The 57,671-nt window shown below is 45.5% G+C and carries 53 protein-coding genes and 3 other annotated features (1 of these 56 running past the window's edge); of the genes, 7 read left to right on the top strand and 46 right to left on the bottom strand.

From position 1 onward, the window contains the following. The 4 genes from hemW to A7K50_RS10210 form a co-directional block, all read right to left on the bottom strand. Positions 1–541, bottom strand: partial view of a radical SAM family heme chaperone HemW gene (hemW, locus tag A7K50_RS10225; RefSeq protein WP_119776021.1) — the beginning only. 797 nt of this gene lie to the left of the window's left edge; only the first 541 of its 1,338 coding nucleotides appear in the window; its start codon is at positions 539–541; the stop codon falls past the left edge of the window. 145 nt (positions 542–686) lie between these two features. Beyond that, positions 687–2,492, bottom strand: a complete 1,806-nt coding sequence (gene lepA, locus A7K50_RS10220; RefSeq protein ID WP_020491480.1) for a translation elongation factor 4 — start codon at positions 2,490–2,492, stop codon at positions 687–689. Between the two features lie 120 nt (positions 2,493–2,612). Beyond that, a complete protein-coding gene (gene murJ / locus A7K50_RS10215; protein WP_026156277.1) occupies positions 2,613–4,172 on the bottom strand; it encodes a murein biosynthesis integral membrane protein MurJ in 1,560 nt (519 codons plus the stop codon). A 55-nt stretch (positions 4,173–4,227) separates the two neighbouring features. After that, complete coding sequence (locus A7K50_RS10210; RefSeq protein WP_119776019.1) at positions 4,228–5,196, bottom strand: stage II sporulation protein P; 969 nt, start codon at positions 5,194–5,196, stop codon at positions 4,228–4,230. A 232-nt stretch (positions 5,197–5,428) separates the two neighbouring features. After that, positions 5,429–5,695 (top strand) — a binding site (T-box leader). Between the two features lie 96 nt (positions 5,696–5,791). Here A7K50_RS10210 and ileS point away from each other — a divergent pair. Together ileS and A7K50_RS10200 are read left to right on the top strand one after the other, a co-directional pair. Beyond that, complete coding sequence (gene ileS, locus A7K50_RS10205; protein WP_119776017.1) at positions 5,792–8,893, top strand: isoleucine--tRNA ligase; 3,102 nt, start codon at positions 5,792–5,794, stop codon at positions 8,891–8,893. Between the two features lie 213 nt (positions 8,894–9,106). Further along, a complete protein-coding gene (locus tag A7K50_RS10200) occupies positions 9,107–9,862 on the top strand; it encodes a Uma2 family endonuclease (protein WP_119776016.1) in 756 nt (251 codons plus the stop codon). A gap of 85 nt (positions 9,863–9,947) precedes the next feature. On the opposite strand, the gene A7K50_RS10195 is transcribed toward A7K50_RS10200, so the two are convergent. The 5 genes from A7K50_RS10195 to A7K50_RS10175 form a co-directional block, all read right to left on the bottom strand. Beyond that, entirely contained in the window at positions 9,948–10,667 is a 720-nt protein-coding gene (locus A7K50_RS10195; RefSeq protein WP_119776014.1) for an ABC transporter ATP-binding protein, read from the bottom strand. Then, a complete protein-coding gene (locus tag A7K50_RS10190; protein WP_119776012.1) occupies positions 10,660–11,427 on the bottom strand; it encodes an ABC transporter ATP-binding protein in 768 nt (255 codons plus the stop codon). Before A7K50_RS10190 ends, A7K50_RS10195 begins: the two co-directional genes overlap by 8 nt. Before the next feature lie 104 nt (positions 11,428–11,531). After that, on the bottom strand, positions 11,532–12,506 hold the full coding sequence (locus A7K50_RS10185; RefSeq protein WP_119776010.1) for a branched-chain amino acid ABC transporter permease: 975 nt from the start codon (positions 12,504–12,506) through the stop codon (positions 11,532–11,534). A 91-nt stretch (positions 12,507–12,597) separates the two neighbouring features. Continuing rightward, positions 12,598–13,473 (bottom strand): branched-chain amino acid ABC transporter permease, encoded by an 876-nt coding sequence (locus A7K50_RS10180; RefSeq protein ID WP_119776009.1) that lies wholly within the window; start codon positions 13,471–13,473, stop codon positions 12,598–12,600. A 33-nt stretch (positions 13,474–13,506) separates the two neighbouring features. Further along, the gene (locus A7K50_RS10175) at positions 13,507–14,697 is read right to left on the bottom strand and encodes an ABC transporter substrate-binding protein (protein WP_119776007.1); all 1,191 of its coding nucleotides are present in this window, start codon (positions 14,695–14,697) and stop codon (positions 13,507–13,509) included. A gap of 240 nt (positions 14,698–14,937) precedes the next feature. Then, positions 14,938–15,201, bottom strand: a binding site (T-box leader). 278 nt (positions 15,202–15,479) lie between these two features. Here A7K50_RS10175 and rpsT point away from each other — a divergent pair. Further along, positions 15,480–15,752, top strand: a complete 273-nt coding sequence (gene rpsT, locus A7K50_RS10170) for a 30S ribosomal protein S20 (protein WP_083916743.1) — start codon at positions 15,480–15,482, stop codon at positions 15,750–15,752. A gap of 124 nt (positions 15,753–15,876) precedes the next feature. On the opposite strand, the gene holA is transcribed toward rpsT, so the two are convergent. From holA to A7K50_RS10140, 6 genes are all read right to left on the bottom strand, one after another. Beyond that, positions 15,877–16,941 carry a DNA polymerase III subunit delta gene (holA, locus tag A7K50_RS10165; RefSeq protein WP_119776006.1) on the bottom strand — a complete coding sequence of 355 codons (1,065 nt, stop codon included), beginning with the start codon at positions 16,939–16,941 and terminating at the stop codon, positions 15,877–15,879. 36 nt (positions 16,942–16,977) lie between these two features. Beyond that, entirely contained in the window at positions 16,978–17,841 is an 864-nt protein-coding gene (locus A7K50_RS10160) for a methyl-accepting chemotaxis protein (RefSeq protein ID WP_020491469.1), read from the bottom strand. Between the two features lie 284 nt (positions 17,842–18,125). After that, positions 18,126–18,644, bottom strand: a complete 519-nt coding sequence (locus A7K50_RS10155) for a peptidylprolyl isomerase (protein ID WP_119776004.1) — start codon at positions 18,642–18,644, stop codon at positions 18,126–18,128. An 86-nt stretch (positions 18,645–18,730) separates the two neighbouring features. Continuing rightward, positions 18,731–20,611, bottom strand: a complete 1,881-nt coding sequence (locus tag A7K50_RS10150) for a ComEC/Rec2 family competence protein (RefSeq protein WP_243103713.1) — start codon at positions 20,609–20,611, stop codon at positions 18,731–18,733. 15 nt (positions 20,612–20,626) lie between these two features. Next, positions 20,627–21,232, bottom strand: coding sequence for a DUF4131 domain-containing protein (locus A7K50_RS10145; RefSeq protein ID WP_119776003.1), 606 nt, complete (start codon positions 21,230–21,232; stop codon positions 20,627–20,629). Positions 21,233–21,336: 104 nt separating this feature from the next. Beyond that, complete coding sequence (locus A7K50_RS10140) at positions 21,337–21,936, bottom strand: helix-hairpin-helix domain-containing protein (RefSeq protein WP_119776001.1); 600 nt, start codon at positions 21,934–21,936, stop codon at positions 21,337–21,339. 201 nt (positions 21,937–22,137) lie between these two features. Here A7K50_RS10140 and A7K50_RS10135 point away from each other — a divergent pair, with 201 nt between their 5' ends. Further along, a complete protein-coding gene (locus A7K50_RS10135) occupies positions 22,138–22,437 on the top strand; it encodes a hypothetical protein (protein WP_119775999.1) in 300 nt (99 codons plus the stop codon). Between the two features lie 260 nt (positions 22,438–22,697). Here A7K50_RS10135 and leuS read toward each other — a convergent pair whose 3' ends face one another. From leuS to A7K50_RS10070, 12 genes are all read right to left on the bottom strand, one after another. Next, positions 22,698–25,190, bottom strand: a complete 2,493-nt coding sequence (gene leuS / locus A7K50_RS10125) for a leucine--tRNA ligase (RefSeq protein WP_119775997.1) — start codon at positions 25,188–25,190, stop codon at positions 22,698–22,700. A 75-nt stretch (positions 25,191–25,265) separates the two neighbouring features. Continuing rightward, positions 25,266–25,461 (bottom strand) — a binding site (T-box leader). A 68-nt stretch (positions 25,462–25,529) separates the two neighbouring features. Next, positions 25,530–25,877, bottom strand: coding sequence for a ribosome silencing factor (gene rsfS / locus A7K50_RS10120; RefSeq protein ID WP_119775996.1), 348 nt, complete (start codon positions 25,875–25,877; stop codon positions 25,530–25,532). Positions 25,878–25,880: 3 nt separating this feature from the next. Next, a complete protein-coding gene (gene yqeK, locus A7K50_RS10115; protein ID WP_119775994.1) occupies positions 25,881–26,465 on the bottom strand; it encodes a bis(5'-nucleosyl)-tetraphosphatase (symmetrical) YqeK in 585 nt (194 codons plus the stop codon). A 303-nt stretch (positions 26,466–26,768) separates the two neighbouring features. Next, positions 26,769–27,023, bottom strand: coding sequence for an RNA-binding protein (locus tag A7K50_RS10110; protein WP_083916741.1), 255 nt, complete (start codon positions 27,021–27,023; stop codon positions 26,769–26,771). 81 nt (positions 27,024–27,104) lie between these two features. Then, on the bottom strand, positions 27,105–27,746 hold the full coding sequence (nadD, locus tag A7K50_RS10105) for a nicotinate-nucleotide adenylyltransferase (protein ID WP_119775992.1): 642 nt from the start codon (positions 27,744–27,746) through the stop codon (positions 27,105–27,107). Positions 27,747–27,802: 56 nt separating this feature from the next. Further along, positions 27,803–28,093 (bottom strand): ribosome assembly RNA-binding protein YhbY, encoded by a 291-nt coding sequence (gene yhbY, locus A7K50_RS10100; RefSeq protein ID WP_020491460.1) that lies wholly within the window; start codon positions 28,091–28,093, stop codon positions 27,803–27,805. 1 nt (position 28,094) lies between these two features. After that, the gene (gene obgE / locus A7K50_RS10095; RefSeq protein WP_119775990.1) at positions 28,095–29,372 is read right to left on the bottom strand and encodes a GTPase ObgE; all 1,278 of its coding nucleotides are present in this window, start codon (positions 29,370–29,372) and stop codon (positions 28,095–28,097) included. Positions 29,373–29,470: 98 nt separating this feature from the next. Beyond that, complete coding sequence (locus A7K50_RS10090; RefSeq protein WP_119775988.1) at positions 29,471–29,983, bottom strand: Spo0B domain-containing protein; 513 nt, start codon at positions 29,981–29,983, stop codon at positions 29,471–29,473. A gap of 76 nt (positions 29,984–30,059) precedes the next feature. Continuing rightward, on the bottom strand, positions 30,060–30,335 hold the full coding sequence (gene rpmA / locus A7K50_RS10085) for a 50S ribosomal protein L27 (RefSeq protein ID WP_119775987.1): 276 nt from the start codon (positions 30,333–30,335) through the stop codon (positions 30,060–30,062). A 50-nt stretch (positions 30,336–30,385) separates the two neighbouring features. Next, a complete protein-coding gene (rplU, locus tag A7K50_RS10080) occupies positions 30,386–30,697 on the bottom strand; it encodes a 50S ribosomal protein L21 (RefSeq protein WP_020491456.1) in 312 nt (103 codons plus the stop codon). 166 nt (positions 30,698–30,863) lie between these two features. After that, positions 30,864–32,117: an Rne/Rng family ribonuclease gene (locus tag A7K50_RS10075; RefSeq protein ID WP_026156272.1), complete on the bottom strand. Its 1,254-nt coding sequence runs from the start codon at positions 32,115–32,117 to the stop codon at positions 30,864–30,866. 84 nt (positions 32,118–32,201) lie between these two features. After that, the gene (locus A7K50_RS10070) at positions 32,202–32,999 is read right to left on the bottom strand and encodes a TIGR03936 family radical SAM-associated protein (protein WP_243103712.1); all 798 of its coding nucleotides are present in this window, start codon (positions 32,997–32,999) and stop codon (positions 32,202–32,204) included. Positions 33,000–33,134: 135 nt separating this feature from the next. Between A7K50_RS10070 and A7K50_RS10065 the strand changes: the two genes are divergently transcribed. Continuing rightward, entirely contained in the window at positions 33,135–33,557 is a 423-nt protein-coding gene (locus A7K50_RS10065; RefSeq protein ID WP_020491453.1) for a DUF2935 domain-containing protein, read from the top strand. Between the two features lie 13 nt (positions 33,558–33,570). Here the strand turns inward: A7K50_RS10065 and A7K50_RS10060 are convergent, their stop codons facing one another. Then, on the bottom strand, positions 33,571–35,445 hold the full coding sequence (locus A7K50_RS10060) for a TIGR03960 family B12-binding radical SAM protein (protein ID WP_119775983.1): 1,875 nt from the start codon (positions 35,443–35,445) through the stop codon (positions 33,571–33,573). Positions 35,446–35,547: 102 nt separating this feature from the next. After that, positions 35,548–36,126, bottom strand: a complete 579-nt coding sequence (locus A7K50_RS10055; RefSeq protein ID WP_119776313.1) for a methylated-DNA--[protein]-cysteine S-methyltransferase — start codon at positions 36,124–36,126, stop codon at positions 35,548–35,550. A 259-nt stretch (positions 36,127–36,385) separates the two neighbouring features. Here A7K50_RS10055 and A7K50_RS10050 point away from each other — a divergent pair, with 259 nt between their 5' ends. After that, positions 36,386–36,928, top strand: a complete 543-nt coding sequence (locus A7K50_RS10050) for a manganese catalase family protein (protein WP_119775982.1) — start codon at positions 36,386–36,388, stop codon at positions 36,926–36,928. Between the two features lie 63 nt (positions 36,929–36,991). Here A7K50_RS10050 and A7K50_RS10045 read toward each other — a convergent pair whose 3' ends face one another. The 17 genes from A7K50_RS10045 to A7K50_RS09965 all read right to left on the bottom strand — a co-directional run bounded on the left by A7K50_RS10045 (position 36,992) and on the right by A7K50_RS09965 (position 55,593). After that, positions 36,992–37,849 carry a M50 family metallopeptidase gene (locus A7K50_RS10045; protein WP_119776312.1) on the bottom strand — a complete coding sequence of 286 codons (858 nt, stop codon included), beginning with the start codon at positions 37,847–37,849 and terminating at the stop codon, positions 36,992–36,994. A gap of 77 nt (positions 37,850–37,926) precedes the next feature. Further along, positions 37,927–38,676, bottom strand: a complete 750-nt coding sequence (locus A7K50_RS10040; protein ID WP_119775980.1) for a peptidoglycan DD-metalloendopeptidase family protein — start codon at positions 38,674–38,676, stop codon at positions 37,927–37,929. A gap of 159 nt (positions 38,677–38,835) precedes the next feature. Beyond that, a complete protein-coding gene (gene rodA / locus A7K50_RS10035) occupies positions 38,836–40,008 on the bottom strand; it encodes a rod shape-determining protein RodA (RefSeq protein ID WP_020491446.1) in 1,173 nt (390 codons plus the stop codon). Between the two features lie 192 nt (positions 40,009–40,200). Beyond that, the gene (minE, locus tag A7K50_RS10030) at positions 40,201–40,491 is read right to left on the bottom strand and encodes a cell division topological specificity factor MinE (RefSeq protein WP_026156269.1); all 291 of its coding nucleotides are present in this window, start codon (positions 40,489–40,491) and stop codon (positions 40,201–40,203) included. A gap of 26 nt (positions 40,492–40,517) precedes the next feature. Further along, positions 40,518–41,312 carry a septum site-determining protein MinD gene (gene minD, locus A7K50_RS10025; RefSeq protein WP_119775978.1) on the bottom strand — a complete coding sequence of 265 codons (795 nt, stop codon included), beginning with the start codon at positions 41,310–41,312 and terminating at the stop codon, positions 40,518–40,520. A gap of 231 nt (positions 41,313–41,543) precedes the next feature. Beyond that, positions 41,544–43,622 (bottom strand): penicillin-binding protein 2, encoded by a 2,079-nt coding sequence (mrdA, locus tag A7K50_RS10020; protein ID WP_119775976.1) that lies wholly within the window; start codon positions 43,620–43,622, stop codon positions 41,544–41,546. Positions 43,623–43,657: 35 nt separating this feature from the next. Then, positions 43,658–44,173, bottom strand: coding sequence for a rod shape-determining protein MreD (gene mreD, locus A7K50_RS10015; RefSeq protein WP_020491442.1), 516 nt, complete (start codon positions 44,171–44,173; stop codon positions 43,658–43,660). Beyond that, positions 44,173–45,036, bottom strand: a complete 864-nt coding sequence (gene mreC / locus A7K50_RS10010) for a rod shape-determining protein MreC (protein ID WP_119775974.1) — start codon at positions 45,034–45,036, stop codon at positions 44,173–44,175. Before mreC ends, mreD begins: the two co-directional genes overlap by 1 nt. Positions 45,037–45,054: 18 nt before the next feature. Beyond that, complete coding sequence (locus tag A7K50_RS10005) at positions 45,055–46,071, bottom strand: rod shape-determining protein (RefSeq protein WP_020491440.1); 1,017 nt, start codon at positions 46,069–46,071, stop codon at positions 45,055–45,057. A gap of 232 nt (positions 46,072–46,303) precedes the next feature. Then, entirely contained in the window at positions 46,304–46,987 is a 684-nt protein-coding gene (radC, locus tag A7K50_RS10000) for a DNA repair protein RadC (RefSeq protein WP_026156266.1), read from the bottom strand. A gap of 29 nt (positions 46,988–47,016) precedes the next feature. Beyond that, the gene (locus tag A7K50_RS09995; RefSeq protein ID WP_119775973.1) at positions 47,017–47,622 is read right to left on the bottom strand and encodes a Maf family protein; all 606 of its coding nucleotides are present in this window, start codon (positions 47,620–47,622) and stop codon (positions 47,017–47,019) included. A gap of 262 nt (positions 47,623–47,884) precedes the next feature. Continuing rightward, positions 47,885–49,486: a citramalate synthase gene (cimA, locus tag A7K50_RS09990; protein WP_119775971.1), complete on the bottom strand. Its 1,602-nt coding sequence runs from the start codon at positions 49,484–49,486 to the stop codon at positions 47,885–47,887. A gap of 307 nt (positions 49,487–49,793) precedes the next feature. Beyond that, a complete protein-coding gene (locus A7K50_RS09985) occupies positions 49,794–50,426 on the bottom strand; it encodes a redox-sensing transcriptional repressor Rex (protein WP_026156264.1) in 633 nt (210 codons plus the stop codon). A gap of 132 nt (positions 50,427–50,558) precedes the next feature. Next, a complete protein-coding gene (locus A7K50_RS09980; protein WP_119775969.1) occupies positions 50,559–51,266 on the bottom strand; it encodes an SPOR domain-containing protein in 708 nt (235 codons plus the stop codon). 31 nt (positions 51,267–51,297) lie between these two features. Beyond that, on the bottom strand, positions 51,298–52,632 hold the full coding sequence (locus tag A7K50_RS09975; RefSeq protein WP_119775968.1) for a folylpolyglutamate synthase/dihydrofolate synthase family protein: 1,335 nt from the start codon (positions 52,630–52,632) through the stop codon (positions 51,298–51,300). A 22-nt stretch (positions 52,633–52,654) separates the two neighbouring features. Next, positions 52,655–55,330, bottom strand: coding sequence for a valine--tRNA ligase (locus tag A7K50_RS09970; protein WP_119775966.1), 2,676 nt, complete (start codon positions 55,328–55,330; stop codon positions 52,655–52,657). Then, positions 55,327–55,593 carry a hypothetical protein gene (locus tag A7K50_RS09965; RefSeq protein WP_119775964.1) on the bottom strand — a complete coding sequence of 89 codons (267 nt, stop codon included), beginning with the start codon at positions 55,591–55,593 and terminating at the stop codon, positions 55,327–55,329. The genes A7K50_RS09970 and A7K50_RS09965 overlap by 4 nt, the downstream gene beginning before the upstream one ends. Positions 55,594–55,792: 199 nt before the next feature. Between A7K50_RS09965 and A7K50_RS09960 the strand changes: the two genes are divergently transcribed. Beyond that, positions 55,793–57,592 (top strand): ribonuclease J, encoded by a 1,800-nt coding sequence (locus A7K50_RS09960; protein WP_119775962.1) that lies wholly within the window; start codon positions 55,793–55,795, stop codon positions 57,590–57,592. The last annotated feature ends 79 nt before the right edge of the window (positions 57,593–57,671 follow it).

Raw genomic sequence — 57,671 nt, 5'->3', positions numbered from 1 at the left:
TTCTGTCGATACTTTTCAGCAGGCGGTCATTAAAGCTCTGAGCGCCGAGCGATATCCGGTTGATTCCGTACGTTCGGCAGAGCATCAATTTTTCTCGGTCGAGTGTGCCGGGATTACACTCAATTGTTTTTTCTATGACTTGACCGGTCCAGGAAGTATGGATAAGGGGATTCCTTAACGGATCGGATATGTCTGTCGAGTCTGTCCGGTTCGGGGCCTTAAAATAATACCGACAAATCAAACTGAGCAGTCGTTCAAGCTGAGTGACATCCAGAACTGTGGGCGTTCCGCCTCCAATAAAAAGAGAAGAAACCCCTTGGGAGGCTTCCTTAGCTCGCAACTCAAGCTCCCGCTCCAGTCCGCACAAATAGACGGAGACCAAATCTGAGGCCGGGTCTGATAATAACCTATGGTCAGCCCTATCTGCACCACCGGATATTCTACTGTCCGCGATAATGGGCACAGTATAAGGAACCGAATAGAATGCGCAGTAGGAACATTTTTTTACGCAAAACGGAACATGAACATATAAAGAAGTCATACCTAATCACCTAATACAGCGATCTTTAACATTTTACATTCTCCGGCTGCAGACTGAGTCACCGTAATGGGATGGTGAGCGCCAAGCAAAGCACGGTGGCGGCGCAGGAGAGATGCCTAGGGTCAAATGCGATTCAAATCAAAAATCAATCGTCCATTTTGAGCACTGCCATGAAAGCGTCCTGGGGTATTTCCACGTTGCCGACTTGTTTCATGCGTTTCTTGCCTTCTTTTTGTTTTTCCAGTAGTTTGCGTTTCCGGGAAATGTCACCGCCGTAACATTTAGCTAGAACATCCTTACGCATGGCCCGGATATTCTCTCTAGCAATGACCTTGGTCCCGATGACAGCCTGGACAGGGATTTCAAACATCTGCCGCGGAATCAGGCCACGCAGTTTTTCGACAAGCCTGCGCCCACGGGAATATGCTTTATCTTTGTGGACAATAAAGGAAAGTGCATCTACAATTTCAGCGTTCAGCATGATATCAAGTTTCACAAGATTCGCTTCCTTATATCCGATCAGTTCATAGTCCAAAGACGCATACCCTTTGGTTCGGGATTTAAGCTGATCGAAGTAATCGTAAACGATTTCGCTTAACGGAAGCTCATAATATAGGCTTACCCGGGAGGCGGTGATATAGTCCATGTTCAGGAACGTACCCCTTTTCTCCTGGTTCAGTTCCATGATGGTACCTACATACTCGGATGGTACCATAATCGTAGCCTTAACCACAGGTTCTTCAATCGATTCGATCTTTCCTTCAGACGGCAGAAGCGCAGGGTTATCAATGAAGATCTGTTCCTTGGCTGTGGTATTCACTTTATAAACAACGCTCGGTGCAGTTGTAATGATGCTGAGGCCAAATTCCCGCTCAAGTCTCTCCTGAATGATTTCCATATGCAGGAGACCCAGGAACCCACAGCGGAAACCAAAACCCAGCGCCGCGGACGTTTCATTTTCATACATTAAACTCGCATCATTCAGCTGAAGTTTTTCCAGCGCATCCTTCAGCCTGTCAAAGTCGGAAGTTTCAACCGGATAAAGGCCGCAAAAAACCATCGACACCGCTTTGCGATAACCCGGCAACGGTTCTGCAGCCGGATGGTCGTTATCCGTCACGGTATCCCCAACGCGAGTATCTCCGACATTCTTAATACTACCTGCGATATAGCCAACCTGGCCTGCCCTTAGTTCTTCAACAATCGTCATCCCGGGTGTAAAAACACCAACTTCGGTAATTTCAAACATTTTTCCGGTGGACATCATCTTGATGCTCGTACCTTTGGAGACTTTGCCGTCAAATAATCGGATATAAGGGATCGCACCTTTATAGGAATCAAACTTCGAGTCAAAAATCAGCGACTTCAAGGGTTCTTCATCATCGCCCTTCGGCGGAGAAATTCTCTTAACAATCGCTTCCAGGATCTCTTCGACCCCAATCCCCATTTTGGCCGATGCGAGGATCGCCTCACTCGCATCAATCCCAATCACATCTTCAATCTCCTGTTTGACTCTGTCAGGTTCTGCGCTTGGCAGATCAATTTTATTAATAACAGGAATGATCTCCAGGTCATTTTCCAAAGCAAGATAGACATTAGCGAGGGTCTGTGCCTCAATACCCTGTGCTGCATCGACGACTAACAAGGCCCCTTCGCAGGCAGCCAAACTCCGGGAAACTTCGTAAGAAAAGTCAACATGCCCGGGAGTATCAATCAGATTCAGCTCATAGACCTCTCCATCTTTCGCCTTGTAGCGTAAACGGACTGCCTGCAGTTTGATAGTGATCCCACGCTCCCGTTCCAAATCCATGGAGTCGAGAACCTGCTCCTTAAGTTCCCGGGTGGACATGGTTCCAGTATACTCAATCAGTCGATCAGCAAGGGTAGATTTGCCGTGATCGATATGGGCAATGATTGAAAAATTCCTAATTTTGGATGAAGCGTTTGCCATGGATATTCTTCTCTCCCTGAATATAATACCAGCACATCATTATAACAAATTACCGCCTTGAAAAGCAAGGCGGCTCCGGGATACTGGAGGACAGAAGCGTTTCTTTTGTCCTCTGCTCCTCTATTTACGACGTTTTATCAGCATGTCAATGGCCATTTTGTACTCCTCCATCTTCAGCAGACGGGCAACGATAAAAAACGCGAGCATGCCGACGAGTGCTCCGCTGATTAAAACGATTGTCGAGCCAATTTTGCCAATTCCGACCCAAAGGGTGAGCAGATTCGCCCAAATCATGACGACAGCTGCCATGGCCAAAGCAGCTGCTAGTGTTTTACTAAACACGGCTGCAATTCTGCGCCCATCAATTTTGCCAAGCTTACGGCGTAGTACAATAAACAGCAAAAGCATCTGCATCATGGCTCCGAGGGTTACAGCAAGGGCCAAACCTCCGCAAGCCAGAGGCCCGACCAAAATATACATCCAGATGATGCTGGCAGCCATGGCGACGAGGCCAAGAATAACCGGAATCCAGGTGTTCTGCATTGCATAAAAAGCACGCGGCAGAATTTGAATAATAGCCTGAGCTGTGATCCCAAGCGAAAAATACAGCAGTGGTACAGCCATGATATCCGTATCCCCGGCGCTGAATTCACCATGCTGGAACAGAACTCGGATCAAAGGGAAGCGCAGGACGACCATCCCAATGGATATCGGAACTGTAATAAAGATAATCAGTCGGATTGCACTCGAAATCGTCTCGAGAAAATCTTTGGCCTTTTTCAGAGCCGCCTGTTCTGTTAAGGTCGGGAAAACAGCGACACCGATGGCCAACGCGAAGATTCCGACCGGGACCTGGAAAAGACGGTAAGAGTACCAGACCGCAGTCAAGCTTCCCGGATCAAGTGCGGAACCGAGGTTGGAATTCACGATAACCTGGAATTGATTCAAGGTATACATGATTATCATCGGGACAGCCAACAGCATAATCTTCCGGACCCCGGGATGTTTCAGATCGATCATTGGATAGTAGCGGAAGCCAACCTTTCGCAGGGAAGGTACCTGAACAAGAAAATTAGCTGCAGCTCCGATGACGACCCCAAACGCAAAACCGGAGATACTCCGGGCTTCACCGGAATTAGCCCAAATCGCTCCAAATAGGATGATACTGGCATTGTAAAGGACCGTCCCCAACGCGGACGGCCAAAATATTTTGTACGAGTTCAGGATGCCCATCGTAATCCCGCTCAAAGCCAGAATGACCGGCTGCAGTAGCAGGATACGGGTAAGATAGATTGTAAGTTCCTTATTCGCCGGACTGAATCCGGGCACCTGAAGCTCAATAAACTTCGGAGTCAGCAGCATGCCCGCGATAACCAGGATACAGAGCAGAAGAAATGTCGCATTGGTTACCGAGCTCACGACTTTCCATCCTTCTTTTTCCCTGCCTTTGGCAATATATTCGGATAGGACAGGGATAAAGGCAGCACTTAACACGCCTCCAACCAATAACCAGTACAGCAGGTCCGGAAGGATAAAGGCCGTATTATACGCGTCAGTAGCTGCCGTTTTTCCGAACAATCCGGCCATCAGAGACTCCCTGATGAAACCGAGAAGCCTGGAAACAAGGTTGGCAGCCATCATGAAGCCGGCTGCTTTCATCATCTTTTGATTGTTTGTCATCATGAAGCTGAAGGACCTTTCTATCTACCCATCAATGCATTCTCTGCAAATTATATCATTTACCGAGATATTCCTTCAATACTTCGGCTATGGGACCGGCCGCAGCCTGTGCTTCCTCCAGCGTATTTAACTGACTGCCTATTTCCACCAGGATGGCTCCATCCGTAAGGTACTGATTGTAGCGTGCCTCTGAAGCATAGCGGATTTTCGGGAAAAACAGTCCCGGATATTTTTCCTCCGCAATCTTAATAATCTCATGCGCAATTGCGTCATTCTTTTCCCAATTTTGATTTTTCTGACCGATCACAATCATGACCTTGGCGCACTCTTGCCCATTAATCTTTATCGTGTCCTTTCCTACCTGAGGAGGCAGCCCGTCCCGGTGGAGATCGATCAGCAGGCGAGTCGTCGGATTTTCTTCAATTATTTTTTTTGCTGTAAGGTAGGAATGATTGTAGGACTGGATATAAACCGCATCATTTACCTCTTCAGAATGTACGGTCTTGATCCCGGCCTGGATCAATTTTTCTGACAATAACCGTCCAATCTTCACAATATCTCCGTTTTCACCTCCGGCTACCCGGTCTGCACCGCCATCCCCCGAATAAGACTCTGCACTGTGGGTGTGATAGATGCCTACCAAGACATCCTGCGCACTTTTAACCGGTTCAGGGTCATGATAGAACGGATTATCAAGGGGTTCGAGCAGCGGCCCCTCCATTTCAGGATCATTGGGATGATAGGCCCAGCCCAGCCAAGTCGGCCCTTCGGAAGGAGGCGCATAGAAACTTAAAAAATACGTCCGGGCATCAGATATGTTGACTCCGGTCAGCAAATACATTCCGATCCCTGCAGCAGAGTTCCGTGTATCACTGATATAGGTTCGTTCCGGATAAGACATCCCCGGGGCGCCTTCCAGAAGTACAAGCTCAAACGGGAAACTTTTTTCGGACAGTATTTTTATGGTATACTGAAAACTATCATTGGAAATACAAAAGTAAACAGAAAATGTAAGCAGCGCCAATAGTAAAATGACCCCAACAGCTTTCAGACGGTTTTTCCAAGAAAACAGGACAACCCCCTCCTTTCCATAATTAGGAATATGAAGGACAACCTTGTCTTAGAACATTGAAATAGCCTAATATTTTACGCCTGCATTTGCGCTGAATTTATGCATCGTAGAATTTTTAAGATGTACTTGGCATTTTTGCATGAGATGTCATATAATAGATATAATTTGAAAACAATTCAAGCATCAAACAGCGAGGAATGGGACAGTAGCTTAAAAGAAAGTCCACAGAAAGCAATCGAATGCTGAGAAATTGCGGCTGACTTTCAAGTGAAGATCACCCGGGAGCTGAACTTCAGAAATATGATACCTTGTCTTGTAAAATGATCAGTAACAGGGTTCCAGTAAGAAGTTCCGCCTGCCCTGCGTTAACGGGCAAGAGTGATGTGTTTGACGTATTTTCATGTACCCAGACATATAATCAGGGTGGTACCGCGGTTTAGTCGTCCCTAAGTTATTTATACTTAGGGATTTTTAATTTTTTATATTACAACTTAAGGGTTGACAATTAAACTAGCAATCATTAATGAATTGATAAAGGAGAATCTCTATGGAAAAGTTCAAATCTTTAGCTGAAAACCCTGTTGCTGAACGGGAAAAACAAATATCGGATTACTGGGATTCAATTGATATTCTGCAAAAGACAATTGAAAACCGTGAAGGCGCAGAACCGTTTGTATTTTATGAGGGTCCGCCGACGGCCAACGGCAAGCCAGGTATTCACCATGTCATGGCCAGAACCCTGAAGGATTCCGTCTGCCGGTATCAAAACATGAAAGGTTTCCAGGTCAAACGGAAGGCTGGATGGGATACGCACGGACTTCCGGTAGAAATTGAAGTTGAAAAACAGCTGAATCTTTCCGACAAACAAGGTATTGAAGCGTACGGGATTGCTCAGTTCAATGAAAAATGCCGTGACTCAGTGTTTACGTATGAAAAGCAATGGCGCGAAATGACGATCCGGATGGGTTATTCGATTGATCTAGATCATCCGTATATTACCCTGGATAACAATTATATCGAAAGTGTCTGGTGGATTCTGGACAAATTCTTCAAAGAAGGCTACATGTACGAAGGTCACAAGATTCTTCCGTACTGTTCTAGATGCGGAACCGGACTTGCTTCCCATGAAGTCGCGCTGGGCTATAAAGAAATCAAAACAAATACCGTCATCGCCAAATTTAAGCGCAAAGGAGTTGACGAGTATTTCCTGGCCTGGACGACCACACCATGGACCTTGCCCTCCAATGCGGCACTCACAGTCAGCCCGGCTGAGACCTACGTCAGAGTCCGCAGCAATGATGAGATTTATTATTTATCAAAGACGCTTGCGCCGAAAGTACTTGGCGACGATTATGAAGTCCTGCAGGAATTAAAAGGCACTGAGCTTGAATATATGGAATATGAACAGCTGATGCCGTTTTTAAGCACCGACAAAAAAGCTTTCTTCGTGACGACAGCCGATTATGTCACGACAGAGGACGGTACCGGGATCGTCCATACCGCACCTGCTTTTGGTGAGGACGACTATAACACCGGAAAACGGTATAACCTGCCGGTTTTTCAGCCAGTGAATGAATCGGGCAAATTCATCGCAACGCCTTGGAAAGACAGCTTTGTGATGGATGCCGATCTGGATATTATCAAGTGGCTGTATGCCGAAGGCAAACTGTTCAAGAAAGAAAAAATGGAGCATAACTACCCGCACTGCTGGCGCTGTCAGACGCCCCTGCTGTACTACGCCAAGCCGAGCTGGTACATTGCGATGACCAAACTGAAAGATCAGCTTGTCGCTAATAACAAAACTGTCGAATGGTATCCCGACTTTGTCGGTGAAAAACGTTTCGGCAACTGGCTCGAAAATGTCAATGACTGGGCATTGTCCCGTAACCGCTACTGGGGGACTCCTTTAAATATCTGGCGTTGCGGATGCGGCCATACCGCTTCGGTCGGCTCCCGCAAAGAACTTGTGGAAAAAGCAATCGAAAAGATTGATGAAACCATCGAACTGCACCGACCTTACGTCGATGACGTTCATATCCGCTGTGAGAAGTGCGGCAAACCGATGACCCGGGTCAGTGAAGTGATCGACTGCTGGTTTGACAGCGGTGCGATGCCTTATGCTCAGCATCATTATCCATTTGAAAACAAAGAGAACTTTCATGAACTGTTCCCGGCAGATTTTATCTGCGAAGGGATTGACCAAACCCGCGGCTGGTTCTACTCACTGCTCGCGATTTCGACCTTCGTGATGGGCCGTTCGCCGTATAAGCGGGTTCTGGTCAACGATCTCGTTTTAGACAAACAGGGACAGAAAATGTCTAAATCCAAAGGCAACACAGTAGATCCGTTTGAACTGTTTGACCGGTACGGTGCCGATACGCTCAGATGGTATTTGCTTTATGTATCTCCGGCCTGGACACCTAAACGCTTTGACATCGAAGGCCTCAAGGAAGTTCAGAGCAAGTTCTTCGGAACACTCCGCAACGTCTATACCTTTTTTGTGCTCTATGCGAATACCGATGAAGTTGACCCAAGAGATTTCTTTATCGAATACAAAAAGCGGCCGGAGCTAGACAGGTGGATCCTCTCTAAATATCACGCCCTGCTGAACGACGTTGAAACCAATCTGGCTGTCTATGATCTGACCAAAGCGGTCCGAAAAATACAGGAATTTGTCAGCGAGGATCTCTCCAACTGGTATATTCGGCGCTCCCGCCGCAGATTCTGGGATTCCGGACTGTCGGACGACAAGAAGGCCGTCTATAACACCACGTATGAGATCCTGGTCGGCATCGCTAAAATCTCAGCACCGTTCGCTCCTTATCTGGCGGAAGAAATCTACCGTAACCTGACCGGCGGGACTTCGGTCCACCTGACAGATTATCCGGAATATGTCTCGACTATGATCAATGAGAACGTCGAAAACAGAATGGATTTGGTTAGGAATTTAGTCACCCTCGGCAGATCAGCCCGGGAACAGGTCAGGATCAAAGTCCGTCAGCCGATCCAGCAAATCCTGGTCGACGGAAAATATGAAGTCCTGATCGCGGATTTGATTCCACTGATCCAAGAAGAGCTCAATGTAAAAGAAGTTATTTTTGCGAACAACTTAAGCGATTTTATGAATTTCAGTCTAAAGCCTAACTTTAAAGTCGCCGGACCCGTCTTTGGCTCGAAAATTAAACTCCTCGGCAAAGCACTGGAAAGTCTGGAGGCCTCGAAAGCTGCAGCTGCTCTGGAGGCCGGAGAATTACTTTCAGTTGATGTCGACGCAGAACAGCTAAATATCGTCAAGGACTATGTCATCGTGTCGATTTCAGCCAAAGAAGGATTCACGGTCACAATGGAAAACAACCTGTTTGTTATTCTTGATACCACGCTGACCAGAGAGCTTCTCGACGAAGGTCTGGCCAGAGAGCTTGTTTCCAAAGTCCAGCAAATGCGCAAGAGCAATGATTTCGAAATGATGGACCGGATCCGGATCTATTTTGACGGGGATGACGAAGTTACAAGCGCAATTCAAAGCTATCAGGAATACATCAGAGTTGAAACGCTTGCTGAAAGCATCGAAAAAACATCAGGTACCGCAGATCTGACCAAGGTAAACCTGAACGACCACGATGCCGGCGTCCGGGTCGAACGGATCTGAGCTCTTTGGCTCATCATATCATAGTGGAGTAACCACAAAAAACGAGTAATCCTAAACTGATATAATGCTGTTAATGGTTCTCATGACTATTAGCAGCATTATTATTTTTACTATTATCTTTGGTCTTATCTTTTATTATATTTGTTATTTTTTATTATTTTTGGTTGATTATGGTTGATTATGTTTATATAATTTTATTGAGGTGATCATGATATGCCAATAGACAAGAATCTTATGACTGCCCAAGCGTTGGCTGAAGCACTCGATCTTTCAACAGAAACTATTTGGAAATATACGCGAGAGAAAAAAATACCATTCATTGAATTGAATGGCAAGCAGTATCGTTATATATTGACGGATGTCATCCATGCACTTACAAATACTGCCTCAGCAGTGCAGGAAAAATCAAACGAATACACTGCAGAATCTTCTAGGAAGCTGACTTACGAAGACTATCTGAAGATACCGGATGAACCCGGCTACCGCATCGAAATTCTCGAAGGTATTATGATGAAAGAACCTTCTCCAAATGTTAGCCACCAACATGTTTTGCTTCGGTTGACATGGATTCTTGAAGATTATTTTCGGGGAAATGATCCCGAAGGCGAAGTATTTGTGGCACCTCTTGATGTAACATTATTAGATATCAACGTGGTCCAGCCCGACATTTTTTACGTTTCCGGGCAGCAAAAACAGATCATCAAAGAAGCCCGTATCAATGGCCAGCCAACAATCGTGGTTGAAATCATTTCCCCATCCAGCAGGCGCAAAGATCGTCTGCAGAAGCTGCAGATTTACCAAAAGACCAAGATCCCACATTACTGGCTGGTCGATCCGGCTGAGAAAACCCTCGAATGTTTTGTACTGAGGGATGGTTCCTACGTCTTAGCTGCAGCAGGTATGGATGAAGATGTTGTAGATCTTCCATATTTCACTGGTTTATCTATTCCATTGAAATCATTATGGTAGAAATTATACTATAATAGGATCCACTAACTCTTAAAACTCTTAAGGTTTTGATACGATACATACGCTGGGTAAAGCCGCAATATACTCACATCCGGGTCCGGCCCAAATAAGCCTCCTGAAGCAGAGCATCCGATATTGCTTCTTTAGAGTTTCCGTAGTGAACAATCCTACCTCGCTCCATGACAATTACACTGTCCGCTACTTTTAAGGCGGCTTTTGTATTTTGTTCAACCAGTACGACCGTAACGCCGGATTCTTTCATCCTGACCAGGATCGCCATAATCTCGCGCACAACAAGTGGAGCTAGCCCGACGGAAGGTTCATCAAGCAGCAGTAGCGAGGGCCTGGCCATAAGTGCCCTGCCTATCGCCAGCATTTGCTGCAGTCCGCCGCTTAAAGAACCTGCCAAGTCCTTTTCTCTTCCCTGCAGCAGAGGAAATAATTCTAAGATTTCCTTCGCATCGTTAGGAATATCAGTCCTGTCCTGACGATAACGGTGAAAAGCCCCCATCATTAAATTATCCATTACGCTTAATGCGCTGAATATTTCTCTCTTTTCCGGTATAAGGGCGATACCAGATCTGACGATTTTATCCGGTGACTGGCCGGTTATTTTTATGTTCTGAAAAACGATATCTCCTGCGGCCGGCTTGTATAACCCAGCAAGCGTCCCCAGCAGGGTACTCTTGCCTGCTCCATTGGCTCCGAGAATTGCCAGCATTTCTCCCTGCTTGACATTCATCGATAGATTTTTCAGCGCATGCACATAGCCATGATAAACATCGAGACCATTTACACTAAGCACTTTGCTCATCCTCTCCGAGATAGGCTTTGATCACTTCTGGGTGAGCCTGAATTTCTGCCGGGGTTCCCTGGGCGATCACCTCGCCAAAATTCAGTACAACAATCTTATCAGCAGCTTCCATGACCGTTTCCATATCATGTTCAATCATAATCATGGTCGTACCCTGACTGCGAAGTTTTTTCAAATATTCTGTCAGGATTTCAGATTCAGCGGCATTTAGCCCCGCAGCTGGTTCATCAAGCAGGATCAGTTTGGGCTGAGAAGCAAGGGCTCTGGCAATTTCCAAGAGTCTTTGCTGTCCAAACGGCAGAACTGCCGCCGGTAGACCGGCCGACTCCACTAAACCAACCTCTTCAAGCAGTCTAAGGGATTCAGCCCTGATTTTCTTTTCTTCCTTAGACCGATCTGGGGAAGAAAGGAACGACTTGATAAAGCCCTTTTTCCCCTGCAGGTAAGCCCCAGTCATGACATTTTCCATCACGGTCATGCTGCCGAAAAGCTGAAGGTTCTGAAAAGTTCTGCTTACTCCAGCCCGGGCTGTCTTATACGTCTTCATTCCGGTGATCGTTTTCCCTTCCAATAATATTTCACCTTCATCCGGTTGATATGTACCGGCAATCAGGTTAAAAATCGTCGTTTTTCCTGCACCGTTGGGTCCAATGAGCGCTGTTATTTTTGCTTCTTCAACCCCAAAGCACACATGTTTAACGGCCATAATGCCGCCAAAATGTTTTGTGATTCTGTGTAACTCTAGGAGCATCGCTTTTTCCCTCCTTCTGTTGCATTGATACGCAATCTATATTTTTTATTTAATATTCCTATTATTGTTCTGTTCAAATATAGGTTTAACGGACTATTTCAGTCTCAAACCAGACTCTTTTTTGATCTTTGGAAGAATTCTCCAATACTGGTTAAACCTTGCGGCCGGTAAATCATAAGGGCTACCAGGATGATTCCGTAAATAATAATCTGGTATTCGCCACCGGCTCCGGGAATGATGAGCGGTATCAATTCTTTTAAGATTTCACTCAGAGCCACGACAACTGCTGCCCCAAGCAAAGGCCCCCAAAAGGTTCCCAGGCCGCCGATTACAGCCATCAATACAAACTGGACGGAAGCATGAAATGTAAACGGTGACGGACTGATAAAGGTCACGAAAAAAGCATATAGGCCCCCTGCCAAGCCCGTAAGGAGCGCACTGAAGATAAAAGCCTGCAGCTTCAGGCGTATACAGTCAATACCGGCATTTTCTGCCGCATACTCACTCTCCCGGATCGCACATAAGGCCCTGCCTGTTCTGGAACGGACTAAATTTCGTATTCCCAGCAGTATCAGGACCAGAATAATCCACACCATGATATAAAATTCCCTGTCACTGTTTAAAGTAAGACTGCCGATGCCCAGATGCGGGATACCACTGATCCCGGATGGTCCTCCGGTAATATCTCGGCCCTCGGTAAATAATATATAGACCAAAATCCCAAATCCAAGCGTAGCAAGCGCAAGATATAGCTCGCGTAATTTAAGGGTCTGTCTGCCAATAAGTGCCGCCACGATTCCGGGAAGAAGAATCGCTGCAAGAAGGGCTAACAATGACGGCCAATGGAAACGCGTGGTTAATATTGCTGCCGTATAAGCGCCTAAACCAAAAAACGCCGCATGACCAAACGAAACCTGTCCCGCATAACCCATCAGTATTCCCAAGCCCTGAACAATGATGGCATACAGGCCGATAACAATCAGCATCCCATAAAGATAATTGCTGTTAAGCAGGAGCGGAATGATCAACAGCACCAGCATGATGACAGCTCCGCTAAATTTAAATTGAATCTTTTTCACCAGAGATACGCTCCTTACCATATAACGCTGTCGAATATTACTCAAAAAAATTTAAATCTATGCCAAAAGAAAACCCAACCCTGTTTTAAAATTAAATTTTACGCTCGCTAATTGCACCCAGGATCCCTTCCGGCCTGATTAAAAGGACTGCAAGAAGAATCACAATAGAGATCGCATCATTCAACCCGGAGGAAATCAGTCCGGAACTGTAGGCTTCCAAAAGTCCCAGGATTAATCCCCCCAGAACAGCTCCGGATATACTCCCCAATCCGCCAATTGTTGCCGCGATAAAACCTTTGACGCCTAACATAAAACCCATATCATACGTGACCATCGTCACCGGTCCGATGCAGATTCCTGCGGCGGTAGCCAAAGCCCCTGAAAAAACAAATGCGGCTAGGGAAATCATACTCAGATTGATCCCCTGTAGCTGGGCTCCGATGGGACTGAGGACGGAAGCCTTAACTGCTTTTCCCCAGTACGTCCGTCCAAAAAAAGTGTTGATGCAGATCAATGTTGCCGCTGCCAGCAAAAATATCCAGATACTCTGAGGATTGAGCGCCGCCCCGCCTGCCATGATTGGTCCGCTAGTCGTAAAGGAGGGCAAAGAGTAGGTATCTGTTCCCCAGATCAGAAGGGCCAGCCCCCTTAAGGATATTGAAATACCAATTGTAATGATCAGCATCGTCAGGCTGCTGGCCCCCCTAGCTTTGTTGACCGTCAGCCTTTCGAGCACCCCCGCCAACAAAGCGACAATAATGATGGCGAGAAGGGAGGCCGCTATTAGCGGCATCCCCATTGATTTGAAACTGACCGTCAGAAGTGCCCCGATAACCAGAAATTCCCCAAGGGCTAGATTTAATATGCCTGTTACTTTATAGGTGATAACCAGGGTAAGGGCAATAATGGAATAAATACTTCCAAGCGTAAGTCCGCTGAATAATAGCTGCAGTAGTTGTTCTCCCATCAGTTTTCACTCCGTTACTGAATTTTGCCCTTGTTACTGTAATATTTTCCATTTGCTGTCTTTGATCTGAACCAAAACGGCGGAATCCTCGCTTAAGCCATTATGATTCTGTTTAGACATATTAAATACCCCGGATACGCCGACAAGTCCCTGCGTTTTTTCCAGTTCATCCCGAATGGCGCTGCGGTCTGGACCGGCTTTTTCGATCGCCTTGACCAGGAGACTTAAAGCATCTGCCGCATAACCACCGAATGAATTGGGCGCGGTATTGTATTTATTTTGGTAATCATTGATATAACTTGTAAGCACTGCTTTCTGCGGATCAGAATCCGCAATCTGATCGGCCACCGGAAGCTTACCTATTGGAAGAATCACTCCGTCAGCAGCGTCCTTGGCAAGTTCAATGAATTTTTGATTGCCGACGCCATGACTGTGAATGAGCGGAATCGTCAGTCCCAGATCCTTATAGTTCTTCGTCAGGATGGAGGCCGAAGGCGGAATCGCCCATACGACGACTGCCTGAGCTCCACTGCTCTTGACATTCGTCAATTGCGGCGTCATATCATTGTCTGTCGCGTCAAATTTTTCTTCGGCAACGATGGTGATTCCATTTTGGGGAGCTGCTGCGCTAATGGCCTTCTTGCCATTGTCGCCATAGGCATTGTTCATATACATAAAGGCAATCTTCGTCATGTTATTCTTCTTGAGATATTCCACGATTTTATTGATCATGACGATATCGCTCTGGGCTGTTTTAAATACCCATTGCCTTTCAGCTGCCGGTTCAACTATGCTGCTGGCTGCTGCCAGAGAAATCATCGGGATTTGCGCATCCTGAACAGTTTTAATAATTGCCATCGAGGTTCCGCTGGAGCTGCCGCCTAAAACTGCAAGGACGCCTTTTTCGATCAGCTTATTCGCAGCAAGTACAGCCTCCGTCTCATCACTTTTATTGTCCTCAATGATCAGTTCAATCGGATGGCCTTGAATACCGCCTTCGGCATTGATTTTGTCCACCATCATCAGCAGTGTATCGCGTTCAGGTGTGCCCAAAGAAGAGGAAGTCCCGCTGATATCGAGAACCGCACCCACTTTGTAAGGTTCTGCTGTCTCACTGCCTGCCGTACTGCTCTTCCCGGAGCTGCAGCCCCCCAATATCAGGCTGCCCGCCAATAATAAAGCTACTACCATACTCCCTGTGAAACCTTTGAACTTTCTTTTCATCATCCTTCACTCCTACATTCATATTTTTCTGATTCACCAGAAAACAACAAGCCACAGCCTTCGCCGGGACGAAAGCTGTGGCCTTCCGCGGTACCACCCCAGTTAGCCGGATCACTCCAGCCCTCTCTTAAGAGTACGAATAAAGGAGTCTTTCCCTGCTGAAACTTAGGTGTGGTCCGTGGGCATCCGTGGCCTTGCTAGCCGCTCCTTGCAGCCAACTAAAAAAACACTTCTCATCCCTGAAGGGACGAAAGTGCTTCGCGGTACCACCCTATTTGGGTCTAAGCAGACCCCACTTTTCAGCAGGTACGGGACTTTATTCTTCCTTATACCCCCTCCCTTTTAACGGCGGAAGCCTCCGTCCAGACCTACTTACCCAAAGGTTTCAGTCCGGAAGTTCAGGGGTGAACCTTCAACGATCGATACGATAGAAACGCTTTCAGTCTAAGACGTTTCCTCCCTGGAAAGCTCATACCGTTTACTTTACCCCATCATTACTTTTATACAATAATGGTATTGATTTGAATCTATATTATCACAGAGCCCTGAGATTCGTCAATTAGAAATATCTATTCTGTATGCCCATAGAAATTCTGTATGGCTATTGTAAAATATATAAAAATATATTTCAGAATGGTATGCAATGGATGGTTGACATGGCAATAGATAAAGACAGGTTATTCTTTTTTAAGAATTTAGTTGCATAGTCTCGCTAAAATATGATAAAATAACTTTTGTCTAAAAAACGTGCGGTAGTTAGATGTTTCGAAGGGGGTGACTGTATGCCAAATATTAAATCAGCAATTAAAAGGGTCCAACTAAGCAAGTTACAGAATGCCAAGAATACTGCTGCCAGATCTTCCTTACGAACCGCTATTCGTCGTTTTGAGGAAGCTGTAAACAATAATCCTGAAAATGCTGTTGAAGCTCTGCAAAAAGCTTCCCGTGCACTTGATAAAGCTGCTGCAAAAGGTTTGATCCACAAAAACAAAGCAGCTCGCAAAAAATCCAGAATGGCCAAAAAGTTCCAGGCTTTGAATAATAAAGCCAGCTAAGCAACGCTGCACGAGTCCCTCCATGGACGTCGCAGCATCCGTGAAGGCTATTTAAACGCTTCACGCTCCATAGACATTGAAGAGGATATCTCAGAACCCTGGGGCATCCTCTTTTTTCATTACGTTATTTCTTACACAATCGTATAACCATTATTTCCAGCAGCAGCTGAGGGTTCCCTCCGCTGCTTTTTAACGCCAGTTCAGTCTGAAGACAATCTTCCATGGCCTCAGCCAATCTGTTGGCTGAAAAAGAGTCCGCTTGCTGAAAGAGTTTGTTTCCTTCAAAGAATGTCCTAATTCCTGCAGTGCCCATAAAATCATTGACTGTGCCCTTGCGGGCCCGCCAAATACTCGCTGCCAGTAACAGCCGGATATGGCGGACGATCATTGTATGCACTTTGAGGTAATGTTCCTGACTAAGCACTTCGCTAAGCCTGGCCAATGCATCTTTGGTATTCTCTGCCGCGATGGCATCCAACATCGCAAAGACCGTCGTCTCGATCATCGGCAAACTTATTTTCCGGATATCTTCAATTTCTATGTTTTGTTTTTCTCCGGTATATAGAGCTAATTTGGCCAGTTCCTGACTGAGCACCCCCGTCTGGTGACCAGCCCATTCCAAAAGAAACGAAGCGACGGGAACACTCAGGTTCTTCCCGTTTTGATGCGCTTGCTTTTGCAGCCAGGCCATCCATTCCGACTGGCCCTTCGGAAAAGCGAATTCTACTGTTTTCCCGTTTTTATTGATTTCCTTAAACAGTTTTCTGCCTTTGTTTACTTTTTCCGATATCAGAACCAGGCAAGTGGACGGATTTGGGTTCAGACAGTATTCCAGCAAGATATCCGGGTCACTTTCTCTCCCTGAATCGGATCGTTCTGTTTCTTCAGCGCTGTTTTCCGATTCAGAAACGCCTTTACTCCTGCCCGTTCCAAAATAAGGAAGATCATCAACAACCACGAGTTTTCCGGAAAAAAAAGCTGTCATATTGGCAGCCTGGATTATTTCTTCCCGGGTTTGTTCTTTTCCGTTAAGAAGCTCTGTATTGCTGCCGGAAGGGTCATCCAGCAAATAATAGTTTTTTAGCAGTTTCAAAGCCTCGGTGAGAGAATAACGGTCTTCACCGTACCAGAGATAAACAGAGGGAATACCGTGGTTCTCTATGTCGTGTTTGATTATATCTAATGTCATATCCTATTTTCTCCTTGGACTTAAGAAGAGGGTCTCTTATTTGCCATCCAATGTGATTTTTGAGAATTCAACCAGGTCCTGCGAATTTTCACTTACTTCCTCAATTGCAGCAGTGATTTCTTCAGTTGCTGCGGCCTGGTTTTCAGCAATACCACCAATCTCATTGATTTCTGTAATGATACTTCCGATGGAATCTTTCATCTCAGTAAGTATTTCAGTAATCATTTTGGCCGAATCGTTACTCTGGGCGGCAAGTTTGCGCATTTCCTCCGCAACCACTGCAAAGCCGCGTCCCTGTTCTCCGGCGCGGGCCGCTTCAATTGCGGCATTCAGTCCCAGCAAGTTGGAATGTGAGGATATATCTGAAATAGCGCCGATAACTTTATTGATTTCTTTAATTTTCACGGCGGATTCATTTGCGGATTTTACAGCATTGCTAATTTTGAACGAAAGTCCTTGTGATCCTGAAGCTACTTCCTGTAGCCCGGCGTTTACTTCCTGAAGCGTTGCTGCAAGACTTTGGGAAACCTCATCAATTCTAGCCTGTTTTTCCAAGCTTTTACCGATTCCGACACACCCGATGACTTCTCCATTGGGTGCTTTAATTGGGTATGTGAATGACGCAAACGGAAAACCGAATTTCTCTTTGGGCATAAGATTCGATGTGGATTTACCTGTTCTCATCACTTCAACAAGGTGAGGGTTATCACTAACCTTAAAACTCGCTGAATCCACGTTCGTCACCATTTTGTAGCCGGGGTAGTAATAGAGCATGTTTGTCCTGTTTGTGATCATCACCATAAGGTCTTCCTGCATCATTTCTTTTAAATTGGATAATACCATCGCGTAGGTTTCCAAGATTTCTTCATGGCTTTTTGCATTATTTTCTGCGAAATCCATTGAAATATCTTCCTCTCTCTTCACAAAATGACTATTTAGTAATTATTTTGAATTATATCTACTATAGCGCAGAACAAATAACTTTTCAACCAAAGATCATTGAGATTTTAAACAAAAAAAGTCCCCCTCAACGGATGAAGGGGAAAGAAAGAGGAGGAGAAAAGAGATGTTCATTTGGTATTATTTCCATGCACTTCCTCTTTTTATTCATGTTTTTAATATTTTTTGTATTTCCGTATAAAATTAGTCTTTGCTGGACTAATTTGATGTATCAGACTAAATATTTAGACGGTTTCCGGTTCAGCGTAATCTACACCTTTGGTGTCGACGGTTACACTTTTCATAGCTTGTTCCTGATTAGGTCTGTCCTGATAATTTCTTTCAACCGATACGATTTTATCGACAAATTCCATGCCTTCGATCACCTTACCGAAAGCAGCATATTGGCTGTCAAGGTGAGGTGAATCATCAACCATGATAAAAAACTGAGAACCGGCTGAATCTGCCATTCTGGAACGAGCCATTGACAGGACTCCACGACTATGCTTCAGATCATTTATGACGCCGTTGCCGGAGAATTCTCCTTTAATACTGTAGCCTGGATCACCCATTCCCGAACCCTGGGGACATCCTCCCTGAATCATAAAACCAGGAATGACTCTGTGAAAAATCAGACCGTCATAGAAGCCCTTCTCAATTAATGAAATAAAATTATTGACAGTATTCGGGGCTATTTCAGGATAGAGTTCGGCCTTAATGACATCCCCGTTGGCCATTTCAATCGTTACAATCGGTTTTTCCATGATCGATAACTCCTTTTCAACGTATGAATTATTCGTTCAGTTGTTGATTATAGCATAAATTTGGATAAAAAAGAAATTTGCAGCTGTCACCTGCCTGTTATTATTTTAGAGCTCTTTTTATTGATCATTAATTGTATTGTACCGTCTATATCTGTCCGATATATAGGTACACCTCTTTCTTCCCAGTAGTTGATAACCTCCCGGGAAGGATGACCAAAGCTGTTTTTGCCTACAGAAACAAACACTGCCCGGGGATTGGTACTGTCAAACCAAGCTGTATCCAGAGAGCCTTTTCCGCCATGATGTGGAATTTTTATAAAATCCGAATTCCAGTCAGTTCCTCTGTCTGAGATGGATTCCATTTCTTCTGCTTCCATATCTCCCGTCAATAAGATTTTTTTTCCCAGATATTCTATCTGTATCACCAGAGAATTATTATTCGAATCAGCACCGGTGTTGTTCATTTCTTCGACCGGGGCCATAATATCAATCTGCAGACTGGAAGAAAAATGGATATAATCCCCTGCCTTAAGCGTTACAAACTTTCCTTCGTTCCGGTAGTATTCCGCTGGAATTCCCGACTGCCATTCTTCATTTGTTATTCTATCGCCCGCTTCGGGTACTGCGACTTTTGCCACAGGCAAATTAGCCAGCAGGTATTGTGCCCCTCCCAAATGATCAGCATCCTCGTGCGTGATAAAAAGAAAATCCAATTTACCTATCCTTTTTTCCATTAGATAAGGAAGCACAATTTTTTCCGCTGCATTGTAGTTATCCTTACGGGGACCGGTATCGACAAGCAGGTTTTCTCGGGCCGTCTGAATCAGGATACAGTCCCCTTGGCCGACATCAATAAACGTGATCTTCAAGGCATTGCCGCTTGACCAGGGGTTCCAGAGCAATAGAATCAAAAGCAAAGCAAAGAGGTACCTGAATTTTACATATTGCAATATCACATCTCTCAGATTAGCATATCTCGGTTTTATCTGATTCGTATCTAACTTTTCAGCCTTACCAAGCTTGAGTGTGTCACCTATTCTGCTCAGGCAGGGCAGTAATCGTAATCTCTTCGCAGCTGATATAAGTCTTCTGATTTGTACACTCCAAATAAATTTTATTCTTTCCGTACCGAATAACACCCCTGCCAGAAATACATACCAGGCTATCCAGAAGATCATACCGGGATTCAATACCCAGAAATAGGCCCAGGGGAAAGATGCAATCAACGTCAATATACGGTCAGAGATCTCAAGCAGCCATACAGCAGCTTGAAAAAAAATAGGCGGCATACCCGGGACAAAAGATAATACCGTTCCGATAAGCCCTAGCTGCAAAACTCCGCCGAGCATAAAAAGGATGAATATATTGGTGATCAGCCCAGCTAGAGACAGTTTATGAAAAACATTCGTCATAATGGGCAGAACGGCAATCTGAGCGCCAAACGATGCTGCTGCAGGCAGTCTCAGTAATTCAGGCAGCTTGCCGAACCAGGCATTCTTTATCAACCGGGGTGATAGAACCAACATTCCCCAGGTCGCAGCAAAGGAAAGCTGGAAGCCTATATCACGTAAAAATAAAGGATTCCATAAATAAAGAATCAACGCAGCGAAAAGAAGCCATCTAAGCATCGATATTTTTTTACTGCCTAATAAGCGGCCGATCAAGACTGAGGTTCCCAAAATGGTTGCCCTTAAGATAGGCAGATTGCCACTGCATAAGACTGCATAACACAAGATAACGCCGATTGTTGCAGCGATTCTGGCTTTCCGGGGCAGGCCAAATAAAAACAGCCATGCCAGAGCCATCACAAAGGCCACATTCGATCCCGAAGCCGCAAAAACATGCATGACTCCTGCGGCTTTGTACATCTCCAGTGTTTTTGCAGAAATCCCGCTGGAATCACCAAACAAAATTCCTTCAAGAATGCCGGCTTGTTCCGGCCAGGACGCGGTCAGAATATTATGCACATGTTGACGTATCCTTCAGGTAAAACCCGGAACACCTTCTTCCAGCACTTTAGCTTCCCCGAAGGCTGTAATCGTGCCGCCTAAGCCTCTTACCGCATAATAAAGCGGAAGGTCAAATTCGCCCTCTGTTCCTGGAGGTTTGGGATGTTCCAGTCTGGCTGTGACCGAGATGGTGTCTCCGGGCTTAACTCGGTCCCATCCCTTCATATACACCCCATCTTCTTCGGGATAAACACGAAAATGGTATTTTTTCTCCAAGTGTTCTTTTGTTCCGGGATAGACATCTTCCAGGATAAAAGTACCCTGACCGATCTTATCATCAATCCGCCAATCCGAAAGTCTTCCCTGTATCTCGATTCTTTCTATAACCAGCGGAGAAGCAAGACTGTTCTCTACCGTCATCCCATACAAAAACCCTGTTAAAAGTCCGCAGGCAAGCAGTACCGCTTCCGGTTTGGAAGCTTTGCCGAAAAAATCAAGCGGTTTCCAGATAAACATGATTCCTATAATTAAAAGCAGGGAAATGGCCAAAATGAATGTCCTTGTTTCTCTTTCACTTTGAACGGCCAGGAATCCACCCGTCAGCACAGCTGTAGTCTGACCGACCAACTTATCTTTCATGAGCTTTATGTCCCTTCATGACCTTCTTCTCATTTTGGTATGCAAACCAGCATAAATAACTCTCTAATCAGTTGTGGGCCCATACTTGCCCCAAATGTATTGTCTTACGAACCCACAGAGACATACTCCTCCATTTTCTCATAGGTCTTTGAACCAATTCCCGAAACATTTTGAATCTCTTCCGGTGCGGAAAACCACCCATTTTCCGTACGATAATCAATAATTCGCTGGGCTAAGGACGGTCCGATTCCCGGGATGGTATCCAGTTCATTAATACCTGCGGTATTGATATTGACCTTTGTCGATAATCCGTCTGTTGTACCCGGCTGAGCTGCGCTGTTCTCAATCTTATTTTGAGTGTTATTTTGGACCTCATTTCCGGTTAATTGACTCGTTCCGGTATTCTTTGAGGCCACAATTATTTTTTGTCCATCCTTGAGCTTTTGGGCAGGATTCAATACTTCAAGGTCGGCTTCAGCTGTCAATTCCGCTGCCTTCAGTGCATCATCCAGCCTTGCATCCATAGGCAGGTGCAAAAGACCGGGATGCACAACTGCACCCGAAATATAAACTACAATCTCCCTATTTTCTTCTGCCTGATTAACTTCAACCGGACTGTTTACTGGCAAAAACAGTTTCACAGCGGCCAGAACCAGCAATACACCCAAAATGCCCCACCAAAGCAGCCTCAGCTTTTTCTCCAATCGTCCATACCCCCTCTTTTTTCATTATTCTCCATTTATTACCAGATTCCTTTGTAATCGATCACTTTTTTGCCGTTTCCAAATTAATCAGCGCGCTTAAACTTTAAACCTGATCATAAGAATGTTCCCATTTCTATTTCAAAACATAGAATATATCAGCCTAAATTGGCAAATATTTACAAGGAGGTGCTCCCGCTCCCAATGACATTATTTAGAGGAACCCATCTAAATTATGCACTTGTTGCTCCTTATGCAGGGAAGCAGGCCACAATAAGTCTCTTTGACGGCAAAACCTACCACGGACAAATTGTTGAAGTCCGCGAGGACGGTATTCTGTTTCATTCCAATAACCCAGGATTTCTGTTTCTTCCGTTCCTGGCTATAGCCGCTTTAGCACTGAGTATTCCTTTTGCTTACGGCGCAGGGCTAGCCTACGGCTCCCGTTATGCTTATGGCCCTTACCCGTACAGCCCTTACGGACCATACCCCTATTATTATTGATACCCCATTCTGATCTTCTGAATTGAACCGCCGCATTAGCCCAGTCGAACACTTTGTCATTCCTGACGTATTGACAACACTAGGCACTTTGTGTGCCACCGTCCGTGGCAATCAGCCACGATTCTCTATTCGAATCGTGGCTGATTTTAATCCTAGTTCTTGAAGTATTATCTGATTTGACATAAAAAAAGACCTGCTGAAAAAATTTAATTTATATCTGCAGGCCGGTATATCAAAATATTGGGTTGTGAATCACCGTCTTACCTCACAACTATGTTTACCAGTTTACCTGGAACCGTGATCACTTTGATAACGGTTTTTCCTTCAAGGTGCTGTTTGACTTTTTCTGAGGACAGAATCATTTTTTCCAGTTCCTCTTTAGGAATTTCAGCCGGGACCTGAACCTTGTCGCGGACTTTCCCGTTTACCTGGAGAATGATCGTGATTTCCTCTTCGATTAGCGCGGTCTCGTCTTCAATGGGCCAGGCCTGTTTATGAATGCTTTCTGTGTATCCAAGTTCTGCCCAGAGCTCTTCGGTGATATGCGGCGCGAACGGTGCCAAGAGTTTTAACAATGTATCAATACCTTCTCTGGCGACAGCCAGGTTGACATCCTTTTCTTCTTTATACAGATAAAGTGTGTTAACCAACTCCATAATGGAACTAATTGCGGTATTAAAATTAAATCTGCTACCGACATCATTGGTGACCTTCCTGATGGTACTGTGCGTGGTAAAACGCATTTGTTTGGCTTTAGCATCGAGCTCCGTAGAAGATTCACATTCAGAATTACCATTGCCTGCAGAAGCTAGAGCAGCCTGATACTGGTCAATAAGCCGCCAGACACGGTTTAAAAAACGGTAGCAACCTTCAACACCCTGTTCGCTCCACTCCAGATCCCGTTCGGGCGGCGCAGCAAAAAGAATGAACATTCTGGCCGTATCTGCACCGTATTTGCTGATAATCTCTTCAGGGCTGACGACATTTCCTTTGGATTTGGACATCTTGGAACCGTCCATGCAGACCATTCCCTGGGTAAGCAGATTTGCAAACGGCTCATCCACCTGGAGGTAGCCAAAATCCCTCAGGGCTTTGGTAAAGAAGCGTGAATAGAGCAGATGAAGGATCGCATGCTCAACGCCACCGACATACTGATCGACGTTCATCCATTTGGCTGCGGCTTTTTCGTCAAAAGCCTTATGCGGATTCCGCGGGTCACAATACCTCAGATAGTACCACGAAGAGCACATGAAGGTGTCCATCGTATCGGTTTCTCTTCTGGCAGGCCCTCCGCACTTCGTACAAGTTGTCTGCACAAAGCTCTGGGAAGTGGTCAGCGGGTTTTCACCAGCTTTAAACACGACATCGTCAGGCAGCAGAACCGGTAGTTGGTCATCCGGCACCGGGACAACGCCGCACGTATCACAGTAAATCATCGGAATAGGTGCACCCCAGTAGCGCTGACGGGAAATCAGCCAGTCTCTGAGACGGTAATTGATTTTACGCTCACCAAGCTGCAGCTTTTCCAGTTTAGCAGCCATCCTGCCCCAGGCTGTCCGGTTATCCAGTCCATCGAAATCCACAGAGTTGACCATGGTTCCGTTTTCAATATAAGCTTCCTTCATCGGCAGATCTTTATCTGCAGCGGAAACTTTAGGATCAAGAATGACTCTTGTGATCGGCAAACCGTAGTTCCCAGCAAAGGCAAAATCTCTTTCATCATGACCTGGAACACCCATAACCGCACCTGTTCCATATTCGAGAAGAACGTAATTGGCAATCCAGATCGGCACCCGTTCTCCGCTTAACGGATTGATGCAGTAATGTCCGATAAACATACCTTCTTTTTCAGCTTCCGATGAGGTTCGTGCAATTTCGTTCAGGCCTTTCATCTTCTCAATAAAAGCGAGTACACCTCGTTCATACTGCGTTCCTTTAACGAGCTGTGTAACCAACGGATGTTCCGGGGCAAGAACCACGTAGCTCACACCAAAAATCGTATCGACTCTGGTCGTGAATACGGTGATCATATCAATGGTTCCTTCAATTTTAAATTTGACTTCAGCCCCTTCGGAACGGCCGATCCAGTTACGCTGCATGGTTTTTACTTTTTCCGGCCAGCCTGTAAGTTTATCCAGATCGTTTAAAAGCTGCTCCGAATAATCCGTGATCTTGAAAAACCATTGTTCCAGATCTTTTTTGGTAACAGGTGTGTCACAGCGCTCGCAGGTGCCATCCACAACCTGTTCGTTGGCTAGCACCGTCGCGCAGGATGGGCACCAATTTACAGCTGCCTTTTTCTTATAGACCAGGCCGTGCTCATAAAACTGATTAAAAATCCATTGCGTCCATCGGTAATATTCCGGGTGGCAGGTTGCAACTTCTCTGTCCCAATCATAGGAAATACCCATTTCCTGAAGCTGACGCTTCATGTTCGCGATATTTTTCCAGGTCCACTCTGCCGGCGGCGTTTGATTTTTGATCGCGGCATTTTCGGCAGGAAGGCCGAAGGCGTCCCAACCAATCGGATGAAGTACATCATAGCCCTGCATTCTTTTGAAGCGGGCGATCACATCAACAATCGAATAATTGCGAACATGTCCCATATGTAAGTTTCCAGATGGGTATGGAAACATGGCAAGTGCATAGAACTTTTCTTTACCGCTATTCTCCTCAGTTTTTCCTACCTTGTTCTCCAGCCAGGTTTTCTGCCATTTTGACTCAATCTCGTTGAACAAATATCTTTCCTGCATAGATCCGACCTCCAAAGTTCTTTCCAACAGAACAGTCTTTAATTGTTCTGCAAAAATAGATAAAAACCCCCATCCCCAAGGGACGAGAGTTTGCTCCCGCGGTACCACCCTAATTCTGTGCGCTTAAAGATTATAACGGTTCTAACCGGCATCCGTTGCTGCCCGGACACTGCTCAGGAACGAGTTCCCCGCCTGGTTGAAAACGGCTCGCACCAACCGCCGTCTCTCTGATCCATCCCTTTTAGGTACTGCTTTCCTTCAAAGCATAAACATATTAGATTGGGTATTCAAGTCAATCATTCAAATCGTTTAGACCTTAATTCTATATAGAATCAAAAATCAATTAGATAATACAACTTCCCGGGCATCGCCCCATAGTCTTTCCAGACTATAAAACTCTCTGGTATCCGGTGTCATAATATGTATAACTATATCACCACAGTCGATCAGCACCCACTGAGCTTCAGGAAGTCCTTCTATCCTTAAGACCGAAAGCCCAATCTCGGGTAATTTTTCTGCAAGGTACTCAGTAATTGCTTTGGTCTGAGTCGTGCTGTTTCCCGTGGCAATCATAAAATAATCTGCAATGACAGATATTCCCTTTAAGTCAAGGGTCAGAATATTTCTGCCTTTTTTATCGTCAATAAAGTCAACTACTTTCTGCAGTTGGTCATGGCTTTTTTCCAAATTCTAACCTCCTTTAGATGCTTTTCCATTTTTCAAATCTTCATACGCCAGAATCGTCAGTGGATGAATCGGCTTATTGTTCTTCTTCAAATAGTACAAGGTATGCTCGATACAAGCCAGTGTACCTGTCTTAAGGTCATGATACAACTTCTGACGAAGCTTGTCTACACCGGGGAAATCCCTCCCGGGTTCTGCGAGATCGGCACTGTAAATCAACATTTCCAGAGGGGACATGCCCGGTCTCCCCAAGGTATGATTCGCAACCGCATTCAGGACATCCTCGTTATTTATCCCGTAAAGGTTCTGCAGCATATATGCTGCGATTCTTCCGTGAATGACCTGAGGAATTTTCAGATCTTCCTGATAAAGAATAAGGTTCCATTCCCGAGCTTTTTTTAATTGCTCTAGATAAGTATACTCCCTAGCCAGGTCATGGGTAAGTGCAGCTAAGCTTGCATCACCCTCTTTCACACCGAACTTCGGGGCAAGTTCCACGGCCAGATCCTTTACCCCGAGCGTATGCTGAAATCTTTTCAGTGAAAGTTTTCGTGACGCTAAAGTCCTGAAGTATTCCAGCTGGTCGTTCACAACGTTCAACCTCTCCTATCTTACCCACTCCTTGCCATCCATGATACCAGCAGCTCTATGCCATCCTTGGTAACGCTGTACCGTGAGGCTATTTAAACACCCTCACACCTCCATGTACGTCGCTGCATTAGGCCTATCCATGGGCGTCATACAAGAATACGGTACAGTTTGCTGTACCGTATTCTCTCGGGTCCAGGGTCCGGGAATGTAAGATAAACCAGGATTCTTCATGCTATTTATATAGAGCCCTATGACTTATAAAAATCAGAATTTATCTTAACAGAAACCCCTAACCAAATAACATTAGACAGTTTGGCGAGGTCTCGCTTCGTTTACTGTCAATGAACGGCCACTGAACTCACTACCGTTAAGTTCTTCTGCTAAGCGCTCGGCGTCCTCTGAAGCAACTTCTACAAAGCCAAAGCCTCTTGAGCGACCGGTTTCTCTGTCGGTAATGATTCTGCTGCCGATTACATTGCCAAACCGAGCAAAGTACTCAGTCAGTTCCTCTGAAGTCGTACTCCAGGGGAGATTGCCCACGTACAGGGTTTTTGTCATGGAATTCACCTCTAAAATAATTTTGTTTATAGTATGAAACAACTATTACTATAGTATACAATCCTATCGGAAGTCAAATGTTTATTTATTGATGTAAATATTATTTTCTATGATAAAACGCCGTACTTCTTCTGGAAGCAAATAACGGATAGACTTGTTATTCCAGATTCTTTTTCTGATATCTGTCGAAGATATAGCCAGAGCGGGGATTTCCATCTCGAATATTCTGTTTTGGGCATAAGGATATCTGTCCAATAATTCTCCCAAAAAACCACCAATTTCATACCCCGGTCTCGAAGCCCCGATAATTTTGGATATCCCAATAATTCCTTCTGCTTCCCACCAATTCAAAATATCCCGGAGCGCATCCGAACCGGTGATAAAAAAAAGTTCCTGTTCAGGGAACAACAGATGCAGGGCTTTTAAAGTATCATAGGTGTATGAAGGGCCTTCCCTGTCAATCTCAATTCTGGATGCGATAAAATTCTCATTGTCGTGGATAGATATTTCGACCATCGCAAAACGCAAATCCGAATTTGCAATCTGGTGATTAACTTTATGTGGAGGAATGCCTGTCGGGATGAATAAAACCTTGTCTAGCGCAAATTCGACCCTGGCTGTCTCCGCAGCCACCAGATGGCCGTAATGAATTGGATTAAACGTTCCTCCCATGATGCCAATCCGGCGTCTGCCGGTGATTGACTCGCGAACACTCCGTTCCATTATTTATCTCCTAAATTTTTATTATTAGGCAAGTCTCCGTAATACAGAAAAATATGTCAGGGCAGTTCTATTTTTGGTTTTTCGCTTGCCTTCCGATAGAGCAGAAAATTCCGCCCGATCACCTGAACCAATTCTGAACGGGTAGCTTCGGCCAGCCCGGAGGCAATATTTTTCGGGGCATCGGCACAATTCTGGAGCACCCGTCCCTTAATCAGCTCTCTTGCCTCCAACGCATCGGCGGCCTGTTTAATCATATTATCTGTAATTTCATCTTTGCCAACGATTAAAATGGGTTCCATTTCATTCCCCATAGCCCTTAAAAACCTTTTCTGTTTGCCTGTCAGCATACTATTGTCCTCCCTCCGACCATTCCAACTCCAACTTTCCAATTGACACTTTATCGCCTTCCTTGATCCCCTGTTCCTTCAGTGCATCGTCGACTCCCATCACTTTAAGGATATTCTGGAAGCGCATGACGCCATCATCTGTATCAAGGTAGGCCATCGCCGCATGTCTTTCAATCTCTTTGCCTGTAATAATATACATACTGTTTTCACGTGTAATGACAAATCTGTCCTCACTTTGGACCTGGACCATGCGATGTTCATCAGGATCAGCTGAAAGTCCAATCAGCGGTACTTCAGGAAGGATTTGTATCACCTTGTGCAATAATTTATCGATTCCCTCTCCGGTTACCGCCGAAATCGGGTAGATTTCATAGGCATCCCCAAGTTCCTCGCGGAGACGCCGGAGATTTTCCTCAGAACCGTTAACATCCATTTTATTCGGAATAACAATCATCGGCCTTTCAGCAAGGGCTGGACTGTGCAGTTTGAGTTCCTGGTTGATAATTTTAAAGTCTTCCAGTGGGTCTCTGCCCTCGGAACCCGAGATGTCCAGGATATGAAGAAGCAGTCTGGTACGCTCGATATGACGCAGAAATTCATGTCCAAGTCCCGCCCCGGAATGCGCCCCTTCGATAATTCCCGGGATATCCGCCATGACAAAACTTTCGTCCTCTACTTGAACGACGCCAAGATTCGGGATTAGGGTCGTGAAATGATAGTCTGCAATTTTGGGGCGGGCAGCGGATACCCTTGAGATCAGTGTGGATTTTCCGACATTCGGGAATCCGACCAGACCGACATCTGCCAGGAGCTTCAGTTCAAAAAGAAGCCAAAGCTCTTCCCCTGGTTCTCCGCGCTCCGCCACTGTAGGAGCCTTGTTTGTATTACTCATAAAACGGGCATTACCACGGCCGCCGCGGCCGCCTTTGGCAATGGTGATCCTTTGCCCATGACGGGTAAGGTCAGCCAGAATTTCGCCTGAATTCTCATTTTTAATTATCGTTCCTGCCGGTATACGTAACACCAGGTTTTCTGCACCTTTCCCGTGCATATCCTTGCCTTGCCCGTGTTCACCACGGTCTGCCTTATAATGGCGGCGATAGCGAAAATCCACCAGCGTCCGCAGGCCCTCATCCGCTTCAAGAATGATATCCCCACCACGGCCGCCGTCTCCGCCATTAGGCCCCCCCAACGGGACATACTTCTCCCTGCGGAAAGACACAGCTCCTGCTCCGCCATCTCCAGCTTTTACATATATTTTTGCGCGATCATAAAACATTCGTTAACCCCTTCATTTGGATTTTTCTAAAGAAAACTTGGCTGGCGCCAAGCCTTTGGCGTCAGCCTTAGCTGCGCTTAGATCTATCAGAAACCAACTCATACTTTCTGATAGACTGTGGAATATACATTCATCTCAAGAAGATTATCTTCTTTATATAGTCTGAATTCGCAGGAAAATCCTCCGCTGATAACACCAAACTGGATTTTTGCCGTTAATGTTTCAACATCTTGGTCTCCCTGCACGAATAGATCTAAACAGTCTTTAGTGTATCCAGAAAAACTCAGGGCATATTCTTCCTGCCAATGATTAAGCCAAAATTCTTCATTTTTCATTTCCGGGGGAAAATCCAATACAAATTCTGCACCTTTCAGACGCAGCTTAAAATACCATCCCAGGAGAATACCAAGCAGTGTTTTTTGGCCAATCTTGTAAATATCTTGCTGCGGCCGGATCTCCACTAAGACTTCATCAATATAAGCCAACGCTTTGTCAGGCATATTAAGCTGCAAATACCCTTTGATGACCTGAAAATAATTCAGAAAGTCATGCCGAAGGATCTGGAAATTATCCAACTGCTCATAAAGGATCTTTTTATCAAGATTGACCATTTTTCTTCTCCTCACCAAAGATAATCACCAATAAAACATACCCCCGGGTTAACCCAGGGGTATGAAGTGTAATCTGTTATTGGGCTTGAGTAATCCCGTTTTCCGCATAAATACTTACCTGCTTGCGGAATTTATCTCTGCGTTCGAACTTTACGTAACCATCTGTGAGCGCAAACAGCGTATCATCTTTGCCGATGCCGCAGTTTTTGCCAGGATGGAGTTTGGTTCCGCGTTGGCGAACAAGAATATTTCCTGCCAAAACGTACTGTCCGTCAGAGCGTTTGACTCCGAGTCTTTGCGCATTACTGTCTCTGCCGTTTCGTGTACTTCCTACACCTTTCTTGTGAGCCATGAAGATCACCTCCTAAAAAGAACATGCTGATCGTATTCTAACTTCAATCATTAAGCATTGATTGTTTCAATTGAAAGCTTCGTGTAAGGCTGACGATGGCCTTTTTTAACACGAACGTGTTTTTTGGGTTTATAACGGAACGCAATGACTTTGTCGCCTTTACCCTGTTCCAGAACTTTTGCGACAACTGTCACGCCGTCAACAACTGGAGCTCCAATCGTTACATTGCCATCTTTTTCAACAAGCAGTACCCGATTTAGGTCGAGAACCTGGCCGACAGCTGCATCAAGTTTTTCAACATTGACGATATCGCCTTCCTGAACTCTGTACTGTTTGCCTCCTGTTTCGATAATTACATACATCTTTCTACACCTCCCAGACCCAGACTCGCCTGTGTAGGTCGGTCCGCTGCCGCTTAAACGGCAAGAAACCAGTTCATACCTAATTAGTGCGGTTGTGGTGAGAAGTCACCACGTTCTAATATTTTAGCATTTTTCCTTATATTCGTCAATCAGTTAATCCCACAGTTCAATTCATTCTTCTCTCGTGCCAGCCTTTTCCGCCACATTCCCGACATTTTTCGGTGTTCCTAGCAGCTAAGGTCTGACCTTCTTTTTTGCGTGTTACCTCAACGAGCCCCAACCTGGTGAGGCCCACTACTTTACATTTGACCTTATCCTGTTTAAAAGACTTTTCCAGCACATTCAGCAGCTGATCCCAATCCTCGTTTCGTTCCATGTCAATAAAATCGATGATAATAATCCCACTAAGGTTCCTAAGTCTTATCTGTCTGGATATTTCTAAAGCAGCTTCCATATTTAGACTCAGCAGGGTATGCTGCAGGGAGCTTTCTCCAGTGTATTTTCCGGAGTTAACATCGATGGCGGTCAGGGCTTCGGTCTGTTCAATCACCAGATATCCTCCGCTTTCGAGCGAGACCTTGGGTTTTAATGCTTTTAGGATTTCATCACCGATATGATAGCGTTCAAATAAATTCCCTTTAAAATCAGTCCATATTTTCCCGGAAACCGAGCATCTGACTTCCCGGAGCCTTGTCCGGAGCAGCTCAGCCATCTCCCCGTCATCTGTAATAACCCTCGTTACCTCTTCGTCGATCGTTTCCCTTAAAAGACGAGACAACGGGTCGCTGCTGCTGTAGATCAGCCCTTTACCAGACTTGCTCTTGATTCTTTCCGTTAACGTCTGATTGGTTTCCAAAATCTTTTCAATATCATCAGCCAGTTCTTTTTCCGAGACGCCTTCAGCCATCGTCCGGATAATCAGACCAGCATTCTCAATGGTGATATTCTGGACAAGCTGTTTAAGACGTTCTCTTTCTATTTCATCCGTTATTTTACGTGAAATCCCCAAATATCCGCGATTTCCGGGCAAGAGTACCACAAAACGCCTAGGCAATGAAAGATTGGTCGTAACTCTGGCTCCTTTATTGCCGACAGGTTCCCGGGTGACCTGAACAATCACCTCCTGGCCCTCTTTTAAGAGGTTTTCAATCGGTGGCACCAGCAACCCTGGTACATTTTGCACCTGAACATATTCCGGATTGACAATATCCCCTGCATAGAGAAAGGCATTTTTCTCAAGCCCAATATCGATGAAAGCAGCCTGCATGCCTGCAACAACATTACAGACCTTACCCTTGTAGATGTTACCGGCCAAACGGGATTCTCTTCCGGAATCATCCAGGACTTCTGCCAGTCTGCCCTCTTCCAGCACTGCGGCCCTCATCCGGTGATCCTCAGTGGTGATGACAATCTCTTTCAATCTTATCCCTGCTTTCAGGCCAATACCGTGTTGACCCTAAAGGTTAACAAGGTACTAGTATCAAATTCGAATTTCTGAGAGGTACTATATCGTCATGATCACTTCGAGTGGGTTTCTCAGCACCCCGTCGGATTGTTCGATAAACAGTCCTTCCCGGGTTGTCGTTATACCTGGAATATCTACCGGAAGTCCGTCCATATTTTTCAGACTTTCCAGAATTTCAACCGGCCGGACTGAACCAGCGTTTCCGGTAATAATATCCAGACGCAGTTGTACTTGATGATTCTGAGCATCAGCAGAAATAACCCCTTCTTCAGAAATCAGCGCTATGTTTTTAACAAATAAGCGAATATTCCGCTCTATTTTTTTCCCCTGCTGATAACGAATCGACGTCACTTCGTCCCTATTCAGCCAGTTCCGGCAGGCTCTTCGGAGCTCCTCTGCCTCGATCGGACGAAGGAGAGGTACTTCGGTCCGGTATCTTGCAAGATTAATCACAGCCATCAGCGCCTTGCTTCCTTTTTCTGCGATCCCAGAGCCTATAATTTTTATGCCTTCGGGCAGCTGGCTCTGAAGCCGCTCAACGATATCCTCAATATCACATGCTCCGGCTTCTGTTGTTTCTCCAGCTTTTTTCCGAATAGCTTCCTTTTCCTGTTCTGTATTCTCTTTGACTTCGATATCGACATATTCCTGTTCTCCTTCCACACCAACCGGTAAAGGAGGACCAAAAGCAATCTTTGGATGAGGATTAAATCCTTCAGAAAAAGCCACTTTGATTTGGGCCCTACGCAAGGCCCTGTCCAACATTCTGGTCAAATCCAGATGCGCAATATACCGGGCTTCACCTTTCTTGGTGTAGGCCAGCCTTATCTTCATCATAACCGCCTCTTTTCCAATCTATTCAAAATCAAAATATCACAACGGTTTTTCAAAGCTTTGTTGCAAAGCTTTTTGATTCCGGCATGTTTAAGAAAAATGCCGAATACACTACTTGTAAATGAAGGAGGAATTTCAATGCAGTTTTCTTACGGTGAACATACGCCTCTGCGGCTCCTGGATGAGGCAAACTTTTGGAAACACCAGGAGTATGAACATACCATCGTCATTCGGGAAATGGTGCCTGATCTGGAACGAAAATTCATGGAGGAACTTAAGGAGTGGGAACAGGCTCTGACGAAGACGCACAGCCAGGTTGTCCAGCTTACTGAAACAATGGTCAGATATGGCAATACACAACAAGCTGTTGCCGACCAGGTTCTGCGTCTAATCAGTTTCTGTCTGGAACAAAGCAGTCGGTTCGTTCAATTCCTTTTTGAAATTCTTAGTATGAGTCAGGCAGTTAAGAATAATCCAACAATGATTGCTGTAATCAAACACCAAATTCGTGAATCGGAATACTTTATCGGGATCACCCAGACTATCTGTAGTCAAGGTTAGGTATTGTATAAAGTTAAGGCATACTGAATTTTACCGGTCTAGCCAGATCCGGACAGACTCCGCAGCGGCTGCATCTTCCTCTGCAGTCAGGCGTGACAGCCTCTGCGAGGGCTTTCTTGTATTCTTCTAGCAAATAAGATTTTCTGACCCCTGAGCTCAGATGGTCCCAGGGAAGAATCTCATCCTCCGCTATCTGCCTGTTGGCATAGAAATACGGATCGATACCGGTTTCCTCCATTCCCTGTTTCCAAAGATCATACCTGAAATGCTCGCTCCACCCGTCAAACTTGCAGCCGGCATTAACTGCCCATTCCAGCAGCTCCGCAACTTTGCGGTCGCCTCGCGCAAATATAGCTTCCAAGAAGCTTGCTTCCACATCATGATAGATAAACTTGATCCGGTAGTCCCGCAGTCTCTTGCGGAGGTATTCCTGTTTTTCCCGTAGAATTGCCATAGAATCCTGGGCCACCCATTGAAAAGGTGTATGGGGTTTAGGGACAAAAGAACTTGCCGATACCGTGATCCTGCAGCCACGTTTGCCAAGTTTCCTCGACAACTCCAGGACTTTTCTGGCCTGTTCAATGATTCCGTCCAGGTCCTCATAGGTTTCGGTCGGAAGTCCAATCATATAATACAGTTTGATACTGCTCCAGCCTCCCTTAAAGGCTGCTTCTGCCGTCCTTAAAAGATCTCCCTCCGTCACGCCTTTATTAATAACATCTCTTAAGCGCTGTGTTCCTGCTTCCGGCGCAAACGTCAGTCCGGATTTACGCACTTTTTGGACCTGTTCGGCGATCTCAACATCAAATGAATCCAGGCGGAGCGAGGGTAGGGACACACTGACCCCTTTGGGTTCCATTTTGACCATCAGGCCTTCTAGGACACCGTTAATGCAGGTATAATCGCTTGTGGACAGTGAAACAAGTGAGATCTCTTCATAGCCGGTGGCCTTGATGGAATTCTCCGCCTGTTCAATCAAAGCTTCGGGAGACCGTTCCCGAAGTGGCCGGTAAATCATTCCGGCCTGACAAAAGCGGCATCCTCTGGTGCAACCCCTCATCACTTCAAGCATTACGCGGTCATGAATAGCCTCTGTATACGGGACAATTACTTTTTCCGGGAAGTAGGCAGAGCTGAAGTCCTGCAGCGCTACCTTTTTGACTGTCTCTGGAATTCCTTCCTTGACTGTGATTTGCCGGATCGAACCGTCAGTCTTGTATTCGGCCTCATAAAAAACCGGCACATAAATCCCCTGGATCTGAGCCAGTTCGACCAGAATATCTTCCTTCATTTTTCCGTTTTTCCTGGCTTGCCGAATTACTTGAAGAACTTCAGGAAATTGTTCTTCCCCTTCTCCCAGGAAAAAAAAATCTACAAAAGGCGCCAGAGGTTCAGGATTGTAGGCACATGGACCACCGGCAAATATGAAAGGATAGTCGCCCCCGCTTTCCGGGCCGGTTTTTCTGTCTTCTGATTTTAACGGTATTCCGCTGAGTTTCAGGATATTCAAAATATTCGTATAGCTAAGCTCGTATTGCAGTGTGAATGCAACCATATCAAAATCCGGCAAAGGGCGAAAAGATTCCAGTGTGTAAAGCGGGATCCCTCCCTGCTTTAATTTTTCTTCCATATCTGGCCACGGAGCAAAGGCCCTTTCACAGAGAAAAGCTTCATAAGAATTGATACGGCCGTACAGGATACGCAAAGCAAGATTGGACATGCCGACTTCATATACATCAGGAAAGACAAATGCCACTCGTACATCTGTCTTTTCCCAGTCTTTTTTTATCATATTCCATTCACCGCCGACATAACGACCAGGTTTGATCACTTGCGGCAAAACCCGGTCAAGTTTCCGACGGATCCATTGATGATCCTTCTGATTCATTTGTGTTTACCCCCTTGAGCCTAATAGCCATCTGTTTTATCCGGGTAGGTCTCCGTAATGTTATTTGTTATGGATAAATTATTATAGCACAGCAGGTTATTCCTAAGCAAAAAACCTGCCTTCCAGACGCAGGAGGGCTTTCTTTTTTTCCAGGCCGCCGGCATAACCGGTGAGTTTTCTATTGCGGCCGATCACGCGGTGACACGGAATCAAAATGGAAATTGGATTATGCCCGACTGCACCGCCTACCGCCTGAGCGGACATCGAGGTTAGCCCCCGGGCCCGGGCCATACGTTGGGCAATTTCCCCGTAAGTCATAACTTTTCCATGCGGTATCTGTAGTAGTATCTCCCAGACTGCCTTCTGAAAGTTGGTCCCCTCAGGAGCCAGGCGCAGATCCATTTTTGGGGCTGGAATACCCTCGATGATTCCTTCCGTATTTCTTTTCATTCTTGTTACCCGTTCCTCTGCCCAAGCTGCTTGTCTTTCCTGTCCGGAAAAATAAAAATCCAGCCACCGTCGCAACGCCTCAAAAACGGGATATTCTAGATTGTCTATCCATTCAGAAGTACCGGCAGGATAATATTTCTGGCCGATGAACCACAAACCGCTCAGTGCATCCCGAGTTGCCGCAGCTGTCATTTTTCCTAAAGGGGTATCCACAGTGCAAGTATAGGTAATGTTCATGTTGACATCCGAGTACATCAACCCTAAAATGCACGTAAACCGCTGAAGAAAATTTCTGAAATTAAGCCAGCGGGAACATGTAGATTTAAAGTTGACCGGGTACTAGCTCCCTTCATCTATTTGAATGACCAATCTGCCAATCCATTAACCGTTGAGCTGGCAAAGACAGGTGACCAATCCTCAGATAGAATAATATAATGCAGTAATTGCTCGTATGAAAAACAAGCCAAAATGAGTATAGGAGGGAAGAAATATGTTTAAATACGCCAATGCGCTGTTATTTCCAGTAGAAGTCAATTATCCTGACCCGCAGTTCGGCCGGATCATGCTGGAACATTACGGCGGAAAAGACAGCGAGTTCTCCGCAGCCACCCAGTATATGAATCATCGCGCTAATATGCCCAACCTCTTTGTCAGAGAATTATTAGGTCTTATCGCAGCGGAAGAACATAGCCATATGGAGATGATTGCTTCGGCAATCAGCAAACTGGAAGGACCACAGCTCTGTTACGTCAATTCCGAAGGTGTACCCTGGAACCTTACCTATGTCGATCAAAGCTTTGATCCTGCTGCGATGCTGCAAGCTGATGCTGAAGCTGAGATCCGCGCAAAAATGCTTTATGACACACATTTGACAATGACTAACGATCCTGGCCTGAAAAAAATGATTCGCTTTCTAGGCAGCAGAGAAGATGTCCACAAGCACCTTTTTGAAAAAGCCCAAACTTTGATCTTTCGGGGTGCTGACCCAGGAAGTTTTAGCACTTTAATTAGGGAATACCGAATGAGCTTCTGATATTTACTTTCATTATATATGATTCAACAGGAAAGAAAAACACTTTGGCTGGGAATCAGACTTTTAGCCTTTTAATTTTCCGACTTTACAGTCAAGCCCAAAATCCATCATACCCTGGACAACTTCAGTCTCACTGAGTGTTCTTTCAATCTTATCGTCTTTGCCCATCACACTAACCAGGCTAAAATAATCAGCAGAAAACTTATCAATAATCTGTTTAATTGCAGTATCCCTGCTTACCGCAAGCGTCCTTCCAGGCATCAGTCCCTGCCCCAAAAGACGCTCCTTCTTGCGGCAAATCTGCTTTAAAAAAACAATTCTGGCATTGTTCAGCTCTTTGCCGCTGCCAATCCAGAAAAAGATACCAAGAACAATAAAAAGAACTGGGTCATAAATATAAAATCCTATTCCCTGCATCAGGAAACCAGCTAAAATAAAAATACCCCCCAGGCATTTGCCGGCTGCCGCCAGGAATCGAGTGGTCACAACAAAACCGAAGGACCCCGCCAGCAGGCCACGGACAATTCTGCCGCCGTCAAGAGGCAGGACAGGAAGCAGATTGAAGGCTGCTAGCCAGAAATTTGTTTTGGCAAATTCCAGCGCCCATGCTCCGCTTAAGGTTCCGTTCTCACGGAGAATCTGAATGAAGAAAAACAACACAATATTAACAGCTGGACCGGCAAAAGCAATGATTGTCTCCTCTTTCTTTTTCCCTTCAAAGCTGTCGTCAAGAACAGCCGTCCCCCCATAGGGATAGAGCTCGATACTCCTGACCCCAATCCCGTAACCTCTTGCTGCAAGTATATGACAGGTTTCATGAATAATAACCAGGCCAAAGACCAGAAGTGCCCTGACAACCTGACCGGCAAGCATACATAGGATTAACAGGATGATAAAGGTCGGGTGAACTTTAATTTTCATCTTCATCCCCCTCTGTCCTCCATCCCTAGCAGATCCATTAAAAAATTAAGTGTTATCGGAACTTTTGAATTGATATACTAGTTCTGAATTAGGTATGTCAAGGGGTCGACCGGCTGACCGTCTTTTTGCAGTTCTAGGTAAAGCCAGGGTTTTTCCCGCGCTGAGCTGATGCCTACTGTTCCTAATTTTTTCCCCATCGAAACAGGTTCGCCTTGTTCGACATTAATATCGCCAAAATTCCCCAAAAAGCCTTCCCAGCCATTGCCAAAGTTAATCCGTATCACTTTCCCAAATTTTTCATTCTCACTGACTTCGAGTACAACTCCTTCCTGGGGGCTGAGTACAGCAGTCCCCAGCGTACTTTCAATTTCAATGCCGCTGCTAATTGTACCGTCATCATTCTTGCTCTCAAACGCCACTTTGACAGCTCCGGCTACCGGAGGATAAAAAATCTCTTCTTTAACAGAATTCACCGGCAGGCTTTCAGTGTTCTGAAGGCCTATTGCTTCTTTCGCCATCGTGTTTAATGCCGCATAGATATTTCCGCTGTTCATACCGCCCTGATAAACAGTATAGACGCCTTTGGAAACAAAATCCTCCCCGCTGGCGCTGAAGACAATCGTTAAAAACAAAAAAGCTGAAAGAAGTACTCTTTTCTGACTGCCGTTCCAACCAGCCAAAAGACCTCCGGAAGGTCTTTTATCGAAATAAGTCCGATGATCTTTCCAGTTGCTCCTGATATATTCCTGATCATCCCTGTAACCACGTCCGATCTCCCGGGCAGCCTTTTCAAATTCCCAGTCATCCCAGCGCTCAAACGGATCCATTCATCCACCGCCTTATAAAGGTTTTCCTTCAGGGAGACAACCCTTATAAAGAATATGAAAAAATACGAAAAAAAGAACATCTTCCAGACGAAAATGTTCTTTTAGAAATTTCTTTAGAGATCCGAATAATGGTCTGTTAACTTTTATCCATTGAAAGTGTCAGAACATTCGTCGCTCTCCTCTGAGACTTACACTTAAGACCAACCCGACCGCAAGCATATTTGCCCACATTGAGCTGCCCCCGGAAGTAATAAACGGCAGGGGAATTCCAGTGACAGGCATAATCCCTGAAGCCATCCCTACATTGATGAAAACATGAAATACAATCATCGATACAACTCCGGAGACAATCAGAACTCCATACCTGTCCCTCGATTTGGTAGCTACAGTGATCATCCGCAGAAGCAGAATACAGAAGACGAAAAGCAGTATCGATGTTCCGATAAAGCCAAACTCCTCGCCCACAACAGAAAATATGAAATCTGTATGATGCTCAGGTAAAAAATTATACTGGGCTTGGGTACCCTGCTGATACCCTTTGCCCCAAATACCTCCGGAACCTATGGCCCACACCGACTGAATAACATGATATCCATCTCCTGAAGTGTCCTTGGCGGGATCCAGAAAAGCAATGAACCGGTTGATCTGATAATCTTTCAAAGGGAGTGGTAATCCTTCCAGAAATTTCAGCGGCCCGGGAAGGTTCGTGGATAAATGCAATGCAACAGCACCAATAGCCGTCCCAATGCAGCCGACAATTACCGCCCCAAATTTAATCGGATTCGCCCCGGCAGCAAACATCATTCCAATAAAAATCGCGCCGAACACCATCGCAGTCCCTAAATCAGGCTGAAGAAATATTAATAAAGTAGGCGGTAGTACAAACAGCAGGGGCAGAATAAAATCCTTTACATTGTTCAGCTTTCCTTCCCTCTCATTGAGAAAGCTGGCAAATGTAACAATCAGCAGTACTTTGGCAAATTCCGAGGGCTGAATGCTTTGCGTAGAGGTGATAGGTATCCAGCGCTGTGCGCCCTTGGCTTCAGAACCAAAAGCAAAAACGAGAAGAAGCAGGAATATATTGAAAGCATAGATCCAGATACCAATCTTTTTATAGTTTTCATAATCAGTGAACGCAATAATAACTGCGAGAACAATTCCCGTAGCGATCCAGACCACCTGAGTTTTTACATAATGATACGGGTCTGACGCCATAACATTAATGGAAGCCGTGCTTAAGATCAGCAGACTCGCCCCTAAAAGCAGCACAAGTGCCAGGACCATTCCAAAATCGAGACCTCTAATAAAATTCCAATTTCTTTCTTTTATCATATAATACTCCATATATCGGCTGCTACCCAAAATTATATCACAGATCTCTCCATTCACAATGCTAACTTGACTGAAGCATTTGGTATTTGACGTATTTGTAATCAAAATATAATCAGCCGCTGCGTTGAAACAAGAAAAGCTATCGTTTTCTTATTTCGACGCAGCGGCTGATTATTTGTACGGCTACAGATATCACGAAATCGACTGTGTTCTCTCCATATAGTCCCTTCTAATTTTTTTCACAGGAACACTGGCCATCAGCGCGACTTCCCTCTCATCTTGATTCAGGTATACCTCCAATCCATCCTCGTTAATCACCATATAATTTGATATCACCTTGACCAGATCTTCTTTCAAGCGGTTCATCAGATAGGGCGATATCGTGGCACGGTCATGAACCAGAACCAACCGCAGCCGGTCTTTGGCTTGACTACGGCTTCCGGAATTTTCCTTGCCCAGCACACGATATAATAATTCCCACAACATAATTACCTCCCCCCAGTGCTGGGTCAGCGTATGCCAACTAAATTTTTCAGTTTATCCATCAGGGAATTCGACATATCCAGGTTCATTAATGGGACTTCTTCGCCTCTTACCCTCTGCGCAATCCTCCGGTAAGCTTCGCCCGCTCTGGAAACGCCATCCATGACTGCGGGTTCTCCTCTGTTGGTTGATACAATAATTTTCTCGTCCTCCGGTACCACACCGAGAAGATCGATAGCCAAGATATCGACAATATCCTCAATATCCATCATGTCGCCTTGTTTAACCATTCGCGGTCTGATTCTGTTAATAATCAACTTTGGATTGCGCAGGTCTGAACTTTCCAATAGTCCGATAATTCTATCGGCATCGCGGACAGCACTGACCTCCGGGGTTGTAACGACAATTGCTTTGTCCGCACCGGCAATTGCATTATAAAAGCCCTGTTCAATCCCTGCCGGACAGTCGATCAGCGTATAATCAAATTCTTCACGGAGTTCTTCACAGAGGACCTCCATTTCATCGGGGCTTACTGCTGTTTTGTCTTTCGTCTGTGCAGCCGGAAGTAAATGCAGGCTATTGAACCGCTTGTCCTTAATAAGCGCTTGTCTGAGCCTGCAGCTGCCGCTTGTAACATCGACAATATCATAGACGATCCTATTCTCGAGGCCCATAACAACATCAAGATTGCGAAGGCCGATATCCGTGTCGACCAAAACAACTTTAAATCCGGCAAAAGCCAAGGCTGTCCCCAAATTTGCTGTTGTTGTAGTTTTTCCTACGCCACCTTTCCCTGAAGTTACTACAATTGTCTCTCCCATAACCAAGCCTGCCTTTCATCAAAAATAATTAATGCATTGTTTTACATTTCAGTTATAATTTACCATTGGTAAGTAAAAAATTAATCCCCTCTTCAGAATTTTATCCAATGTTAGCCCAGTATGGGCTTTGATCTGTTTCTGTGTAAGAAGATTCTACAATCTCTTTTGCTTTTCCTTTCGTAAAAAGGAAAAACCGAGGATCAAATTCCCCGGTATTTCTTATTTATATGACTATTTCCAGTCAAAATAATATTTAAATGCTGCTTTCGCGACATAACCCGATGTTTCACTGCCGTGTCCGCCATATTCCACCACGCCGGCAAACGCAATTTGAGGATTATCATACGGTGCAAATGCGACAAACATCCCATTATAAGCTTCTTCTTTGGATGTTCCCTTTGAACCGATCTGGGCCGTACCGGTCTTGCCGCCGCCGGTGAACTCCGGTATATCTCTGAAAAGCCAGGCTGCAGTCCCTTGGCCACTGGTTACTTCCGACATCGCTTTTTTGATCGTTTCGATATTTTGTTGGGAAACAGAAACTTCGTTTAGAACTTCCGGCTGGTTCTGCTGGACAACTTTCCCGGTTACTGGGTCAAGAATTTTGTCTACAACATAAGGTTTGTAATGTTTTCCGCCATTAACGATGGTCGCAACATAGTTAGCCATCTGAAGAATTGAATAGTGGTTTGCTCCTTGACCAATCGAACTGTTAAAACTGTCATATAACCGCCAGTTTACAAACTCATTAATGTTATTTTTATATTCCTGTTCAGCCTGAATAATTTCGTCTTCTTTATCACGCTGAAGCTTATCTTTCTCATTCTGATCTTTTGTGCTGGCTAGAAGCTGAGCATATTTGTCCTCAATTTCCTGAAGCTTTTCTTCTCTTTTCTTATCGTAATAAGGTTTATAATAAGATTTTTTCCAGGCTGGAGAAGGCACATTCCCTTCTGCTTCATACGGTAAATCAATACCGCTGTTAACACCTAAGCCAAATTCATTGGCAATTTTCTTGATCAATTCGGGATCTCTTTCAAAAACCCTGCGGCCAACAATCTGGAAATAGATATTGGAAGAATGTGCAAGGCCGCTATAAAGGTTCACCCTGCCAAAATTATTCCCCCCCCACTCGGCAACCCCTGCACTTTGCACATCCGGGGACCCCAGCGAAGACAGGGTATCCATAAAAGTATCGTCCGGCGTAACAACACCAGCTTCCAGAGCGGCCATTCCGGTAATCATCTTAAAAGTCGAACCTGGAGGATACGTACCGGTCAGCGCCCGGTTGAATGACGCGGCATCTTCACTGCTGAAATATTTTTGAGCAGTTTCCTCCGAAATTGTCCCGATCAGGTCATTCGGATCCATGAAAGGACGGGAAGCCATGGCCAATATTTTGCCTGTATTTACATCGATGACCACCGCCGCACCGGCTTGGGCATCGGGATGGGTCTTCTGAATATCCTTGATCACTCTGTCCAGTTCGTTTTCCACGACACGCTGCATCTTGCTGTCGACGGTCAGCTGCAAGGTATAACCTGCCTGGGCTTCTTGAAGTGTTTCTTTGTCAATTGGTCTCGCGTTGCTGTCGACGCTGACAATTTCTACGCCATGACTGCCGCGCAGCCATGTATCATAACTTTTTTCCACACCCATTTTCCCCACCAGATCACCCTGAGTATAGTGATATTCGTCATCATCGGACACTGTCTGCTCATTGAATTGTTCAATTTCACTCTCGCTTATTTCCCGGACATAGCCCAAGACCTGGCCAAGCAGTGTATTTTGCGGATAAACTCTTTCCGCTATCGGTTCAATGCTGACGCCGGGCAGCTCATTGCTGTGCTCAGCGATAATCGCTTGTAGTTCTTTCGGTACATCTTCCAGAATGACAACCTTCTTGTAGCTCTTCCATTGCTGGTTACGGATCATCACCAAAAGATCCTCGGTAATCAATTCTACCGATTGGTTTGGATAAGGCCAGTACGGTTTAATATATACCGCAAGGTCAGCGACCACATCTTTCCAGTTGGCGTTTACTTTCTGCAGGTCGGTCCAGTCCATGCTCAGCGCAAACTTCGGTACGCTTTGGGCCAAAAGAATATTATTTTTATCCACAATCTCCCCACGGACCGCGGACGTCGTGACCGTTTTCATCACGTTACCGGCCGCCAGGTTCGAGTAATAAGAGGCTTTGGCAATCTGCAGCCACCAAAGATTGAATCCTAAAATTAAAAAAAGAAGGACGACAACCACGCTGAGCCCGGTTAATCGTCTCTGATAGGGTTGTCTCTCCCTTTCTTCCATCGTGTTCATCTCCTATTAAGCATGTTTAACCAACACTATAATTGTTGCTCAATCTTCTTTTTGGGCTGCAAAATCCCTTCTGTAAAAGACTTGTGGACTAAGGGATAGGTAAGCGGAACCATGAGGCAGTTGTAGAAAGAAATTCCCAGAATGACCTTTACGGCATCGCCAAGATACCAGTTAAGTCCAGCAGTGGTTGCGATTAGGGCCATCAGGGTCTGTCCAAGAACCGTTACAATAAAAACGAGCAACATGGTAAGCGGAATGTTTTCTCTGTACCAACGCTGCTGAAGCAGACTGATCAATAGTGCAACGACAGCTAAAATAATCGCATAGAGTCCAATATACCTTCCGAGATAGAAATCCACAATCAGGCCGATCACAAACCCATGTATAATTCCCTGAGCCGGCCGGTGATGCAGAGCGATATAAATAACCCAGAGCATGGCCAAATCAGGTTTTATGCCGGCCCATGACCAATAATGGAAGATTGTTCCCGGCAGGATGAGACAGGCAATTAGAATCAGTAACATTACGATAAAACGTTTCATCAACTGCCCTCCGGAATGCTCACTATATAGACTTCTTCCAGAGAATCAAAATCAACAATGGGTTCGATCGAGGCTACTTTCAGCAAGCCTTTCGAATCAATTTTAATCCCGGTAACAACACCGATGGGAATATCCTTGGGATAGACCTCTCCTAGACCCGAAGTATATACCAAATCTCCTGCATTGACTTCATCGTCCTGCCGGAAATTCATTTCAAGTTCTCCTGAGGCATTCAGCCTGGTATTTTTCTTATACGTACCTTTGACAATCCCAAAAAATGCCTCACCTTTATTACCCCTGACAAAGGCGCCGACCTGTCCCTCTCCGTCGAGTAGCAGTAAAACATCCGAGGTCTTCGGGGTGACAGAAATGACTTTCCCGACCAAACCCAGATTGGCCACAACAGAATCATCCACTTTTACGCCGTGATCACTGCCTTTATTGACGGTGACTGTCTGATACCATGCTGAAGGGTTACGGTTAATAATGCTGGCACCAATTTTCTTATAGCTCTCCAGCGTAGGACTTTGAAAAACAGCATCAAGTTCCTGATAGCGCAGGGCAGCCAGTACCTGTTGTTTGAGCTGAAGATTGTCTCCCGTGAGCGTTTCTACCTGTTTACGAAGTTTCTCATTTTCTGCTTTGACAGTCCGAAAACTGAAAATCGCCTGAAAATTATCTTTAATCCCATCTCCCAGATTCCAAATCGCACTTTCTATCGGTGAAAGTACTCTTTGCATGGCGTTCCCGACAGGGTTCGGAGACTGACTGCCGAGTCCGGTCAGATGGATCGTCGTCAAAGTGGTCAGCAGAACAGCAAAAACGAGAACGGCTATACCCATGGGATTTATTTTTTTTCCCACCGATTTCTCCCCCCGCTTTTAATTCTTCTGCAAAGCGGCAATCCTTCTTAGAATCTCCTCATTTTCAAGGACTTTACCGGTACCCAGCGCAACACAGGAAAGCGGGTCCTCAGCAAGGTGGACAGGAATCCCTGTCTGATCGGCAATCAGCCTGTCCAGATTTCTTAACAGTGATCCGCCTCCCGCCATAATAATGCCCCTGTCCATGATATCTGCCGCCAGTTCCGGAGGCGTTTTTTCGAGGCAGTTCTTTACCGCATCAACGATAGCAGTTACCGGTTCACTTAAGGCTTCAACAATTTCTTCGGAAGTAATTTCAATGTTTTTGGGAAGACCTGTCAAGAGATCGCGTCCTTTGATGGTATATGTCAAACCTTTTTCTGGCATATAGGCCGCTCCGATCTCCATTTTGATGTTCTCGGCCGATTGATAACCGACGGAGAGGTTATAGGTTTTCTTGATATACGCAATAATAGCATCATCCATCTCATCTCCGGCAACCCGGATCGAACCGGCAGTAACGATGCCTCCCATTGAGATCACGGCGACTTCAGTTGTGCCTCCGCCGATATCGACAATCATATTACCGGTAGGATCACTCACAGGCAGACCTGCTCCGATAGCAGCAGCCATCGGCTCTTCCATAATGATCGGATCTTTTGCTCCGGCTGCAAGGGCTGCCTCCTTGACAGCTCTTTTTTCAACTGCGGTAACTCCGGACGGTACACAAATGACGACCCGGGGCCGCGCAAATAAAAATTTTGATCCTAAAGCCCTGTTGATAAAATATTTAAGCATTTTCTGAGTAACATTGAAATCTGAGATTACACCGTCTTTCAACGGTCTGATGGCAACAATATTTCCCGGAGTTCTTCCGATCATCTCCTTGGCTCTGTCTCCAACCGCCAGAGGCTCGTTCTTTTCTATATCCATAGCAACCACTGAAGGCTCCCGTACTATGATTCCTTTGCCTTTCATATGTACAAGGGTATTGGCGGTTCCCAGATCGATTCCGAGGTCCTTGGAAAAAACCATGTTTTGTAAATCTCCCTTCAAGATAAATCATTTCAAATTTCAAGTGATGCCTGGCAATCTTTTTTCAGTCTCCCACAAAGTGGAATTTTTCATACCATATTTCGTATTGCTATGACATCGTTTTATTATATCATTTTTTTGCATTCAAATTAATGAATATTTCCTATTATTTATTATTTTTTTACATTTAAGGTCTTTTTTCAACAGTGGTACCGTCGGATTAATCGTCGGACTAGATGACTCCCTGTTCTTTCAGGCTAACATACTTTTTATCCCCAATGATGATATGATCCAATACCTCAATCCCTAATATTTTTCCGCCTTCGGCAAGCCTCCTGGTAATATCAAGGTCTTCCCTGCTGGGGGAAGGATCACCACTAGGATGATTATGCAGCAAGATAATTGTATTTGCGTTACGCCGGATGGCATCCTTGAAACACTCCCTAGGATGCACAATGGATGAATTGAGAGATCCGACCGATACAGGACTTATGCCCAGAACGTTGTTTCGGGTGCTTAAGTGCATGATCCTGAAGTGTTCCCGATCGAGCTTCCGCATCTCCTCCATGACTAGATCAGCCGCGTCTGATGGCGCGTTGATCACCGGGCGTGACAGCGGATCAGTGCAGACACTCCGTTTGCCGATTTCCAAGGCTGCCTTAACTTGAGCAGCTTTGGCCGGTCCGATGCCGTGGACCTGTTTTAATTCATCAACGGATAATCTAGCCAGACCAGTCAGTCCGCCCGTTTCTGTCAAGATCCGTTCAGATAGTTCTAGGACATTTTCTCCTCTCGAACCGGTTCTCAGCAGTATCGCCAGGATTTCTTTGGTGGATAGGTTTTCCGGACCATGCTGATGAAGACGTTCCCTTGGTTTTAAATCTTTAGGCAAGTCCTTTAGCCGGCGGTAATTCATCTCTTTTTCCTCATGCTTCAAGGTATCTTTCATTTTTTAGGGGAAATCTCCCTATCCTTAAGCTTTCGTACCAGAAGCTCCATTGGTAGTCCGACCACATTCGTCCAGGAACCACTGACTGCTGTCACAAACCCGGCAGCTTTACCCTGAATCCCATAAGCGGCTGCTTTATCCATCGGTTCGCCTGTCGCAATATAGTCCTTAATTTCCTGGACCTTCAGTTCCCGAAAAGACACAGTTGTAATCTCAACAGCAGTCTCCACGCTGATCTGCTGACGAACTTTGTCCATTGCGGCTAGTGCAATCGCGGTCATCACCCGGTGGGTTTTTCCGCTTAAGTCAAGAAGCATTTGTTCTGCTTCCTCCTCATTAGCAGGCTTTCCGAATATCTTGTTGTCTAACACTACAATGGTATCGGCACCCAAAACCAGATCATCCGCAGAACCGCGTAAATCAAGCCACGCTTCAAATCCGGAAAGCGCCTTGCGTCTGGCAAGATCCTGTACGCCTATGTCAGGCAAAACACCAGGCGGAAGAGTTTCGCAGACCGGAGCACTGACAAGTCTGAAGTCATATCCCCATTCCTCCAGAAGCTCACGCCTCCGCGGTGAAGCCGAAGCCAAAACCAACATCATCTGTCACATCCCAAGCATCTTTCTATTCCTTCACAATCATCTACATCGCTATAAACAATTAATACTTACGAAGCCCTCCTGCCCGAACTTATGATCAGTCTATGGATCACCGTTCCGCTGTGAACGGAGCATGAATGAAGTAAATATTTAACAAGCCAGGGTCATCGTTCCCCGGCTGTTAATTCTCCTATTAGTCTAGCATTATTCCCTTTTTTTGACAAGTCCAGCGTGTATTAACACTCTTACGACAAAATGCAAAAGTCTATGCCTTACCCCGAGAGCTTAAGATAACCAGATAAAGTGCATCAAGCAGCGCTTTGGCACTGGCCTTAATAATATTACTGGATACCCCGATCGTTCCCCAGGTATTGACACCATGCTTCGTTTCAACTACAACCCGGACAACTGAACCTGTGCCCCTGGAGCCGTCAAGAACCCTAACTTTATAGTCTGTCAGCTCACTCTCTTCAATAGCCGGGAAGAAGGCACCCAAAGTGCTTCTGAGAGCTTGGTCAAGCGCATGAACCGGCCCGTCTCCTTCGGCTGCAATATGAACCTGTTTGTCTTCCACCTGCACTTTCACGACTGCTACTGAGTCAAGCTCACCGCGCAGCGGATCACTCCAAACATGATAATCTTCAAGCGTAAACGGCTGTTCATATTTGCCCATGATCTCCATTAATAGCAGATCCAGGCTGCCCTCTGCTGTCTCATACTGAAATCCTTCGTTTTCGGCATTCTTGATTCTTTCCATCGCCAGTTCCACGAGCGGATCATCTTTTTCAATCTCAGGTCTGAACCGGCGCATTTTCAAACACAAGTTTGCTTTTCCGGATTGATCTGAGATCAGGACCCGACGTTCATTCCCGACTGAAGCAGGGTCAATGTGCTCAAAGGTTTTGTTGTTCTTCATAACCGCATCGACATGCATACCCGCTTTATGGGCAAATGCGCTTCTGCCCACAAACGGTTGTTTCTCATCAAACGGATAATTGGCTAGTTCCGCCACATACCTGCTTAAATAAGAAATATTGTGCAGAACCTCAGGTTCAAGAAGATGATAGCCTAATTTCAGCTGCAGCCAGGGTATCAGCGTGCTTAAGTTTGCATTGCCGCAGCGTTCCCCGAAACCATTCCAGGTTCCCTGGATCTGATTCACTCCTGCCTCAACAGCCGCCAGCGTATTTATAACAGCCAGTCCTCCATCATTGTGAGTATGAATACCAAGTACGACAGGGGAAAGCTCCTTCCTGACAACCTGCACCCCGTTCGTGATTTCCCTGGTATAGGTGCCGCCATTCGTGTCGCAGAGGACAAGCCCTTTCGCTCCGCCAAGCATAGCGGCTTCCAGACAGCTTAACGCAAAAGCAGGGTCATCCTGCCAACCGTCAAAATAGTGTTCCGCATCAAAAAAAACTTCTTTGCCGGCTTTCACAAGATATTCGACAGATTCTCTGATAATTCTTAAGTTTTCTTGCAGACTTGTTCTTAAGACCGTCTCAACATGGAGCTTCCAGGTCTTTCCAAAAATCGTCAGAGTATCTGCTCCGGAAGCAATCAGTCCGTTCAATAAATCACTTTTTTCCGGAGATTCGCCGACCCTGCAGGTGCTGCCGAATGCAACGACTCTCGTCCGAGAACGCCAGTCTTCATTCTCGGCAAAATCCGTCCAGGATGACATCGCACGGTAAAACTCATTATCTTTAGGATTCGCACCTGGCCAGCCGGCTTCCACATAGTCGATACCGGCTTCAATCATCTTTTGCATATAGAAAAACTTATCTTTGGCCGAGAAGTGGATGCCTTCTCCCTGAGCTCCGTCCCTCAGCGTCGTGTCATAAATTGAAATATGCTTGTCCGCCATTCTCTTCCCTCCCAAAAATACTCTGTACATCTAAGAATTGCTTAAAAGTGTTTAATAATTCATTTTACCTGTAAATGTGAAATTAATAAAGCCTTTGGCTTGATATTTTGTTAAGTAGCTATTCTCGGGTTAGTCTAGCCATCATATAGAGACTGGGGATTGAATCTTTATAAATTCCAAATGTAGAATCTTTCTTCGTACAACAGAAAAACAAAAAAGAAGGTATCCAGTGTTAGCATATCGGGAATACCTTCCTTAATTTCCATATGAGATTCCATGCTGTCATATTTTTAGAAAAACAATGTTCTTAAGCCATTTTTCCGCCCAGATTGAATGTCAGAACTTCAAGGTTTACAGACAAATCAACATTTCTGAGTTCCACAGTGGGAGGAACATTTAAAACCACAGGCGCAAAATTCAAAATGGCCTGGACTCCGCCTTTAACAAGTTTATCAACAATTTCCTGGGCCGCGGATGCCGGGACAGTGATTGCCCCAATTTGGATCTGATTTTGGGCGACGACTTCTTCCATCTTATCAATCGGCAATACTTCGATATCGTTAATCCTCATCCCAATTTTTTGCGGATCGTTGTCAAAAATATTGATGATCGAAAATCCGCGTTCTTTAAAACCCTTATACGTACTCAGGGCCAGTCCGAGGTTGCCCAGTCCTACGAGGCAGACGCTCCACTCATTGCTGAGCCCCATGATCCGAAGAATGTTTTTATGCAGGTCTTTGACATTGTAACCTACTCCGCGGATTCCAAACTCGCCAAAATAAGCAAGGTCTTTACGAACCTGAGCAGGACTTACACCTACTCCTTCAGCAATATCACCTGAAGAAATCGTTATGATTCCTTTGCGGTCTATCTCTGTTAAGTAACGAGAATATACGGAAAGCCTTATAATGGTTGCTTCAGGAATTTTCAATGTTTTCAAATCCAAATCCCCCATTTCGTCTGACTTCAAAGATAAGTTAATTATATCACTAGCCAAAGAAAATGCAATTAAACGGAAGGAAACACAAGATATTACTGTACTAATAATGTTTTTGACCCTTACTTAAAATAATCAGGGATTCTGTTCAAAATACTTGTAAGTAACCCATTTATACTCAGCAAAGACTTGAAGAAGCTGCTGATTATATTTATATTGAGAATTTCCCTGACTATCCAGGGAAGCATTAAGGGTACTCAAATCATCCTGCAAATGCCTGAAATCTTCCGGATAATCACTGTTTATAACATTCCGGATTCTATCTGCTGCATCAGTTCGGTCATAGTCTTGTCCTAGATTTGCACATAATGAATTCGCTAGTTCGAGGATTTTCAATACTGTTTCCGTTTCGCTGCCACTGACCTTATAGTGTAAAGCAGGATACGTCACTTCCCTGACCCATGAATCAATGCCGTTTTCTAATAAGCCCTGGTAATAAGAAAGTGCCTCTTCATCAGAGCCAAAGGCGCCCACCGCAACCTGATAAGGCTCCTTGCTGATTATTACGGCCTGGCAACCCTTGTTATGCAAATTCTGCAGCAATGCTTCGGCATTTTTTTTATCCTTATAAACACCGATCTGACAGGTCCAAAGTTTGATTTCCGGCAAATTGAGAATCTCGCTGCTTGTTTTTGACGGATTTTCTGAGGTTGCGGTAGTCTCTGAGGAAACAAGCCCGACAAACATCTTTCCTGTATGCCATACAAAGCAGCCGACAGCAGATAATCCTAGTATTACCATTATAATTGAAATCAAAACACCTGATCTAAATTTTTTTTCCATCAGGCAACTCCTTCAAATCTTTTTATTCAGATCATATGAAGGAGCGGCAATAAATATAATGATCCAACAAAAATTTTCTTACCCCGGAAATCATATACAGGGAGCCGGTGACACAAAGCAGATCATCCGGCTTCATTTTTTCAAGCCCTTTTCTTACTGCTTCGGCAGGATCTTCGACCGTCAATACGTTTTCCTGTGCCAGATACTTCTGTGCGATTCTTGCTACATACTCCCAGTCCCCAGCCCTTGGGGAATCCGGCTTTGTTACGATGATTTCATCGGCCAGCGGTGCGATAATCTCAACGGCTTTTTCTATTTCTTTGTCCCTAAGCATACCGAGACAAAGCAACAACCGGTTCCTTCTCAATGGTCCGTCGGCGTATTGTTGAAGGGCTTTAGCCAGAGATAGCATCCCATCGGCATTATGTGCCCCGTCCAGGAGAACTTTAGGATTCTGCAACAAGATTTCCAGTCTACCTGGCCAGCGGACTGCCTTGAGACCTTCCCTGACAGCGTTTTCAGGGATATTCAGAGAATACGTTTCGACTAACACTTCGCAGATTGCCAACGTAGCCGCTGCATTGGTAAACTGATGTTCCCCAAGAAGTGCAAGTTCCAGGTCTGAATAAGACCAGTACAAACCTTCATAGGAAAAACGCCACAAGCCATCGGCAGCATGCTGCCAGTGTACATCGCGGCCTACCTCAATCAGCCTGGATCCTTTTTGGGCAGCCCGGTCCTCAATGACCTTCAAAACTTCCGGCCTGTCCGAAGATGTGATCACCGGAACGTTCTCCTTAATAATGCCGGCCTTTACCCCGGCGATCGCTTCAAGCGTATCTCCAAGATAATCCATATGGTCCATCCCAATACTGGTCAGCACGGATATTAAAGGCGTAACCACATTGGTAGAATCAATTTCACCGCCGAGACCAACCTCAAGAAGGACGAGATCGGGTTGTTTCTCGGCAAAATAACACAGAGCCAGCGCCGTACAGACTTCAAATTCGGTCGGATGTTCAATCCCAAGACGCTCCATTTCCTCAAGATGAGGTTTCAGCCTATTAATGCCTGAAACTACATCTTCCCGTGAAATCATCTCCCCGTTGATCGTGATTCTTTCCCGAAAATCATGAAGGTGAGGGGACGTAAACATTCCTGCTTTATAACCGGCCTGTTTCAGAATCGACTGGAGCATCACGGTCGTCGAACCTTTTCCGTTAGTGCCACCAATATGAATGACTTTGATTTTTCTTTCCGGGTGGTCCAGACGCTCCAGCAAAGCCTTAATGCGCTCCAATCCGAGGTTTATGCCAAATTTCGTCAGGTTCTTGATATATTCCTGCGTCTCTTCGTATCCCGTCATTATCCTCAATCCTTTGCAAGATTTATTCAAGCTCTTCGCTTAAATCAGATAGTCTGAGTTTCAAAGAACGCATTCTGGCCATGATATCATCCAGCTTCTCTCTTTCCTTTTGGACGACCTCTTCCGGCGCTTTCGAGGTAAACCCCAGGTTGCCGAGCTTGTCTTCCAACCTTTTCTGTTCCTTGATCGTATTTTCGATTTCCTTGCGAACCTTGGACACTTCTTTGTCCAAGTCAAGCAGCCCCTTCAGTGGGATATAAACGGTAACACCAGTAAGGACCGCACTTGCGGACTGTGGCGGTTTATTCTCCATCTGCTGCAGAATTGTGATAGCTTCTGCAACTGCAAGCTGACGAATATCCGCAAAGCCGCTTTGCAGAACTGCGAGCATATCTTTTTCGGGAGCTACGAGCAGGATATCTGCCCTGCGGCCCGGAGCGACACCCATTTCTGCCCGGATATTGCGCACTGCCCGAATAATATCCATCAGGATATTCATATCTTTTTCAACCTGCTCGTTGCGATACCCTTCAACTTTGGGCCAGGAGCTGAGCACAATCGTTTTACCTTTAACAGGCAGATGCTGCCAGATCTCCTCAGTTAAGAACGGCATAAACGGGTGAAGCAGTCTCATGGTCCCTTCCAGTACTTCAAAGAGAATGCGCTGGGCAATCTGGCGTTCAGACTGGTTTTCTTTCATATAGAGCCGTTTTTTGGTCAGCTCGATGTACCAGTCACAATATTCATTCCAGATAAATTCATAGAGCATTCTGCCGGCTTCCCCAAGGTCAAATCGCTCTAAAGCAGCTGTGACATTCTGAACCGTATCTTCATAGCGCGACAGGATCCATTTGTCTGCCAGGGTAAGCTCAGCAGCATCCGATCCGGCAGGCGATTCCTTAGCTTCCGGTTGGTAGTCCTCAAGATTCATCAGCACAAAACGGGAGGCATTCCAGATTTTATTCAAAAAGTTTCTGGTAGACTCTAGTTTTTCAAAATGGAATCTCAGATCATTACCCGGCGTGTTGCCGGTAATCAGCATAAACCTCAGGGTGTCCGCGCCATATTGATTAATGACTTCAATCGGATCGACACCGTTGCCAAGTGATTTACTCATCTTGCGCCCCTGCGGGTCGAGAACCAACCCGTGAATCATTACCTTGTGGAACGGAACATCTTCCCGGAATTCCAGTCCCATAAAAATCATCCGGGCTACCCAGAAGAAAATAATATCCCTGCCGGTAACCAGAACACTCGTCGGATAAAACTGTTCCAGTTCAGCGGTATTTTCGGGCCATCCCATGGTCGAAAACGGCCAGAGCGCTGAAGAAAACCACGTATCCAGAACATCGGGATCCTGCTGCAGGTGATGGCTTCCGCATTTCGGACATGCCGCCGGATCCTCTTTCACGCAAACTTCAGCTCCGCAATCCTGACAATACCAAACCGGAATACGATGACCCCACCAGAGCTGCCGGGAGATGCACCAATCCCGGATATTTTCCAGCCAGCCTGTATAGATCCTTGCAAAACGGTCAGGCACAAACTGCAGATCGCCATCTTGCACGACTTTAATTGCCGGTTCAGCCAAAGGATTCATTTTTACAAACCACTGCCTGCTGACTCGGGGCTCAACTACTGTGGAACAGCGGTAACACTCGCCCACTGCATGGGTATGCGGTTCTATCTTAACTAAAAGACCGAGTTCCTCCAGATCTTTAACGATCCGACGACGTGCTTCGTAACGATCTAGCCCCTGGTACTTGCCGCCGTTTTCATTGATGGTGGCATCACTGTTCATGATATTAATCTGCTCCAGATGATGACGGAGGCCCATCTCAAAGTCATTTGGGTCATGCGCAGGCGTAATTTTGACTGCGCCGGTGCCAAATTCCTTCTCGACATATTCGTCGGTAATCACCGGAATCTCTCTTTTCACTAAAGGAAGGATCACATTCTTTCCTGCAAGATGCCGGTACCGTTCATCCTCAGGGTGTACGGCGACTGCTACGTCTCCAAGCATCGTTTCGGGACGTGTCGTTGCCACAATAACGCCTTCTCCGCCATCCGCTGCCGGATAACGGATATGCCACAAGTTCCCTTCCCGTTCATTATGTTCGACTTCAATATCTGAAATGGTCGTATGGCACTTGGAACACCAATTGACAATATAATTTCCTCTATAAATCAGGCCTTTGTTGTACAGGTTGACAAAGACTTCTCTTACAGCCTTGGAACATCCTTCGTCCATAGTAAACCGTTCCCGTGACCAATCACAGGAAGCACCCAGCTTGCGCAGCTGACGGGTGATTGTACCGCCATACTGTTCTTTCCAGGCCCAGACTCTTTCCAGAAATTTTTCTCTTCCAAGTTCGTGTCTGTTCGTTCCTTCTTTGGCCAGCTGTTCTTCGACTTTGGCCTGGGTGGCAATGCCCGCGTGGTCTGTACCGGGAAGCCATAACGTATTATATCCCTGCATTCTTTTATAACGGGCCAGAATATCCTGCAGCGTGTTATCCATCGCGTGTCCGAGATGCAAAGACCCGGTTACATTCGGCGGCGGCATCACAATGCTGAAAGGTTTCTGCTCCGGTTCAACTTTGGGCGTAAAAAATCCGTTTTGTTCCCAATATTCATACCATTTTTCCTCTACCTGGCCAGGATCATATGTTTTGGCCATCTGTTGATCCTCACTCATAAAAAGGCTCCTTTCGAACCAAAAAAATCTTCCGGCCCAAAGGACGAAAGACTCACATAACATACTTCATACCGGAATAGTATACGGTTGTACGGTTCCAGCCGGCAATGAATCGGGAAATCTTTCAGCCCCTCTGCCAATCCCACTCTAAATTCGATACTGCCGCCAACAACAAAAGGCTTTGCGCCAGCAAAGTTTTCTTTATTATACTGAGGCAGCATAAAAAAGTCAAAAGGTTTTAAGCGAAAGGGCCCAATTTGCATTCAAATTGTATTAGAAAGGTTTCCCAGGTAATATTTGTTTAAAAACATAAATACGTGATATAATAATAGTTAATGTGCCTCAGAACGGCTAATAAAAAATTACTGAAATATGCTTAAACACCGGGGCGTTTGGGTTTAACCGTATTTTGGCTTGTTTTCTGCTTGTTTGACGCAACACAAAATATGGAGGTAAAAGTTTTTGACAAAAGAGAATAAACTGCAAATTATTCCTCTCGGAGGTCTCGGGGAAATCGGCAAGAACATGACCGTCATCCGGTATAATAATAAAATTATCCTGGTTGATGCTGGTCTAACATTTCCGAATGAAGACCTCTTAGGTATTGACATCGTGATTCCGGACTATACGTATTTGATTGAAAACCAGGCAATGGTTGCTGGGATACTCATCACTCATGGCCATGAAGATCACATTGGGGCTCTCCCTTATTTATTGAAGGATCTCAATGTCCCTGTTTATGGGACACGCCTTACAATTGGCCTGATTCAGTCCAAACTGAAGGAAGCAAATATTACAAAAGTGACACTCAATGTCATTCATCCGAATGACACGGTCCGGCTCGGCGCTTTCCGGGTCGAATTCATCAACATCAGCCACAGTATTCCAGGCTCTGTCGGCCTGGCAATCCATACACCGATCGGTACCATTGTCCATACCGGAGATTTTAAGCTCGACCATACGCCTGTCAGTGGTGATGTCCTGGATATACACAAATTTACCGAGCTAGGGGAACACGGCGTTCTATGCCTGATGTCCGACAGCACGAATGTCGACCGTCCCGGCTTTACCATGTCCGAGCGGTCTGTCGGCCAAAATATTGATGAAGCCTTTTTCCACGCCGAAGGACGGATTATCTTTGCTAGTTTTGCTTCAAATATCAACAGGCTGCAGCAGGCGATTTCCGCTGCGGTCAAATGCCAACGCAAAGTTGCCGCAATCGGACGAAGCATGGTCAATGTCATTAATATCGCGATGGATTTGGGTTATCTTGATATACCGGAAGGCACCCTAATTGAAGTAGACAAGGCAATGGATTATCCCGGCAACCAGCTCTGCATCCTAACCACAGGCAGCCAAGGGGAACCGATGTCGGCTTTAAGCAGAATAGCCAGCGGTGACCACCGCCAGATCTCAATCAGTGAGAACGACACGGTCATTATTTCGGCCAGCGCGATTCCCGGCAACGAGAAAGCCATTTCACGCAATATCGACCAGCTGCTCAAACTCGGAGCGCATGTCATCTATGAACCGATTTCAGGAATGCACGTTTCGGGGCATGCCAGTGAAGAAGAACTTAAATTGATGTTCAGTATGGTGAAACCGAAATATTTCCTCCCTGTCCATGGTGAGTACCGCATGCTTGTCAAGCACGCTGAACTCGCACAGCAGGTCGGCATCCCCAAAGAAAATATCTTTATTGCCGAAAACGGCAGTGTTTTGGAATTCACGGACGAGGGCGCTAAAATGGCCGAAAGTATTCCGGCAGGCAGAGTTCTGATCGATGGCTTCGGAATTGGTGATGTCGGCAATATTGTACTGCGTGACCGTAAACAGTTATCGCAGGATGGGATATTGATTACTGTCCTGACTGTCAGCCGTCCGACCGGTGCATTGGTCGCAGGACCTGATGTCGTCACCCGCGGGTTTATTTATGTACGGGAGTCGGAGGAAATCATCAGCGAAGTCAGGTACCTGATCCGGGAGGCTATGCAGGAATGCCAGCAGAAGGGTATCAATCAATGGGCCCCGATCAAAAACAAGGTCAAAGATATTGTCGGAAGACACCTCTATCAGAAGACCGGCAGACGTCCGATGATTTTGGTCATCATCCAGGAAATAAACAGCGAAGCAATTAAGGACACAAATAAGAAAGACACTGCTGCCAGAGAAACAACGAACCAATCGCCCAACTACAAGGAAATGGCCGTAAAAGCTCGTCCGAAAAGAACAATGAAGCCTAAGATTCAAGCCCCGACATGATATTCCTTTTAAAATATTAAAAAATTTAGAAAACGAATAGATTTAACACATCAGACAATAAAAAGATTACCTGAGTCCG

Source organism: Dehalobacter sp. MCB1 (assembly GCF_003590275.1).
In the GTDB taxonomy this organism is placed as follows: domain Bacteria; phylum Bacillota; class Desulfitobacteriia; order Desulfitobacteriales; family Syntrophobotulaceae; genus Dehalobacter.
Note: the sequence above shows the minus strand (reverse complement) of the source record. Positions and strands in the feature narration are given on the sequence as shown.

Coding starts and splice junctions, on each gene's coding strand:
- lepA (WP_020491480.1), bottom strand. CDS start 2,492: ATGGCAAACGCTTCATCCAAAATTAGGAATTTTTCAATCATTGCCCAT.
- murJ (WP_026156277.1), bottom strand. CDS start 4,172: ATGACAAACAATCAAAAGATGATGAAAGCAGCCGGCTTCATGATGGCT.
- ileS (WP_119776017.1), top strand. CDS start 5,792: ATGGAAAAGTTCAAATCTTTAGCTGAAAACCCTGTTGCTGAACGGGAA.
- A7K50_RS10200 (WP_119776016.1), top strand. CDS start 9,107: ATGCCAATAGACAAGAATCTTATGACTGCCCAAGCGTTGGCTGAAGCA.
- A7K50_RS10190 (WP_119776012.1), bottom strand. CDS start 11,427: ATGCTCCTAGAGTTACACAGAATCACAAAACATTTTGGCGGCATTATG.
- A7K50_RS10180 (WP_119776009.1), bottom strand. CDS start 13,473: ATGGGAGAACAACTACTGCAGCTATTATTCAGCGGACTTACGCTTGGA.
- A7K50_RS10175 (WP_119776007.1), bottom strand. CDS start 14,697: ATGAAAAGAAAGTTCAAAGGTTTCACAGGGAGTATGGTAGTAGCTTTA.
- rpsT (WP_083916743.1), top strand. CDS start 15,480: ATGCCAAATATTAAATCAGCAATTAAAAGGGTCCAACTAAGCAAGTTA.
- holA (WP_119776006.1), bottom strand. CDS start 16,941: ATGACATTAGATATAATCAAACACGACATAGAGAACCACGGTATTCCC.
- A7K50_RS10160 (WP_020491469.1), bottom strand. CDS start 17,841: ATGGATTTCGCAGAAAATAATGCAAAAAGCCATGAAGAAATCTTGGAA.
- A7K50_RS10155 (WP_119776004.1), bottom strand. CDS start 18,644: ATGGAAAAACCGATTGTAACGATTGAAATGGCCAACGGGGATGTCATT.
- A7K50_RS10145 (WP_119776003.1), bottom strand. CDS start 21,232: ATGAAAGATAAGTTGGTCGGTCAGACTACAGCTGTGCTGACGGGTGGA.
- A7K50_RS10135 (WP_119775999.1), top strand. CDS start 22,138: ATGACATTATTTAGAGGAACCCATCTAAATTATGCACTTGTTGCTCCT.
- leuS (WP_119775997.1), bottom strand. CDS start 25,190: ATGCAGGAAAGATATTTGTTCAACGAGATTGAGTCAAAATGGCAGAAA.
- A7K50_RS10110 (WP_083916741.1), bottom strand. CDS start 27,023: ATGACAAAAACCCTGTACGTGGGCAATCTCCCCTGGAGTACGACTTCA.
- nadD (WP_119775992.1), bottom strand. CDS start 27,746: ATGGAACGGAGTGTTCGCGAGTCAATCACCGGCAGACGCCGGATTGGC.
- yhbY (WP_020491460.1), bottom strand. CDS start 28,093: ATGCTGACAGGCAAACAGAAAAGGTTTTTAAGGGCTATGGGGAATGAA.
- obgE (WP_119775990.1), bottom strand. CDS start 29,372: ATGTTTTATGATCGCGCAAAAATATATGTAAAAGCTGGAGATGGCGGA.
- A7K50_RS10090 (WP_119775988.1), bottom strand. CDS start 29,983: ATGGTCAATCTTGATAAAAAGATCCTTTATGAGCAGTTGGATAATTTC.
- rpmA (WP_119775987.1), bottom strand. CDS start 30,335: ATGGCTCACAAGAAAGGTGTAGGAAGTACACGAAACGGCAGAGACAGT.
- rplU (WP_020491456.1), bottom strand. CDS start 30,697: ATGTATGTAATTATCGAAACAGGAGGCAAACAGTACAGAGTTCAGGAA.
- A7K50_RS10070 (WP_243103712.1), bottom strand. CDS start 32,999: ATGATGAAGATAAGGCTGGCCTACACCAAGAAAGGTGAAGCCCGGTAT.
- A7K50_RS10065 (WP_020491453.1), top strand. CDS start 33,135: ATGCAGTTTTCTTACGGTGAACATACGCCTCTGCGGCTCCTGGATGAG.
- A7K50_RS10060 (WP_119775983.1), bottom strand. CDS start 35,445: ATGAATCAGAAGGATCATCAATGGATCCGTCGGAAACTTGACCGGGTT.
- A7K50_RS10050 (WP_119775982.1), top strand. CDS start 36,386: ATGTTTAAATACGCCAATGCGCTGTTATTTCCAGTAGAAGTCAATTAT.
- A7K50_RS10045 (WP_119776312.1), bottom strand. CDS start 37,849: ATGAAAATTAAAGTTCACCCGACCTTTATCATCCTGTTAATCCTATGT.
- A7K50_RS10040 (WP_119775980.1), bottom strand. CDS start 38,676: ATGGATCCGTTTGAGCGCTGGGATGACTGGGAATTTGAAAAGGCTGCC.
- rodA (WP_020491446.1), bottom strand. CDS start 40,008: ATGATAAAAGAAAGAAATTGGAATTTTATTAGAGGTCTCGATTTTGGA.
- minD (WP_119775978.1), bottom strand. CDS start 41,312: ATGGGAGAGACAATTGTAGTAACTTCAGGGAAAGGTGGCGTAGGAAAA.
- mrdA (WP_119775976.1), bottom strand. CDS start 43,622: ATGGAAGAAAGGGAGAGACAACCCTATCAGAGACGATTAACCGGGCTC.
- mreD (WP_020491442.1), bottom strand. CDS start 44,173: ATGAAACGTTTTATCGTAATGTTACTGATTCTAATTGCCTGTCTCATC.
- A7K50_RS10005 (WP_020491440.1), bottom strand. CDS start 46,071: ATGGTTTTTTCCAAGGACCTCGGAATCGATCTGGGAACCGCCAATACC.
- radC (WP_026156266.1), bottom strand. CDS start 46,987: ATGAATTACCGCCGGCTAAAGGACTTGCCTAAAGATTTAAAACCAAGG.
- A7K50_RS09995 (WP_119775973.1), bottom strand. CDS start 47,622: ATGATGTTGGTTTTGGCTTCGGCTTCACCGCGGAGGCGTGAGCTTCTG.
- cimA (WP_119775971.1), bottom strand. CDS start 49,486: ATGGCGGACAAGCATATTTCAATTTATGACACGACGCTGAGGGACGGA.
- A7K50_RS09980 (WP_119775969.1), bottom strand. CDS start 51,266: ATGGAAAAAAAATTTAGATCAGGTGTTTTGATTTCAATTATAATGGTA.
- A7K50_RS09975 (WP_119775968.1), bottom strand. CDS start 52,632: ATGACGGGATACGAAGAGACGCAGGAATATATCAAGAACCTGACGAAA.
- A7K50_RS09970 (WP_119775966.1), bottom strand. CDS start 55,330: ATGAGTGAGGATCAACAGATGGCCAAAACATATGATCCTGGCCAGGTA.
- A7K50_RS09965 (WP_119775964.1), bottom strand. CDS start 55,593: ATGCAAATTGGGCCCTTTCGCTTAAAACCTTTTGACTTTTTTATGCTG.